Origin of the sequence: Cyclobacterium qasimii M12-11B (assembly GCF_000427295.1) — a bacterium.
GTDB classification, from domain to species: Bacteria; Bacteroidota; Bacteroidia; order Cytophagales; family Cyclobacteriaceae; genus Cyclobacterium; species Cyclobacterium qasimii.
In genome coordinates this window covers 1-57671 of the sequence record NZ_ATNM01000049.1, presented here as the reverse complement: position 1 = coordinate 57671, position 57671 = coordinate 1, and the positions used below count along the sequence as shown (strand labels likewise).

The 57671-nt window shown below is 37.4% G+C and carries 48 protein-coding genes and 2 tRNA genes; 19 read left to right on the top strand and 31 right to left on the bottom strand.

From position 1 onward, the window contains the following. Positions 1 to 599: 599 nt before the first annotated feature. On the bottom strand, positions 600 to 1223 hold the full coding sequence (locus ADICYQ_RS04575; protein WP_020892367.1) for a LytR/AlgR family response regulator transcription factor: 624 nt from the start codon (positions 1221 to 1223) through the stop codon (positions 600 to 602). 1545 nt (positions 1224 to 2768) lie between these two features. Here ADICYQ_RS04575 and ADICYQ_RS04570 point away from each other — a divergent pair. Both ADICYQ_RS04570 and ADICYQ_RS04565 read left to right on the top strand, forming a co-directional pair. Next, complete coding sequence (locus ADICYQ_RS04570) at positions 2769 to 5105, top strand: T9SS type A sorting domain-containing protein (RefSeq protein ID WP_040414545.1); 2337 nt, start codon at positions 2769 to 2771, stop codon at positions 5103 to 5105. A gap of 257 nt (positions 5106 to 5362) precedes the next feature. Next, positions 5363 to 5965 (top strand): hypothetical protein, encoded by a 603-nt coding sequence (locus ADICYQ_RS04565; protein WP_161625575.1) that lies wholly within the window; start codon positions 5363 to 5365, stop codon positions 5963 to 5965. 172 nt (positions 5966 to 6137) lie between these two features. Here ADICYQ_RS04565 and ADICYQ_RS27035 read toward each other — a convergent pair whose 3' ends face one another. The 3 genes from ADICYQ_RS27035 to sucC all read right to left on the bottom strand — a co-directional run bounded on the left by ADICYQ_RS27035 (position 6138) and on the right by sucC (position 7842). Then, positions 6138 to 6344: a hypothetical protein gene (locus tag ADICYQ_RS27035; RefSeq protein WP_146948049.1), complete on the bottom strand. Its 207-nt coding sequence runs from the start codon at positions 6342 to 6344 to the stop codon at positions 6138 to 6140. 172 nt (positions 6345 to 6516) lie between these two features. Beyond that, a tRNA-Arg gene (locus ADICYQ_RS04560) sits at positions 6517 to 6590 on the bottom strand. 37 nt (positions 6591 to 6627) lie between these two features. Further along, a complete protein-coding gene (gene sucC, locus ADICYQ_RS04555) occupies positions 6628 to 7842 on the bottom strand; it encodes an ADP-forming succinate--CoA ligase subunit beta (RefSeq protein ID WP_020892364.1) in 1215 nt (404 codons plus the stop codon). A gap of 251 nt (positions 7843 to 8093) precedes the next feature. On the opposite strand from sucC, the gene ADICYQ_RS04550 reads away from it, so the two are divergent. The 5 genes from ADICYQ_RS04550 (at position 8094) to ADICYQ_RS04530 (ending at position 12652) form a co-directional block, all read left to right on the top strand. Beyond that, positions 8094 to 8747, top strand: coding sequence for an ABC transporter ATP-binding protein (locus tag ADICYQ_RS04550; RefSeq protein WP_020892363.1), 654 nt, complete (start codon positions 8094 to 8096; stop codon positions 8745 to 8747). Positions 8748 to 8834: 87 nt separating this feature from the next. Then, entirely contained in the window at positions 8835 to 9782 is a 948-nt protein-coding gene (locus tag ADICYQ_RS04545; protein ID WP_020892362.1) for an acetyl-CoA carboxylase carboxyltransferase subunit alpha, read from the top strand. A 56-nt stretch (positions 9783 to 9838) separates the two neighbouring features. Then, positions 9839 to 10645 carry a patatin-like phospholipase family protein gene (locus ADICYQ_RS04540; RefSeq protein WP_020892361.1) on the top strand — a complete coding sequence of 269 codons (807 nt, stop codon included), beginning with the start codon at positions 9839 to 9841 and terminating at the stop codon, positions 10643 to 10645. After that, a complete protein-coding gene (locus ADICYQ_RS04535) occupies positions 10642 to 11199 on the top strand; it encodes a 1-acyl-sn-glycerol-3-phosphate acyltransferase (protein WP_020892360.1) in 558 nt (185 codons plus the stop codon). The genes ADICYQ_RS04540 and ADICYQ_RS04535 overlap by 4 nt, the downstream gene beginning before the upstream one ends. A gap of 466 nt (positions 11200 to 11665) precedes the next feature. Then, positions 11666 to 12652, top strand: a complete 987-nt coding sequence (locus ADICYQ_RS04530; protein WP_020892359.1) for a YihY/virulence factor BrkB family protein — start codon at positions 11666 to 11668, stop codon at positions 12650 to 12652. Between the two features lie 396 nt (positions 12653 to 13048). On the opposite strand, the gene ADICYQ_RS04525 is transcribed toward ADICYQ_RS04530, so the two are convergent. The 6 genes from ADICYQ_RS04525 to ADICYQ_RS04500 all read right to left on the bottom strand — a co-directional run bounded on the left by ADICYQ_RS04525 (position 13049) and on the right by ADICYQ_RS04500 (position 18695). Continuing rightward, positions 13049 to 13816, bottom strand: coding sequence for an SDR family NAD(P)-dependent oxidoreductase (locus ADICYQ_RS04525; protein WP_020892358.1), 768 nt, complete (start codon positions 13814 to 13816; stop codon positions 13049 to 13051). Positions 13817 to 14123: 307 nt separating this feature from the next. Next, positions 14124 to 14330: a hypothetical protein gene (locus ADICYQ_RS04520; RefSeq protein WP_020892357.1), complete on the bottom strand. Its 207-nt coding sequence runs from the start codon at positions 14328 to 14330 to the stop codon at positions 14124 to 14126. 203 nt (positions 14331 to 14533) lie between these two features. Next, positions 14534 to 15232 carry a TetR/AcrR family transcriptional regulator gene (locus ADICYQ_RS04515; protein ID WP_020892355.1) on the bottom strand — a complete coding sequence of 233 codons (699 nt, stop codon included), beginning with the start codon at positions 15230 to 15232 and terminating at the stop codon, positions 14534 to 14536. A 43-nt stretch (positions 15233 to 15275) separates the two neighbouring features. Next, on the bottom strand, positions 15276 to 16565 hold the full coding sequence (gene tyrS / locus ADICYQ_RS04510) for a tyrosine--tRNA ligase (RefSeq protein ID WP_020892354.1): 1290 nt from the start codon (positions 16563 to 16565) through the stop codon (positions 15276 to 15278). A 456-nt stretch (positions 16566 to 17021) separates the two neighbouring features. Continuing rightward, positions 17022 to 18335: a M56 family metallopeptidase gene (locus tag ADICYQ_RS04505; protein ID WP_020892353.1), complete on the bottom strand. Its 1314-nt coding sequence runs from the start codon at positions 18333 to 18335 to the stop codon at positions 17022 to 17024. A gap of 3 nt (positions 18336 to 18338) precedes the next feature. Then, a complete protein-coding gene (locus ADICYQ_RS04500) occupies positions 18339 to 18695 on the bottom strand; it encodes a BlaI/MecI/CopY family transcriptional regulator (RefSeq protein WP_020892352.1) in 357 nt (118 codons plus the stop codon). 231 nt (positions 18696 to 18926) lie between these two features. Between ADICYQ_RS04500 and ADICYQ_RS04495 the strand changes: the two genes are divergently transcribed. The 3 genes from ADICYQ_RS04495 (at position 18927) to ADICYQ_RS04485 (ending at position 27458) form a co-directional block, all read left to right on the top strand. Further along, on the top strand, positions 18927 to 20309 hold the full coding sequence (locus ADICYQ_RS04495; protein ID WP_040414538.1) for an AGE family epimerase/isomerase: 1383 nt from the start codon (positions 18927 to 18929) through the stop codon (positions 20307 to 20309). 237 nt (positions 20310 to 20546) lie between these two features. Next, positions 20547 to 23969, top strand: coding sequence for a HEAT repeat domain-containing protein (locus ADICYQ_RS04490; protein WP_020892349.1), 3423 nt, complete (start codon positions 20547 to 20549; stop codon positions 23967 to 23969). Between the two features lie 57 nt (positions 23970 to 24026). Next, on the top strand, positions 24027 to 27458 hold the full coding sequence (locus ADICYQ_RS04485; RefSeq protein ID WP_020892348.1) for a HEAT repeat domain-containing protein: 3432 nt from the start codon (positions 24027 to 24029) through the stop codon (positions 27456 to 27458). A gap of 128 nt (positions 27459 to 27586) precedes the next feature. On the opposite strand, the gene hisB is transcribed toward ADICYQ_RS04485, so the two are convergent. The 10 genes from hisB to argS all read right to left on the bottom strand — a co-directional run bounded on the left by hisB (position 27587) and on the right by argS (position 38684). After that, positions 27587 to 28687, bottom strand: coding sequence for a bifunctional histidinol-phosphatase/imidazoleglycerol-phosphate dehydratase HisB (hisB, locus tag ADICYQ_RS04480; RefSeq protein ID WP_020892347.1), 1101 nt, complete (start codon positions 28685 to 28687; stop codon positions 27587 to 27589). 13 nt (positions 28688 to 28700) lie between these two features. Then, positions 28701 to 29771 (bottom strand): histidinol-phosphate transaminase, encoded by a 1071-nt coding sequence (gene hisC / locus ADICYQ_RS04475; RefSeq protein WP_020892346.1) that lies wholly within the window; start codon positions 29769 to 29771, stop codon positions 28701 to 28703. Next, a complete protein-coding gene (gene hisD / locus ADICYQ_RS04470; RefSeq protein WP_020892345.1) occupies positions 29772 to 31067 on the bottom strand; it encodes a histidinol dehydrogenase in 1296 nt (431 codons plus the stop codon). Between the two features lie 85 nt (positions 31068 to 31152). Then, entirely contained in the window at positions 31153 to 32013 is an 861-nt protein-coding gene (gene hisG / locus ADICYQ_RS04465) for an ATP phosphoribosyltransferase (RefSeq protein ID WP_020892344.1), read from the bottom strand. Positions 32014 to 32506: 493 nt separating this feature from the next. Continuing rightward, complete coding sequence (locus tag ADICYQ_RS04460; protein ID WP_146948050.1) at positions 32507 to 33799, bottom strand: Rossmann-fold NAD(P)-binding domain-containing protein; 1293 nt, start codon at positions 33797 to 33799, stop codon at positions 32507 to 32509. 183 nt (positions 33800 to 33982) lie between these two features. Continuing rightward, positions 33983 to 34339, bottom strand: a complete 357-nt coding sequence (locus ADICYQ_RS04455) for a translation initiation factor (RefSeq protein ID WP_020892342.1) — start codon at positions 34337 to 34339, stop codon at positions 33983 to 33985. A gap of 9 nt (positions 34340 to 34348) precedes the next feature. Next, positions 34349 to 35200: a universal stress protein gene (locus tag ADICYQ_RS04450; RefSeq protein ID WP_020892341.1), complete on the bottom strand. Its 852-nt coding sequence runs from the start codon at positions 35198 to 35200 to the stop codon at positions 34349 to 34351. 80 nt (positions 35201 to 35280) lie between these two features. After that, positions 35281 to 36186 carry a 1,4-dihydroxy-2-naphthoate polyprenyltransferase gene (locus ADICYQ_RS04445; protein WP_040414536.1) on the bottom strand — a complete coding sequence of 302 codons (906 nt, stop codon included), beginning with the start codon at positions 36184 to 36186 and terminating at the stop codon, positions 35281 to 35283. 99 nt (positions 36187 to 36285) lie between these two features. Continuing rightward, positions 36286 to 36891 carry a glutathione peroxidase gene (locus tag ADICYQ_RS04440; protein ID WP_020892339.1) on the bottom strand — a complete coding sequence of 202 codons (606 nt, stop codon included), beginning with the start codon at positions 36889 to 36891 and terminating at the stop codon, positions 36286 to 36288. A 2-nt stretch (positions 36892 to 36893) separates the two neighbouring features. Further along, the gene (argS, locus tag ADICYQ_RS04435) at positions 36894 to 38684 is read right to left on the bottom strand and encodes an arginine--tRNA ligase (protein ID WP_020892338.1); all 1791 of its coding nucleotides are present in this window, start codon (positions 38682 to 38684) and stop codon (positions 36894 to 36896) included. Between the two features lie 433 nt (positions 38685 to 39117). Here argS and ADICYQ_RS04430 point away from each other — a divergent pair, with 433 nt between their 5' ends. The 4 genes from ADICYQ_RS04430 (at position 39118) to ADICYQ_RS25755 (ending at position 42078) form a co-directional block, all read left to right on the top strand. Next, entirely contained in the window at positions 39118 to 39723 is a 606-nt protein-coding gene (locus tag ADICYQ_RS04430; protein WP_081652288.1) for an outer membrane beta-barrel protein, read from the top strand. Then, complete coding sequence (locus ADICYQ_RS04425; RefSeq protein ID WP_020892336.1) at positions 39720 to 40280, top strand: outer membrane beta-barrel protein; 561 nt, start codon at positions 39720 to 39722, stop codon at positions 40278 to 40280. Before ADICYQ_RS04430 ends, ADICYQ_RS04425 begins: the two co-directional genes overlap by 4 nt. Positions 40281 to 40608: 328 nt before the next feature. After that, a complete protein-coding gene (locus ADICYQ_RS04420) occupies positions 40609 to 41319 on the top strand; it encodes a DUF1003 domain-containing protein (RefSeq protein ID WP_040414572.1) in 711 nt (236 codons plus the stop codon). A 414-nt stretch (positions 41320 to 41733) separates the two neighbouring features. Continuing rightward, complete coding sequence (locus ADICYQ_RS25755; RefSeq protein WP_020892334.1) at positions 41734 to 42078, top strand: hypothetical protein; 345 nt, start codon at positions 41734 to 41736, stop codon at positions 42076 to 42078. A gap of 77 nt (positions 42079 to 42155) precedes the next feature. Here the strand turns inward: ADICYQ_RS25755 and ADICYQ_RS04410 are convergent, their stop codons facing one another. The 6 genes from ADICYQ_RS04410 to ADICYQ_RS04385 all read right to left on the bottom strand — a co-directional run bounded on the left by ADICYQ_RS04410 (position 42156) and on the right by ADICYQ_RS04385 (position 48161). After that, complete coding sequence (locus ADICYQ_RS04410; protein ID WP_020892333.1) at positions 42156 to 43100, bottom strand: DUF6807 family protein; 945 nt, start codon at positions 43098 to 43100, stop codon at positions 42156 to 42158. A 226-nt stretch (positions 43101 to 43326) separates the two neighbouring features. After that, positions 43327 to 44295: a transketolase family protein gene (locus tag ADICYQ_RS04405; protein ID WP_020892332.1), complete on the bottom strand. Its 969-nt coding sequence runs from the start codon at positions 44293 to 44295 to the stop codon at positions 43327 to 43329. A gap of 34 nt (positions 44296 to 44329) precedes the next feature. Beyond that, entirely contained in the window at positions 44330 to 45181 is an 852-nt protein-coding gene (locus ADICYQ_RS04400) for a transketolase (protein ID WP_020892331.1), read from the bottom strand. Positions 45182 to 45191: 10 nt separating this feature from the next. Next, positions 45192 to 45641 carry a thioredoxin-dependent thiol peroxidase gene (gene bcp / locus ADICYQ_RS04395; protein WP_020892330.1) on the bottom strand — a complete coding sequence of 150 codons (450 nt, stop codon included), beginning with the start codon at positions 45639 to 45641 and terminating at the stop codon, positions 45192 to 45194. 53 nt (positions 45642 to 45694) lie between these two features. Beyond that, a complete protein-coding gene (locus ADICYQ_RS04390; RefSeq protein ID WP_040414567.1) occupies positions 45695 to 47563 on the bottom strand; it encodes a M23 family metallopeptidase in 1869 nt (622 codons plus the stop codon). After that, positions 47550 to 48161 carry a fumarylacetoacetate hydrolase family protein gene (locus tag ADICYQ_RS04385; protein WP_020892327.1) on the bottom strand — a complete coding sequence of 204 codons (612 nt, stop codon included), beginning with the start codon at positions 48159 to 48161 and terminating at the stop codon, positions 47550 to 47552. Before ADICYQ_RS04385 ends, ADICYQ_RS04390 begins: the two co-directional genes overlap by 14 nt. A 346-nt stretch (positions 48162 to 48507) precedes the next feature. Here ADICYQ_RS04385 and ADICYQ_RS04380 point away from each other — a divergent pair. Beyond that, a tRNA-Ser gene (locus ADICYQ_RS04380) sits at positions 48508 to 48596 on the top strand. A 109-nt stretch (positions 48597 to 48705) separates the two neighbouring features. Here the strand turns inward: ADICYQ_RS04380 and ADICYQ_RS04375 are convergent. Genes ADICYQ_RS04375 through ADICYQ_RS04370 form a run of 3 tightly spaced genes read right to left on the bottom strand, consistent with a single transcriptional unit; the run spans position 48706 to position 50968 of the window. After that, positions 48706 to 49839, bottom strand: coding sequence for a hypothetical protein (locus tag ADICYQ_RS04375; protein ID WP_040414533.1), 1134 nt, complete (start codon positions 49837 to 49839; stop codon positions 48706 to 48708). Then, entirely contained in the window at positions 49836 to 50165 is a 330-nt protein-coding gene (locus tag ADICYQ_RS28205; RefSeq protein WP_235114370.1) for a hypothetical protein, read from the bottom strand. The genes ADICYQ_RS04375 and ADICYQ_RS28205 overlap by 4 nt, the downstream gene beginning before the upstream one ends. After that, the gene (locus tag ADICYQ_RS04370) at positions 50114 to 50968 is read right to left on the bottom strand and encodes a hypothetical protein (protein ID WP_020892324.1); all 855 of its coding nucleotides are present in this window, start codon (positions 50966 to 50968) and stop codon (positions 50114 to 50116) included. Before ADICYQ_RS04370 ends, ADICYQ_RS28205 begins: the two co-directional genes overlap by 52 nt. An 884-nt stretch (positions 50969 to 51852) precedes the next feature. On the opposite strand from ADICYQ_RS04370, the gene ADICYQ_RS04365 reads away from it, so the two are divergent. The 4 genes from ADICYQ_RS04365 (at position 51853) to ADICYQ_RS04350 (ending at position 55864) form a co-directional block, all read left to right on the top strand. Beyond that, positions 51853 to 54156, top strand: coding sequence for a DNA topoisomerase 3 (locus ADICYQ_RS04365; protein WP_040414532.1), 2304 nt, complete (start codon positions 51853 to 51855; stop codon positions 54154 to 54156). A gap of 562 nt (positions 54157 to 54718) precedes the next feature. Then, on the top strand, positions 54719 to 54958 hold the full coding sequence (locus ADICYQ_RS04360) for a hypothetical protein (protein ID WP_040414531.1): 240 nt from the start codon (positions 54719 to 54721) through the stop codon (positions 54956 to 54958). Positions 54959 to 55306: 348 nt separating this feature from the next. Beyond that, entirely contained in the window at positions 55307 to 55552 is a 246-nt protein-coding gene (locus ADICYQ_RS04355) for a hypothetical protein (RefSeq protein ID WP_020892320.1), read from the top strand. 3 nt (positions 55553 to 55555) lie between these two features. Further along, the gene (locus ADICYQ_RS04350) at positions 55556 to 55864 is read left to right on the top strand and encodes a type II toxin-antitoxin system RelE/ParE family toxin (protein ID WP_020892319.1); all 309 of its coding nucleotides are present in this window, start codon (positions 55556 to 55558) and stop codon (positions 55862 to 55864) included. A 333-nt stretch (positions 55865 to 56197) separates the two neighbouring features. Here ADICYQ_RS04350 and ADICYQ_RS29260 read toward each other — a convergent pair whose 3' ends face one another. Next, on the bottom strand, positions 56198 to 56854 hold the full coding sequence (locus ADICYQ_RS29260; RefSeq protein WP_020892318.1) for a DUF4221 family protein: 657 nt from the start codon (positions 56852 to 56854) through the stop codon (positions 56198 to 56200). Positions 56855 to 56867: 13 nt separating this feature from the next. Beyond that, complete coding sequence (locus tag ADICYQ_RS29255) at positions 56868 to 57341, bottom strand: DUF4221 family protein (protein WP_020892317.1); 474 nt, start codon at positions 57339 to 57341, stop codon at positions 56868 to 56870. Between the last annotated feature and the right edge of the window lie 330 nt (positions 57342 to 57671).

The following is a 57671-nucleotide window of genomic DNA, read 5'->3' as shown; positions in this document are numbered from 1 at the left end:
CCTGAATTTTTCAAAGTGATGGAATAACAGTTAATTCATGGGCTTTTCTAGTGCTTTTCCCTTTTTTAAATAAAGTATCGAGGCATCAATACCATCATTCATTACAGTTGTCCTGAGAGGAAATACCCTCTTTGAGCCAGACTATAAAATAGGGCTCCCGACATTTTACCTGTTCTTTGTTTATTTGATCCGAGCCTGAGCAAACTAAAAATCTCCTTTATGTTCATAGCTTGAGGGAGATTGGCATTTTACCTTTTTTTGGCGATATGCCAGGTCATATTTAAAATTTCTAAAATGACCTGATGAATTTTTCCAAATAATGGCTCAGTTCGAACCGAAACTGCTTGTGTTTTATGACCGCAAATGCTGATACAAATCAAACTGTTATATTCATTAACAGGAATTATTAGCATAGGAACATTTGACGGTCGGAAAATACTTAACTTTTAAGAGGTTATAGTGTAATATGATTTTATAGACTAGTCAAAGCAAAACTTAACTTGATAGTTTATTGATGGTTTTTAGCAGATTCTGATAATAGTTTCTTCCTACAGGGATCTCTTTTTCTTCAATTATGACTGCTGAAGAGTTTAGGGCATCTATTTTTTTAAATTTATAATAAACGATTTATGAATTCTTAAAAACTGTTTTTCAGGTAGTTTTTTCATTAGCTCTTTCACAGTACTTCTTAAGGTGTATTGTTTTCCATTGACCAAGATATGTATATAGGTTCCTTCAGTTTTTATCCAATTAATATCTTCTATTAGAATTTTTTTTAACCACCCATTTTCTCGGATAAATAACTCGGAGGTACTTCTTTTGGGCACAGTTGATTTGTTTCTATAGGTTTCTAATGCTAATTCAATTTTTGTAATTAAAGCATTGAAAGTAAATGGTTTGGTTATGAATCCGTCTGGATGAAGATGCTTTACTTTTTTTGCTATTTCTGGACCCGAAGCTGAAGTTAAGAACACAATTGGAATATCGAGTTTTAGTCTGATCTCCTCAGAAAGATCTATTCCTGTTTTATTTCCTTTTAAAATAATGTCTACAAGAACTAAATCCGGAAGAGTCTCTTTAATTATCGGAAATGCTGTTTCAGCCTCATCCAAAACATCTACTAAGTCATACCCTTGCAGGTCCAGCATTTCCCTGATGTTTTCAGAAAGTGCGTAATCATCCTCAACTAATAATATTTTGATTTTGTTAGATGGTTTATTCATTGAAATTTTGACCTGGTAAGGATTCTTTAAAGAAAGAAGTCTTTAGAAATTTTTTTTAATTCGAACTTTTTAAATAATTATCATCCTTATTAATTGCTCATTGAAATTAAAATTGAGTGATTAAAAAACTCAAATTAAGGTCTCCAAAATTGAAGGGTTTTTTATTTAAAAATAGGGGGGAATAGGATCGGTCATAGCTTAATGATGAATGGTGGAGATGATGTTTCTTCAGAAGTAAAATACGTAAGAGCTTATAAAGCATTAATAACAAAGTTTTTACATATTGTAAAATGCTAGATAATCAAGAGGTTACCAGAAATGCTGTGAACTGACTTTAGATTATGTATTACATATTAATGGAGCAAAATTTTCACAAATGAAATTTGCTGGGGTTCTTGAGAAATGCATGTTTTCCAATAGTAATCTAATTAAAGGATGACCATTAATTTTAAATGTTGGATTTTTTAAATTGCATTTTTTCGTAATTTGCATAGGCTTTAGTTATAAACCTAATTAAGGTGTTTTCTACATTTATTGCGTTTAAGAAGTATTCTTCCTATTTGATATTGCTTATTTTTTATTTTTAAATCCAAATCAATCACGTACATATCTATGAATCAATGGATATGTATTATTTATTTCCTTTTAAAATAAATTGTACCTGAAAAAAGTGGGTGGATTTTACGGGTATTGTACTTATTTAACAGGGATTTTAGGCAGAAGATTTAATTTCCAGTATTTATTAATGATCACAATTCAGAAGTAAATCTTATTAGGATTGATTAAAATAGATGAAAGTTTTAATCATTTTCATTGAAGCCGCTCCAAGTAAAATACCCTTCCTTAGTTTTTGCTAATAACCTTTTAGTTTAATTGGAGGGTAATTTGAGGAAGAAAAGTTATAGAGATAAAGGACAATCGATGTAAGGGAACATTTTGTCATTTGTGTATTGGGTGACACTGTAGGTGCTTTCAAACTTTAGCCTGGATAGGTAAAGGAAACCTTCTTGACTCCTCATTTTGAAAGTTTGTTAGTGACTCTCATAATTGAATCTTAAATTATTTTGAACTCTAGCCCCACTAGAAAATCACATTTCAAATATTTTTGTCATTGTTGGGGTTCTAATTCTCTCCGTTTCTAGTGGAATTAGGAGCGTGGTTTCGGGTATTTAAATGGCAATATATACAGGGGGTTAATTCAATTTTAATCCAGAGGCCTTATGTTTTGTCTGAATTTCCGGATATTGAAAGGGAGAGAGGTGGATTCTTATTAGGTATAGTATCAGGGTAAATTTCATTTTTTGCCTTTCCTTCTAATTTGTGATTTTAATTTTTTGTTATCTAATAAAAGGATTCTGTTACCCTATGTAGTAAGTATGTTAGCTTTCGTATGGTCGTTAAGTGTAAATATAATCTTAATATCATGTAAATGTTTTTTGTATACGATATTTTGTATTATTTCTTTTTATCAACTTTTTTACCATTTTAGTATTTGTTAATATATCGGAATAAAGTAGGTAATTTTGACTTACTAATTTATTCTAAATGGCTATAAATAGGTTTTATAAAATTATAGGATTGTTTTTATTACTCAATATATGTGCTCTTTTTCATAATTCTTTTTTGATAGCAGATTCTATATATGCGTCAAATTCTACAGCCATTATTGGAAACAAATTTTCGCCATGCGGTGGCTTTCTTCAGCCGTCTTGCGATAAATCTGTACTAAACATTTCCAATTCTGAGGATGATAATGGGGCTTATGCCCGCCTTTTGTCCAGCCCGGGAATTGCATTAGGGATTAGTAGTTATAAATCCAAGATTGAGCTTAGGTTTGATAGTAGTATACCGGCAAATACAACAACTTATGTAAGGATTGATGCTGATGAAAGTTTGCTCCAATCTTTACTCGGAGGAAGTCTTGGTGATCTTCTTTCAGGGGTCTTAGGGTCAGTTTTGCTAGGACGTCAAGAAATTGTTGTTGAGGCAAGAACTTCCTCTTCCTCAGTGATGGCTCCTATATCAAGTTTAGATGGTTTTGATAATAATTATGTCAATTTAGTTAATGATGAGTTTGGAAACAGTTATTTGGCAATTACACCCAATGCTGACTATGACAGAATTTTAATAACAAATCAGGCACTGTCTGGGGTTGGTTTTGGATCTCAATATTTTCTGGATGTGTACCATGCATTTTATATTGTTCCCGACCTTTGTGATTATCAGCCAACATTTACAAGTTTTGAAGGAAGTGGTATTACGCTCGATGCCCTTGAATTAGCGGATCAAATTGAATCTTTACACCTCGCCATAGATGATGATTTGGAAAATACCTCTTCTCAAATATCCTTAGGGACAGTAGGTGTTGCAGGGGTTATGGAGCAAAAGATTTATTTCAATACTTCCATACCTCCTGGAAATGAAATTTTAATCAGTATGGCTATAGACGAATCATTACTTGATTTGGGGCTTTTTAACAATGTAGATTTGATCGCTTATTCCAATGGCTCTGAGGTCAGCACTACTTCAGCATCTTCTCTATTGGATTTGGATGTACTGGGTTTATTGGATTCCGGAGATTTTTTCCGATTTCCTATTAGTGATGACGAGGCTGAAATTGATCAAATAGGAATTAGAATTTCTTCATTGTTTGGATTAGGGGTCTTGGAAGGGAGTCTTCAGATTAGTGGAGTTTCCGTAAAACCTGTCCGGCCAGTAGTGGAAACACTCCCCGAAATTGGGGGATTTGAGATATGTGAGGGTGAAATTGTTAGTGTTACCCCTTCCAATGAAGCCGGCGGAGATTTACATTGGTACCAAATGAATGGTGACAGTGAAGTTTCATTAGGAATTGCAAATACTTTTCGCACTACAGAAAGTCTCCCCTCTGGTGAACATATATATTTAGTTAAGGCTACAACGGTTTCTTGCTCAGAAGAAAGTGAGCCCGTAAGGTTTAAAGTAAAAGTAAATCCTACGCCTAAACCTTCAAATTATGAAATTCAACCCCTTGGTGAAGCAGCAATAGATGAGAACGGTAAATATGTTTATGTGGAAGGTGTAAATCCTGTAACGTTACAACCTACAATTAAAGATTTCCCAGACAACGGTGACTTTAAATGGTACCTGGATGAGACTATGACAAATCAGCTTTTTGATGGAGAAGTAATAGATAATGTTTTGTATGAATTAGAAGGATCTGAATTAACCATGTACGGTTTGGAATTTAGGGACGAATTTGATCCTTATGTATTTTATATCGCTTATATTCCTGATGGTGTCTGTGCTCCGGAAGAACCGATGAAATTGGATTTGAGCTCTATTTTAACGATTCTTAATGTTAATATAATAAAGTTTGAAGGGGAACAAATAAATAAAGGCCAGATAAAATTGGATTGGCTTTTTACCGGAATAAAGCCAAATGAAATAGTAACCTTGTACAGGTCAAGTACTGATCTACAATTTGAGGAATTGGCGTCTTTCACCGGTGATCAAGTCTTGAGTAATACATTCATAGATTATGATCCTCTTGTAGGAAATAATTACTATAAACTGGAAGTGGATGATGAATTGGGACAATCCAGATTTGTATCCCAATTAAAAAGAGTTCAAAAACTTACTAATGAAGATAAAACTTTCAGCATCTATCCAAATAATTTTGAAAACGATATCACGATACGTAGAGAGAAAAATGGTGTTTGTGAATCGGTTCTAATGCTGTATTCTGGCAATGGAAAGATGTTTAAAACTGTGGGATTCAGCTTTTCAGAAAATGCGAATAAATACACGCTTTCAGATTTAGGCGGGTTCCCTTCTGGCAACTATTTTTTAAAAATTATTACTGAAGAGAGAAGTGACTCATTCCATTTATTAAAAAAGTAACGTTTTTATAAATGGAAATAGAGGTGTTTTCTATTGAATATAAGAAGGTTATGTTATTGATATATTTATTTGCTTTTTTTATTGAATTCCAAATATAATTATTTTAAGAGTGTTTCATTCTTTTAAATGTTTATTGGATTCTTAGATTTTATTATTGGACCTTAATTTTTCCTCGTAATTATATGATTATGAATAGTTTAGGTGCTTTAGTAACTAGGCCTTTTACGCTTCTTATTTTTAAATATGTGATTTCTATTTTGCTTATTTTTTTAGCACTATCCTTCAGTGTTAATGCACAGCCAGTAAAAGTCAATGCCTCCAGCGTCACGTTCACTAGTCCTTCAGAGAGGATGACGTCTATTGCTGGGTGTGGTTTTTTAAGTTTGGAGCCATGTTATAGTGCCTCAGTGGCTAATTCTGGTAATGCATTAATTGACAATAGTCAATTTGCCAGAATGTATGCAAGTCCTGGGTTAGTAGCAGGATTGGCATCATATGATGGGGAATTGGAACTGAAATTTGATTTTAGCTTACCAGCTGATACCTGGTCCTATGTTAGGATCGATGCTGGTGAAAGTCTTTTGCAGGCATTATTGGGAGGAAGTCTTGGTGAGCTAATAGGAGATGTTTTGGGTTCAGTTTTATTAGGTAATCAAGAGATAGAAATCCAGGCAAGAAATTCTGGAGGCGGGTATGGGATGGAAATAATTCAGAAAGGGATTCGGTTTCAAATTCCAACAACTCCTGTAGGCTGTGTTTGCAGGCCTCGAAAAGCTTCATGTAGGCATTTAGGGTATTGCGTGATATACCTAGGGTTTTTCCGATTTCCCTGTTGCTATTCACGTCAGGATGCAGCCTGATGATTTGTTTGATTTCCATAGGATCAATTTGGTTGGCCATATCGTTTTTTGTTTACGATATAACCTGTTTAAAATGATCTTTCAAATTGGTACGGTGAGCACTGTCGAACGGTGGCACTATTCGAACCGGAATTACTGGCACAAAACGAACCGTTATAAGTCCAGATCTGACTCAGAAACCTGGCACAGTTTGAACCGGAATCACTGGCGCAGAAAAACAGGAAGGGGTGGCACAAGACGAACCGTTATATCCACTCAGTTCTTCTAGCGGCATGCTACTGCGAAGACTTTGGTAATCGCTAAGTAGAAAGTGTTTTATGTATTCCGTCAACAATAACTCGATAGACCTACCTTTCTGCATTTTTAGTATTTTAGCCATAAAAAAAACCTGTAAAGATTTTCTTTACAGGTTTTGATTTGCTTCTAGTTATTTTATCTTATTAATTCTCAAATTATTTAAAATCAAGATTTAACTCATATATACTCCTGATTTCTTAAATTATCAGGTAGTTTTAATAATGTGCCTTAGGCAATATCCTAGAGCTTATTTGTGCACTCGGAAGGATTCGAACCCTCAACCCTCGGAGCCGAAATCCGATATTCTATCCAGTTGAACTACGAGTGCATGCAGGCCTATGGGGCCGCAATATTAGTTAAATAAATTAAGCATTTAGCACATTTTGTACTTTTTCTGCAGCTTCTTTTAAAGTAATTGCAGAAGTAACCTTAAGACCTGATTCGTCTATGATTTTTGCGCCTTCTTCAGCGTTAGTACCTTGTAGTCTTACAATAATTGGAACACGGATATCGCCAATAGATTTATAAGCTTCAACCACACCGGATGCAATTCTGTCACACCTAACAATACCACCGAAGACATTTATTAGGATAGCTTTAACTTTAGGATCTTTAAGTATGATCCTAAAACCAGCTTCAACTGTTTGTGCATTGGCCCCGCCTCCAACGTCTAGGAAGTTTGCCGGCTCGCCACCAGAAAGTTTGATCATGTCCATGGTAGCCATCGCAAGGCCGGCACCATTTACCATACAACCAACATTACCATCAAGCTTCACGTAATTAAGTCCTGATTTGGCTGCTTCCACCTCAAATGGATCCTCCTCATCAACATCTCTCATCTCAGCAAGACTCTTATTCCTATATAACGCATTGTCATCTAAATTTACTTTAGCATCTACGGCTAAAATATGATCATCAGATGTTTTCAATACTGGGTTAATCTCAAATTGTGATGCATCACTTGCATCATATGCAGCATAAAGAGCCATGATAAACTTCACCATTTCCTTGAATGCATTTCCTTCCAAGCCAAGCTTAAAGGCAACGTTTCTTGCTTGAAAAGGCTGAATGCCCAATAAAGGGTCTACCCACTCCTTAATTATTTTCTCTGGGGTGTTTTCAGCGATTTCTTCAATGTTTACACCACCTTCTGTAGATGCCATGATTATATTACTGCCAGTAGCTCTGTCCAATAATATTGACAAATAATATTCTTTAGGCTCAGATTTTCCAGGATAATAAACATCTTGTGCGACCAAGATTTTCTTTACCAATTTTCCTTCTTCACCTGTTTGAATAGTAACTAGAGTACCACCCAAAATTGCTTTGGCTTTCTCTGAAACTTCTTCTAACGATTTAGCCAAAACCACGCCTCTTGATCCGGTTTCTTTAATTTCTCCTTTACCTCTACCTCCAGCATGGATTTGTGCTTTTAGAACATACCAAGAAGTACCTGTATCTGCAGTAAGCTTCTTTGCCGCTTCGAGAGCAGCTTCGGGGCTTTCCGCAACAATCCCTTCTTGGATTTTGACTCCGTAAGATTTTAAAACTTCTTTAGCTTGATATTCGTGTATATTCATTCTGGTCAAATTTTTGCTCGAAGTTAATGTCAAATGTCCGATTATTCAAGATTTAAGAGATGCTTTTTATTGATTCTTTAAATGTTTTTTTTCTGTTTTAGTCATTATTAAGTTTTCACGCCTTAAAAATCAAGTGCATAGCTACTATTGGATGCTGTAAATTTAAAAGCGCAATAGTAATTATATTTTTGATTAATTTTAAAATACAAGTATGTTTGTCATCAACACTAAATTCAACTACTGCAAATCCTATGCTCTACGCTAAATCACTTCAGAAATATTATGGAGACCTCCATGTCCTTAAAGGAGTAGATGTAACTATAGAGAAAGGAGAAATAGTGTCCATTGTTGGCGCATCTGGTGCAGGGAAAAGTACCTTATTGCATATCCTTGGCACCTTAGACAAGCCAGACGAAGGCTCATTATTGGTAGACGATATTGATGTGCTAAAACTAAGTGGTGATAAATTGGCTAGCTTTAGGAATGATAGAATAAGCTTTATTTTCCAATTTCATAATTTGCTTCCGGAATTTACTGCTGAAGAAAACATATGGATTCCAGGTCTTATAGGTAAAAAACCTGAGAATATCCTTAGAAAAAGAACAGCTGAGTTAGCGAATCTACTTGGGATTAGCTCTCGTTTGGATCATAAACCTGCCCAGCTCTCCGGTGGAGAACAACAGCGTGTAGCAGTAGCAAGGGCCCTTGTCAATAGCCCTGATATAATCTTTGCCGATGAGCCAAGTGGTAACCTTGATACAGAAAATGCCCAAGCGCTTCATGAGTTGTTCTTTAAACTAAGGGATGAACTAGGCCAGTCATTCGTAATTGTTACCCATAATCAATCTCTCGCAGGAATGTCAGATAGAATGCTTACCATGAAAGATGGTAGAATTTTACCCTGACTTAAAAGCTTATAAAACATCTTTGATAAAAGTTGGTCACGTAATCAAAAATTAATTTTTATCTTTGATACTTCAAAACATCAATTTATGGTATTAGAATTTGAAAAGCCAATCGCTGATCTTGAACTTAAGCTTCAGGAAATGATTCAATTGGCCAATGAAAAAAACATAGATCTGTCGACAGATATTAAATCTCTGGATGAAAAGCTTCAAGTATTAAAAAGAGAAACCTTTCAAAACCTTACCCGATGGCAGCGGGTGCAACTTTCCAGGCATGCCGACAGGCCTTATGCATTGGATTATATCTATGAAATGACAGATAATTTCATAGAGTTGCATGGTGATAGAACCGTAAAGGATGACAAGGCCATGATTGGAGGCCTTGGAGATATAGACGGACGTTCAGTTATGTTTATTGGCCAACAGAAAGGTAGAAATACAAAGCTGCGACAAGAAAGAAATTTCGGGATGGCCAATCCTGAAGGTTACAGGAAGGCATTGAGGCTAATGAAGATGGCCGAAAAATTCAACAAGCCTATTATTACTTTAATAGATACTCCAGGTGCTTACCCAGGAATAGAAGCAGAAGAAAGAGGACAAGGAGAAGCGATCGCTAAAAACCTTAGGGAGATGTTTAAGCTTAAAGTCCCTGTAATCTGCATCATTATTGGTGAGGGTGCTTCTGGTGGAGCTTTAGGGATTGCCATTGGAGACAAGGTAATGATGCTCGAAAATTCATGGTATTCTGTTATTTCTCCTGAAAACTGCTCTACTATTTTATGGAGAAGTTGGGACCACAAAGAACAGGCTGCCGAAGCGCTTAAATTGACAGGACCGGACATGAAAAGTAATGGCTTGATCGATTCCATTATAGAAGAGCCCCTTGGTGGAGCGCATAGAAATATGCAAAACATGGCTTTAAGAATCAAAGATAAAATAAAGGAATCCTTGGTTGAGCTTGATAAAATGAAAGTGGATAAACGCATAGAAAAACGGATTGAAAAGTTTTGTTCTATGGGTTTTGTTCAGGAATAAGAATTATTTATTGCCGTAATTGTGGGGTTATTTAAGATTTCCATTTAATTATTATTTTGGAAAAAACCAATAAATTAGGAGTCGCACTATCCGGAGGTGGAGTAAGAGGTATTGCGCACCTTGGGATATTGCAAGGGCTAAATGAGGAAGGGATTTATCCTGATTGTCTTTCTGGAAGTAGCGCAGGTGCTATCGTTGCTGCAATGTATGCGCATGGCTATCAACCAAAAGAAATCTTTGAAATCATTGTTCAAACCAAATACTTCAAATTCTTCAAACCTTCAATTAGCTTTAAGGCTTTGTTAAGAATGGATCTTTTGGCAGATTTATTTGCCAAGTATTTGCCAGAGGATGATTTTTCAGCCTTGAAAATCCCTATTTATGTTGTAGCCACTAATTTCCAAAAAAGTCGTACGGAGTTTTTTTCCAAAGGACCTTTGATAAAGCGGTTGATGGCATCTTCCTGCATCCCTGGTATGTTTGAACCGATATTAACTGATGGGGATTTGTACATTGATGGGGGAGTGCTAAACAACCTTCCAGTAGAACCTTTGGTCAATACCTGTGACACGATTATTGGAATTAATTGCAATAATTTACCGGATATAAAAGTAGGTCCCCATATTAAAGGGTTGATTGAGCGTTCTGTGATCATGGCATTGAATTACAATGTTTACAGTAGGAAAGACAAATGTGATTATTTTATTGACCCACCGGGTTTGGCTCAATTTGGTGTTTTGGAAATTAAAAAAGCTGCCGAAATTTATGATACCGGGTATCAATATTGCAAAGAATTTTTACTTAAAAACCCCTCAATGTCTAGGTTGAAAAGTCAGGACATTAATAGTCTATCGAAATCATGAAATTAATCGCCCGTTTTATACTTTGGATTTCTGGTTGGAAAGTTTCAGGAAATTGGCCTCAAGGTTTAAAGAAAGCTGTCCTTATTGCAATTCCCCATACCAGCAATTGGGATTTGATGTATGCCCTTTCTGCATTCTATATAATGGGAGTGCCTGTTAAATTCACCATTAAGAAAGAAATAATGATTGGGCCCCTCGGCTGGTTAATTAAAGCCTTAGGAGGAATACCAATCGATAGGAAGAAGGTTATTGGGAAAAGGAAGCAAACCTATACCGAGACCATGATACAGATGTTGAAGGATTCGGAAGAATTGGTTATGATGGTGACTCCTGAAGGGACTAGAAGCTATGCTCCACGTTGGAAATCTGGTTTTTACCACATTGCCCTTGGTGCAAATGTGCCTATAGTAATTGGGTTCTTAGATTACAAAAAGAAGCTGGCTGGAATTGGTCCTATGATCTATCCAAATGGAAATCTTCAAGAACAGGTAGAAGAATTAAAAGTATTTGGTAGAACCATTACCGGTAAATACCCAGACCAGGGTATCCGATAATTTCACTGCCCCCCTATAATATCATTTTATACAATGCCATGGCTTAATTTAGCTATGGCATTTTGCTTTTTAGATGGCTAGATGAGGATTTTTCATTGTTGACCAATTCAATAACGTTTCGGAGTGAGGCATACTTTATGTCTTTTACTTTCATTGTAATGTTTCCTCATCAAGAATCATTAAAGTCTTACACCCAGAAAAAGCCCTATTAAGGAAGACTATAGGATGGTTTTAATGCCTTGAGGCATCCATTTTTATTTAAATGTTAATTCGATGCTATTCATGCTAATTGACAAGGCTGCTGGTTTAATTATCTTCCTTTTCGAAGGCCTTGAAATCTAGGTTAGAGGCACTTTAAACAGTTGTATTGAAAGGTAGCTAAGGGCATTATAGCAGGTCTAAAAATAGAATGTTTATAGTATTTTTATGTAAAAATCAATAATCTTATTCAGTCAAAAAATGGGGAATGGTTTTTGGTACATTAGAATCTGATCCAGCCTACGAAAAAATGATTAAGAATAAATTAAAGAAACTTAAAAAATATTCTGTTTTTGAAATTATCATAGATAGCGTTAAAGACTTTGGGAAGAATGATTCCATAACTTTTGCAGCTTCCACTGCCTTTTACACTATATTTTCACTTCCAGCTTTGTTGATCATTATACTCAACATTGCTTCAGTTATCTTAAATGAAGATACCGTAAAAGAAGAGCTCTTGGCACAAGTGTCAAAAATGATGGGTAGCGAGAGTGCAACTACTCTTGAAGGAGTTATGACCAACGTTGCGATAAGTGGGCAAACTTTGTATTCTCGAATTGTCGCCATTTCGGTATTAATCTTTTCTGCTACGACTGTTTTTGTAAGTTTACAAAATAGCATCAATCACATTTGGCACATAAGGTCAAAACCAGAGAAAGGATTCTTGAAATACATTATGAATCGAATCCTTAGTTTTTCAATGGTGGCCTCTATTGGATTCCTATTGTTGGTTTCTCTTCTTGCTGACGCATTTATAGTCATTCTATTGAATTATTTTTCGGATATTTTTGATACCGGTACATTAAAACTTGCTTCGGTAATTAATTTTCTGGTGACTCAATCCACATTCGTACTTGTGTTTGGACTTATGTATAAAATTCTCCCTGATGCCAAGGTGAAATGGAAAGATGTTTGGTTAGGGGCATTTGTTACAATGATCCTTTTTGGATTGGGTAAATTCCTTATCGGGCTGTACTTGGGAAGTGCGGATGTAGGAAGTTATTATGGAACGGCAGGCTCCTTGGTAGTTGTTCTAATTTGGGTATATTACTCTGTGGTGATCTTTCTTTTCGGAGCTCAATTGACGTATTATATTGCTGAGAATATAGGTGGACATGTTACCCCGATTAAAGAAGCTGTAAAAGTTCGCCTAATCGAAATTACTGATGAGGAAGAGGAGGAGGAGGGGGATTAACCGTGACCTTAAACCTGGAATATGCAATAAAACTTCCATTAGGAGATGAAAGCATTTATTACGAAATCTAAATTCTGGTTGAGTAGGAGTAAAGCAGTTAGCGTTATCTGTTAGGGAGATTGTTTGTAGATCCAATTTTATCTAATTCCTTTTCAAAACAGGCAATTGCAATTCTTTGCTATTGCCTGTGAATTCTTAAAAATATTTGAAAGAATTAGAATTTATAATAATTGGGGTGATTTCCAGATGCAACTTGTATAGAGGTGATTTTTAAGACTTTTACAAATTGATTTAACTTAAAAGAGTACAGATTTTAAGTCAAGCTAATCTAAAAAGGGGAATGCTTCCATCAATTGGAAGCATTCCCCTTTTTAAATAACAAATGTTCTTATTAAATCAAGCTTGAAACCCACCATCAACAGTAAATATGCTTCCTGTCGTATAGCTAGAGGCCTCAGAGGCCAAAAATAAAGCCATTGAACCTATTTCTTCTTCTTCACCAATTCGTTGTAAGGGAAGTTCTTCTAAAAATTTCTCTCGAAGTTCTTGATTGGACCACAATACTTCACTGAACTTGGTCTTAATCAATCCTGGGCAAATAGCGTTTACGCGAATATTGTAAGTACCCCATTCCTTAGCGAAGACTTTTGTCAAGGAAATAAGAGCTGATTTACTGACACTATAAAGCCCGAGTCCTTTTTCAGGAGAAAGCGCACTGATAGAGCTAATATTTATAATGGAAGCGGATGATGATTGTTTTAAATAGGGTAGGCTTAGTTTCGACAACTCATAAGGAGCTTTTAAATTCACATCCAGAATTTTATCGAACACACCCAAATCCGTGCTTTCTATCGCTCCATATACAGGATTTGTAGCAGCATTGTTTACAAGAATATCGATTTGGCCATACTTATTAACAGTTTGCTCGATCAAATTCTTCCGATCCTCTTCATAACCGATATTATTGGCCACTCCCATAGCCACATAACCCTTCTCTTTAAGCTTGGCAATGGCTTCATCAAGCCTTTCCTGGTTTCTACTATTTATCACCACCTTAGCTCCTGCAGCAGCAAAAAAATGGGCGATTGAAAAACCAATGCCACTACTTGCGCCAGTTATGATAGCGACTTTGCCATGTAATGAAAATAGTGTACTTAAATCCATAAATATTCTGTTTTGTTTTATCAGAAATATACCTATCCAAATTTAAATTTTTAACAGGTATAAAGCAACAGTAAAACCCTTGCATCTCAGTAAGTATTACAATCACGAGGATCTAAAGTGGTTAAGCATAAAGGATTAACGCATTTAAATTAAGCCGTGAAACTTACTAATGCATTGTTTTTTAGCCCATTAAATCAAATAGGCACCTTCTTAACGATCAATTTGTCTTATAGGGTTAATTGATCGTTAAGAAGGTGAAATAATTGTGATCAAAGCCTATTATAATGCCTTTGATGTACTTAAAGCATTATTCTTCCTTTTTGATCTTGTCCGATTTAGGATGGGTTATGTTCCGATCGTTAATTTCGGAAACTTCCTTGCCTAAAACTTCTTTGGCTGAGATTGATTGTTCAGCACCTACTTTTGATCGCTTAGTGTTAAATATTCTCTTGTAAAGCAGGAATATCGCAATGACAATTGCAACAATAATTAGAGCTCCTATTAATAAATCCATAGTTTTATCTTTAATTAATTCTACTATTTACTGATAGAACAATAAAGATGCCTAAAATAGGAATGCATTCATTTTTTTGATCCCAGATGTTGAATCAATCTTTTCTGGACTTGGATAGGTAATGATTTCATGCCGAAATAGACCGTTTATTGACCCTTTCCGGATAAGCATATTCCCATTCCTTCACAATAGAATTTACAGCCTTAAAAAAGGTTTCCCTGGACAGGCTGGGTTTTGAATGGGTTGCTGGTTCCTTTTAATATTTCAAAAAGAATTTTATTGAAACCATTTTTCCAACTTTCAATATTGATTTTAATGTCATTTGGCTCTAAATTAACTGAGCCAGACAATTGACAGTAACCAATTAACATGCTCCAAATGGTGTAAAATGTGCTGTCGGCCTGCAGGTCAGGACGCATGCTGCCATCTTTTATGCCTTGCGATATCGCTTTGATGCCAATTTTCGCCAAATCATTGTGGCTTTGAAGCAACTTATTGAAAAATTGACTTTCTAAAAGCAATGGATTTACTTTTTCAGCATCTTGCTGGTACAATTCTAAAACAGACAGAAAATAGAGAATGGCATCATGGAAAACTTTCTTTTCCTGAACAAATTGAAAGTATCCGTTAACCAAATCGGTCATTACTTCTATGCCCGTTTTGTCTTTGCCTTTCCCGAAGGATTTGTTGAAGACCTCTTTTAATTCTTCGATACCCTTTTTGGTAATGGCCATGTAAAGGTCTTCTTTACTTTTATAATAAAAATAAACAAGACCTTTACTTATTTTGGCTTTTTTGGCTACGTCTTCGACTTTCGTTGCATGAAGTCCTTTTTCAGCAAACAATGCAATGGCTGATTCAAGGATCTTTTTCTCTTTTTGCTGTCTTTCGTAAACGCCCATATTCTATTTTATGCCTGTTATAAATCGCTCTTAGTTTTATTACTTAAGCGAGAACCTTGATGATATAATAATTTTTCTTTCCTTTTTGGACCAAAAGGTACTTGTTTTGAAGCAAAGGGGTATCAACCTTATCGTTCGGGTTTTCTATTTTCTGCTTGTTGAGGGATACACCACCGCCCTGAATCATTTTCCTGCCTTCGCCTTTAGATTTAAAAATTGTTTGGTCTAAAGTCAATAAATCCAAAGCATTTTCAGCACCTTCAAAGGTTGATTGATTCATCTCTATCACATCTACTCCGTCAAAAACCTGCAGAAAGGTACGTTCATCTAGTGTAGACAAATCTTCCAAGGAAGATTTTCCGAAAAGAATTCCAGAGGCTTTCACGGCTACTTCATATTCTTCAACGCTGTGAACAAGAATTGTAATTTCCTGCGCCAGGGCTTTTTGTAAAACCCGAAGATGCGGTGCATCTAGGTGCTCTTTTTCTAGGCTTTCGACAGATTCCTGATCCAATGTTGTGAATATTCGGATATATTTGGAAGCGTCCTCATCAGAAACATTGAGCCAAAACTGGTAAAAAGCATAGGGAGACGTTTTTTCTGGATCAAGCCAAACACTACCGCCTTCTGTTTTCCCAAACTTGGTGCCATCTGCTTTGGTAATCAACGGAACAGTAAGTGCAAATGCTTCACCACCGGCTTTTTTACGTATCAATTCAGTTCCAGTAACAATATTGCCCCACTGATCCGAACCGCCTAGCTGAATGCTGCAGCCTTTGTTTTTCCACAAATAATAAAAATCATAGCCTTGGATCAACTGGTAAGTAAACTCAGTAAAGGATAGACCATTGCCATCTTCAAGTCTTCTTTTTACAGAGTCTTTTGCCATCATATAGTTGACGGTAATGTATTTACCTACGTCCCTTATGAATTCCAAGAATGAAAACTTAGACATCCAGTCGTAATTGTTTACCAACAAGGCTTTGTTGGAAGCTTCTGCATCAAAATCTAAAAATTTCTCTAATTGCTTTCGGATGCCAGCAATGTTTTGATCCAAAGTAGCCTTGTCCAATAAGTTTCGCTCTGAGGACTTAAAGGAAGGATCTCCTATCATGCCCGTAGCACCCCCTATTAGCGCAACTGGCTGATGGCCTGATCGCTGAAAATGGAGCAAGGTCATTACCCCAACCAAGTGGCCAATATGAAGTGAATCAGCAGTTGGGTCAAAGCCAAGATAGGCTGCTGCTTTTCCTTTTTGAATATGTTCTTCTAATCCTGCGGTCATGTCCTGGATCATGCCCCGCCACTTTAATTCAGCTATAAAATCATTCATTCTACTCGGCTTTTTATTATGCGTCCGCAAATATAAGGCATCCTGATAAAAGGAAGGAATGAAAAGGATTTATTAATTCATTCGGGCATTTTTTTTTAGCCGGATTCGATTAGGTTGGAGAAAATAACGTTATGTAGCTGACTTGGTCTGGGATCTTGTCAGCATTGTTGCAAAAAATGAAACAATATCGCCAATACCGTTTCTTAGGTATTTCTTTAATCGATGAGTTAAAACTTATAACGATAGACTTTAGAGTTTTTTAAACATGCCTTTTCTAGAATGAGTTAGATGGAATTCTAAGACATCTGCAAAAAGTAACGTAGGGCAACAAACTCCGGTGGAAATACCCTTACTTCAAAGGTTGAATCCCTATGAAGATCAATATTTTGAAATAAAAGAGACCTAATTTATTCAAAACCTTAAGTAGCACTTACAGTCGAATATTGAATAGGACCTTTAGCTTTTTACTATTTTGAACTTAAACTTTATTTTGACCGTTCGGCCCTTCAATTCTCCAATGTTCAGCGTTGGAAGATCATTGATCACTCTTTTGCATTCTTCAAATAGACTTGAATGGTATTTTGATTCATTAATTTTTAACGGATCGCTTTCATATCCGACGATTACAATTTCTGTGTAACCGTTGAAAGGGTTATATTTGAGGCTACCTTCGGGATAATAATAAACCTTTCTAGAAGGTTGCGTTTCATAAACACCTGTCAATTTTCCATTGTTATCAATTTTGAAAAACAATGTTACCAATCCAACCTGGCCAGATTTTCTAGCTTCTTGCGGATACATTAGCGATTTGGAAAAATACCTGTTTAAATCGCTTATGGACGAAATAGCTGTATCTGATGCCTTTATGTTCGGTTCGATTCCATCACTTGCCTTAATTGTAGGTGTTTTTTCAGAAAGGCCTGCCAAGAGTATAAGGAAAATAGGTAGGACAGCCAATTTTCTGATTCTTGAGAATTTCGATTCATTTTGAGATTTCATCATCATTATTCGGTTTTGAAGGTTATTTGAATTCAATTCTGTGAACTGTGGAAAAGCTATTCGATCGCTAACCATTGAGATTAAAGCCATTTGGTATTGCCTCATATTTGAATGCTGAACAACCATGTCATCTGCTCTGTATTCAAGGTTTAACCTTATCGCTTTGTTAAGAACAATGGCAAAAGGATTGAACCATTGGAAGGATGAAAGAAACTCTATGGTGAACAAATCAATGAAATGTTTCTCCTTTAAGTGCACCTTCTCATGGTCAATTACCATTTTTAAACTTGGATGATCCAGGATGTTTCTTCCGATGATGATTTTATCAATGAAAGTAAAGGCCCGAATATTTCTTTCTGATAAATAGACTGTTTGGTTATCGATGATATCCTGTTGGGAAACTTTTTGTATGGCCGATGCTTGAATATAGCTTATAATGAATCTTATTAGAAAGAAAACCATTCCAGACACATAAATGATGGACAAAACTGACAGCCAATTAAATGTCGCATTTCCATTGTTGTTTGGAGTAAAACTAGGTTCGCCTATGGGAAGTGGATTTATTTCATTAAAATACACAGTAGCCAATGAGAGATCAGCTGCGGTGGGAAAGCTGATAAGTGGGATAATATGGGCAACAGGAAGGATAAGCAATAAGTAGTAACGATTAAAAACAAATTGCTTTTTTACCCGGAAAAGGAAATGGTAGGTAAGATAGAAAATGGCTGTGGCCAATGATACCTTCAATAAATAAAGAAAGAAAGCTTCCATAACTTATTTTGATTTTATCAATTTGATCAATTCATTTACTTCCTCTTCATCCAAATGCTCATCCTTTACAAAAGCCGCAACTGCACTGGAGAATGAATTGTCGAAGTAGTTGCTGACAATTTCTTTCATGTATATTTTGCGATAGGCCTCTTTTTTCAGCAAAGGGAAATACTCATAAGTATTCCCAAAAGCATTGAAGCCGACCACTTCTTTTTCTTGCAATACCCTGATAAGCGATGAGATAGTGTTGTAGTGGGGTTTTGGTTCGGGATATTCCGACACGATGTCCTTAACAAATGCTTTTTTAACATTCCAAAGGATCTGCATTAGCTCTTCTTCCTTCTTGGTCAATTTCTCCATAGAGACTTAAAATTTAAATTTGAATAAATATACAACGGGTTTTCCAGTTTGTCAATTGGTTTACCAGTTTAATAACTAAATATTTAAATAAATGCTGATCATGTACCATTGGATTGCATTAGGATAGGGATTCTATAATAGATTTATTTCCATTGTCGCACTAAAATTTGCTCAGTTGGAAATCCCAAAGAATGAAATTAAATTTAAGTAATTATTTAAACCCAAAATCATATGAAGCTCCTGACATTTGCATTTTTTTTTACTTGTTGGCTTATCCAACCCATAGTGGCTCAGACGACCCAAAGAAATAAAATGGCTGATGAGATTGCTTTCTCCATCAACCATGAATTAATCAATCATTGGTACCCCAAAGCTTATGATACCGAATATGGCGGGTATATCAGTTCCTTTGATGCGGCATTTAATCCTACTGAAAATCAGGACAAAATGATTGTGTCACAGGCCAGGCATTTGTGGACCTTGTCCAAAATGATGGAGAGAAGTCCTGAAACCGACCATTATAAGAAAGGAGCAAGGCTTGGATACACCTTTATAAGAGATGATTTTTGGGACAAAGAAAATGGGGGGTTTCATACCTTACTTAGTCGTGAAGGTGAAGTGAAATCTAGTGGCATTGGTGCTAAAACTGCCTATGGCAATGCCTTTGGGATTTATGGGCTTGCTGCCTATTATAAAGTAACATCAGACCCTGAAGTGCTTGAATTGGCGAAGAAGGCCTTTTATTGGTTGGAAGAAAACAGTTATGATCCGGAATATGGAGGGTATTTTCAGTCGCTTTCAATGGATGGTTCTTCTTTGGTTAGAGATAGCAGCACAGCTTCAACATCCACCATTGGGTATAAGGATCAAAACAGTTCCATCCATTTACTGGAGGCATTCACTGAATTGTATACGGTTTGGAAAGACCCTTTACTAAAGCAAAGGACGACGGAACTACTGGCCATAATCAGAGACACCATCGTTCAGAAGGAAGGATACCTTCAGTTGTTTTTACAGCCGGATTGGACACCAGTAAGTTTTAGGGAGGAAGGAAGAGCCTCTATAGAGAAACACCATTCAATAGACCATGTGTCTTATGGTCATGATGTAGAGACGGCTTATTTAATGATGGAAGCTTCTCACGTTTTAGGGCTGGTAGATGATTATGCTACCTGGGGAATAGGAAAGAAGATGGTTGATCATTCGCTTCAATTTGGTTGGGATGATAGCGTTGGTGGCTTTTATGATGGGGGTTATTATTTCGCCGGGGAATCAACACCAGAAGTTATCAAGGATACCAAAAACTGGTGGGCACAAGCTGAAGGACTTAATACCCTTTTAATCATGGCAGATTTGTATCCGGATGATGCAAATGCTTATTATGAGAAATTTAAGCTTCAATGGAATTATATACAAGAATATCTCATCGATCATAAGTATGGGGAATGGTATGCAGGTGGATTGGATAAACAACCAGAGTTGAAAAATGCCCAAAAGGGACATATATGGAAAACCGCCTATCACAACTTTAGATCAATGAATAACTGTGAACAAAAACTTCGTGATCCCTCACACCTCTCATTGACCATTAATAGGAGTGGAATTAATCATTAAAGCTAGTTTCCTATCTTTATAAAATATTAATTTTCCACTAATGATCTTTTTCTTATATTTCTGAACTTGAATATTGTCTTTATTTGCATCTGTGGTATAGTGGGAGTTCAGAAATTTCAAGAGGATTGAGGGAAAGGAAGTTGTGTTTGTTGAAACCTAATAAAGTATTGACACTTCTTCCTATTTTCACACAGTCAGGGTTAACCCAGATTGCTTATATTGACCGGAGAATATTCTATGAAGCTATTGAATGTGAAAATTAGACAGTCTTTGCAATACTTTTTGATTGCAAGCTCATTAATTATTTTTAGTTGTGGTTCTAAAGAGGAAAAGGATTTAAAAATTACAAATTTTACCCCTTCAGACACAAAAGAGTGGGCTTCTCAGTTAGAGGAAATGATCCAACCTGAAATAGACTCAGGGCTTACGGTTAGTGTATGGGCCTCTGATTCTTTGGTTTTTGATCCAATTTCCATTGATTTTGATGATCAGGGAAGGCTTTATTACAGCCGTACCAATAGGCAAAAAAACTCCGAACATGAAATTAGACAGCACCAGGACTGGGAAATTAGGTCAATTTCTTTACAGACCATAGAAGAAAAGAGGGCCTTTTTAAGGGAAGAACTTTCAGAAGAAAACAGTGAGCAAAACCAGTGGATGGAAGACCTAAATGGTGATGGATTCAATGACTGGAGAGACATGACCGTTGAAAAAGATCATATTTATCGACTGGAAGATACTGATGGGGATGGTTTGGCCGATAAATTCCAATTGGTTTTTGAAGAATTACATGATGAGGTGACCGATGTAGCCGGTGCGGTGATGAAATTTGGAGACGATCTTTTTGTAGGTGCTGCGCCAGATATGTGGCGGGTCAAAGAAGACCCCAAAACAGGTTTGACTAAAGAAAAAGTGTCCATTTCTCATGGTTATGGCGTACATATTGGATTTGGAGGTCATGGAATGTCAGGTTTGGAAATGGGGCCTGATGGCAGGGTTTATTGGGGAATAGGAGACATTGGTTTCAATGGAAAAGACCAGGCTGGGAATACTTATAAATATCCGAATAGGGGAGTAATTGCCCGATCTAACCCAGATGGAAGTGATTTTGAGATATTTGCCATGGGGGTAAGAAACACCCACGAATTTGTTTTTGATGATTATGGAAATCTTATAAGTGTAGACAATGATGGAGATCACAGGGGCGAGAGTGAGCGCCTTGTGTACCTGGTAGATGGTTCCGATACTGGATGGAGAATTAACTGGCAATTTGGTAAATACAGGGATCCCAAGAACAATGAATACAAGGTTTGGATGGATGAGGAAATGTACAAACCTCGACAAGAAGGACAGGCAGCTTATTTTCTCCCACCTTTAAAAAATTACATTAACGGCCCTACAGGAATGTTATACAATCCCGGTACTGCATTGGGAGAAAGATGGAAAGAAACTTTTTTTGTAGCTGGATTTTCAGGAAATCCTGCCAGGTCAGGAATACACGCTTTCAAATTAGCCCCCAAAGGAGCTGGCTTTGAAATGACAGAGACCAAAAAGATCATGGGCGGAATATTGCCTACAGGAATGGACTTTGGGCCTGATGGAGCCCTTTATTTTGCTGATTGGATTGATGGTTGGGGTACCAATGACGATGGAAGGATCTGGAAAATGGAAGTCACTTCTGGTGAAAACAGCCAATTGAGAAAAGATACAGAAACCTTGATTAAGGCTAATTTCAAGGAAAAGAAAAGCGCTGAATTGGGCGATTTGTTGGGCAATACCGATAAAAGGATTCGGCAAAAAGCGCAGTTTGAATTGGCCACAAGAGGTGGTGATGGACTTGAAATATTTAAGGCGAAATTGAGTGCAAGCAGCGGCCAACTGGCAAGAGTACATGCCATTTGGGGGATCGCACAACTCGCCCGTTCTGGTGAAAGCAATGCAGGTAAACTGCTCGTTCCATTGTTAAATGATACAGACCAGGAGATCAGGGCTCAAGCGGCTAGATGGCTTGGAGATATCAGGTATGAGGAGGCTGAGGATAAGTTGATTCCTCTTCTTCAAGACCAATCTGTCCGCGTACAGTTCTTTGCTGCAGAAGCATTGGGTAGAATTAAAGCCAAGACTGCAGTTGAGCCATTAATTACATTTCTAGAAACTAATAATGATGAAGACGTTTATTTGCGCCATGCAGGAAGCCTGGCATTGGCTAGGATAGGGGATGTAGCAGCGGTTAAAGCTTTGTACCAACATCCGTCAAGAGCTGTAAGAATTGCTGCTGTGGTAGCCTTAAGGCGCATGGAGGCAAGTGAAGTGGCTGTTTTTTTAGCCGATAAAGATGAATATATTTTAGCTGAAGCAGCAAGGGCGATCAATGATGATTTTTCAATTGAAGAGGCATTGCCCGCTTTGGGTAAGGTGCTTACCAGGGAAAACCTGTCCTCTGAACCACTACTTAGGAGAGCTATAAATGCAAATCTCAGGGTGGGTAATGAAGAGGCACTCAATCAAATCTTGCACTTTATTGCTATGGAGTCTGCGCCAGAGCCTATGCGAATTGAAGCCCTCAATGCGCTGTCTACATGGGATGATCCATCGGTTTTGGATAGGGTAGATGGAAGATTTAGGGGAGAGATGAAACGGGATGCCAATGTACTTAGGCAAATGGCTTCTGCACCCTTGTTAAAATTAACCAATCATTCTAATGCTGCCATTCGTTATGCGGCTGTTAATGCTATTGGAACGATAAAAGTGGCAGATACCTCTGATAAATTACTGTCCATGCTTAAAACAGATAGGGATTCGAAAGTAAGAGAGGCTGCATTGTTGGCCTTGGCTAAATCAGGTTCAGAGAAAATTGATGTCGCCTTGGAACAATCCATTACCGACAAGGATAAAAGTGTCAGGGTTGCTGGTCTGGGAATTTTGGGAGAATTGGATTTGTCTGGTAATACTGTAGCTGCTTTATTGGAGAAAGTAATCCTGAATCAAACAGTTGAAGAAAAACAAGCAGCCATCACAACATTGGGAAAGGTGGATGAAACTTATGCGACTCCTGTTTTCGAGAAACTGCTAGATGAGTTAAGCAATAAGAAATTACCTGCGGCAGTTGAATTGGAATTAAGTGAAGCGCTTGAAACATTAGGCAATGCGAATTTGTTGACCAAATACAAAGCTATAACTGACAAGCGCTATGAAGGAGATGTTTTGGCAAGTTACAATGGAAGCCTTTATGGTGGAGATGCTGCCAAAGGGCGAAAGATCTTCTTTCAAAACCAGAATGCCCAATGTATACGCTGCCATGCTTATGATGACTTTGGCGGTATTGCTGGGCCTAGATTAAATGGGATTGCCAAGAAACTTGATAGGAAGCTTTTGCTGGAAGCTCTTGTTGCTCCAAGCAATCGTTTGGCACCTGGTTTTGGCGTTGTAACCTTAAAACTAAACAGTGATAAAACCGTTTCAGGAATTGTAGTAAATGAAGATAAAAACAGCCTTACTTTAAAGATAGGAAATGAACCAGACAAGATTATAGCAAAAGACACCATTAAGGAGAGGTCAAATGCCTTGTCCTCTATGCCCGATATGAAGGCTTTATTAACGAAAAGAGAAATCCGGGATTTAGTAAGTTTTCTAGTAACATTAGATAAAGAAGAACAATAGTCTTTTTTACTTAATTTTAGTGAATCAACTCATCTCATAAATTTATATTGATTATCCATGTTGAGAAAAATTAAATTGACAGAACAATACAAAATTTTAAATATCCTACCTTTTTGCCTTGTGTTAAGTTTGTGCTTTACGGCGTGTAACTCAAATGAAAAGGCAGTCCCACTTCAGGTAAAGCAACTGACTCAGGAAGAAGTAAACAAACAAACATTAGCCATTGAAGAATTGGTTAATCCTGTTTATAATGAAGACCTTGAGTTAGAACTTTGGGCAGTGGATTCATTGGTTGCTGATCCAATTTCTTTACAAATAGATGATAATGGCAATGCCTTTTATTCAAAAACGAATAGAAGAAAGATCTCAGAATTTGATATACGAAGTCACCAGGATTGGGAGATTTCCTCGATTAAATTAAAAAATGTAGCAGAACGAAAAGCTTTTATCCATAAAGAATTGGCACCTGAAAACAGTGCTAAAAACGAATGGCTTCCTGACATTAATGGAGATGGTTCACATGACTGGAAGGACCTTACCATCGAAAAGGAGAACGTTTTTGAAATTCAAGATACCGATGGTGATGGTAAAGCAGATCGTTCCACATTAATTGCCAGTGATTTTAATGAAGAAACATCTGACGTGGCTGGAGCAGTACTGTATTATGATGATGCCCTTTTTGTAGGGGTGGCACCTGATCTATGGAGGATGACAGATACCAATGGCGATGGTTTTATGGACGAGAAAAAATCTTTGGCCCATGGATTTGGAGTACACATCGGTTTTGGAGGACACAATATGTCAGGACTTAAAGTGGGTCCGGAAGGTAAGATTTATTGGGGAATAGGGGATATAGGATTTAGTGGAGAAGATAACAATGGAAACCTTCTTGATTATCCCAACTGTGGTGTTGTTGCTCGCGCCAATCCAGATGGATCGGATTTTGAAATATTCGCTTATGGTGTTAGAAATACCCACGAATTTGACTTCGATGATTATGGCAATCTTATAAGTGTAGACAACGATGGAGATCACAAAGGAGAAAGAGAAAGAATAGTCTATTTAGTAGAGGGATCGGATACAGGCTGGAGAATCAATTGGCAGTTTGGTAAATATCGTGATCCTAAAAACAATGGATACAAGGTTTGGATGGATGAAAAGATGCATCTTCCACGCAATGATGATCAAGCAGCTTATTATATTCCTACTATAGCCAACTATGTAAATGGCCCTACAGGAATGCAACACAATCCTGGAACGGGACTTGGTGAACAATGGAAAAACAAGTTCTTTGTTGCTGAGTTTGGTGGTAATGCTGCAAGATCAGGGATTCACGCTTTTGATTTAAAACCAAAAGGAGCAGGTTTTGAAATGGGTGAAACGGAGCAGATTCTTACTGGAATCCTCGCCACAGGAATGGACTTTGCACCTGATGGAGCATTGTATTTTTCTGACTGGATTGATGGTTGGGTGAACAAGGGCTATGGCAGGATTTGGAAATTTACTGATAAAACAGCTACTGCTGATATCCGGAAACTTACAGCATCTCATTTAGCTAAAAATTATACTGATTTATCAAAAGATGAACTTGCTTCTTTATTGGGCTTTGAAGACCAACGCGTCAGACAAAAAGCACAGTTTGAATTGGCAAAGCGATCAGAGGAAGGAATGGAAGTATTTACTGCTGTTCTTGCTCAAAAAGAAAATCAGTTGGCAAGAATACATGCGATTTGGGGAATTTCTCAACTCGCAAGAGAAAATACTGAAAGGGCAGAAGCTTTGGTGCCTTATTTGAAAGACAGTGATGTTGAAATAATCGCTCAGTCAGCCAAATGGCTAGGAGATTTGAAATTTTCACCTGCAGCTAAAAATATACTTCCACTTCTTACATCAGATGTGGAAAGGGTTCAGTTTTTCGCAGCAGAAGCTTTGGGGAAAATGAAGCATGAAGCCGCTTTTGAAGCCATCGTGACACTTCTTCAGGAAAATGACAATGCAGACTTGTATATACGACATGCAGCCAGTCTAGCCTTATCCAGGGTAGGAAAGTCTTCCGAAATCATCGATTTGGCAAACCATCCTTCAGATGCTGTTCGTCTTGGAGCAGTGATTGCACTTAGGAGATTAAGAGATGATGGAATTGTAGCCTTCTTAAATGATAAAAGCGAATACATAATTGCTGAGGCAGCCAGAGCAATCAATGATGATTTCTCTATTGAAGCAGCCATCCCTGCTCTTGGAAAATTATTGGTGTCTGGAGATTTTACTTCAGAACCGCTACTTAGAAGAGCCATCAATGCCAATTTAAGGTGGGGATCTGAGGAAGCATTCAATAACCTGTTGACTTATGCCAATCAAGCGAAGGCTCCTGAGGCCATGCGTGTAGAAGCCATAGCAGCATTGAGTACCTGGACTTCCCCTTCTGTATTAGATAGGGTTGATGGATGGTATAGAGGTGAATTCAATAGAGACATTGTAGCCTTCCAGGCTTCGGCATCGAATGTCTTAATGGAATTGACAAAAAGCAATAGCCGAGTGATCCGTGAAGAAGCTGTCAAAGCTTTAGGTGAATTGAAAATTTCAGAAGCCAATCAACGCTTAATTGCTGTCCTTACAAATGACAATGATGCAGACGTTAGAGCGGAAAGCTTAAGGGCAATTGCTAAAATCCCGAAATCACCGATGGATAAAGCTTTAGAACAAGCGCTTTCGGATAAAGAAAGAAGTGTAAGAGTAGCAGGTCTTGATCTCCTGGAGGAGCTAACAATTCCAGATGAAAGAAAAGCAGCCCTTTTGGATGAAGTTATTCAGAAGAGAACCGTTGAAGAGCAACAAGCTGCCGTCAATACTTTAGCAAAACTGGTTCAAAACAGTACCAAACCAATCTTTGAGAAATTATTGGTACAATTCGAAAAAGGGGAGTTGCCCCAAGCCATTGAGCTCGAGTTTTTTGAAGCCATGGAAACAAGAGAAGATACCCAACTCAAGGATAGGTACAATCAGGTTCACGAAAGCATGAGTCAGGACGATCTTTTGGCCTCTTATAGTGGAAGTTTATATGGTGGGGATCAGGTGAAAGGACGCAAGATTTTCTTCCAACACGCAACTGCTCAGTGTATCAAATGCCATGCCTATGATGATTTTGGTGGAAATGCCGGGCCCAAGTTGAATGGTGTAGGAGCCAATTTAACCAGGGAACAATTGCTGGAAGCAGTCATTGACCCTAGTAATCGACTTGCTCCAGGATTTGGTGTTGTTACACTATCTCTGGATAATGATCAGAAACTCGCAGGTATCAAAATGGACGAAACAGAAGAAAGCATTACCTTGAAAATGGGTAATCAGCCTGATACGCTGATTATGAAAGGTCAAATTCTAGAAAGAAAAGATGCGCCTTCCAGTATGCCTGATATGAAGCAGTATTTGAGTAGAAGGGAGATTAGGGATTTGGTTAGTTTCTTAGTAACCTTAAAAGAAGACTTTAATTGATTTTAAGAATAGGATAATAGAATAAAAGCAAAAGGCCTCATTTAAAAAATGAGGCCTTTTGCTTTTTGTACCTTTGAAGAAAATTTTAGCAGTTTAAGGCCTAATTGTCCTCCTGTGAAAGTCTTATTCTATAATGTTCCTTTTGTACTTGGAAGTTGATCCAGTGCATTGAGATCCTTTTTAACTGCCATTTTAATGGCTCTTGCCAAGCCTTTGAATATGGCTTCTATTTTATGGTGTTCGTTGTCCCCTTCAGCTTTGATGTTCAGGTTACATTTGGCAGTGTCACTAAAAGACTTGAAGAAATGATAGAACATTTCCGTTGGCATGTCTCCGATTTTTTCACGTTTGAAATCAGCATCCCATACGATCCAGGGTCGACCACCAAAGTCTATGGCTACTTGAGCCAAACAATCATCCATAGGCAATAAGAAGCCATACCTGTAGATGCCTTTTTTGTCCCCCATGGCTTTCAGATAGGCCTCGCCAAGTGCCAAGCCAGTATCTTCTATTGTATGGTGCTCATCTATGTGCAAGTCTCCTTCAACTTTAATATCCAGGTCACAGCCACCATGTTTTGCCAGCTGATCTAGCATATGGTCAAAGAAAGGTAGTCCTGTGCTTATGGTACTTTTGCCTGAGCCATCGAGATTCAATTGAATGGCTATATTGGTTTCAGAGGTTTTGCGGATGACTTCTGCTTTCCTTGGGGGAAGCTTTAGAAACTCATAAATGGCATCCCAATTGTCAACACTCTTGTCCGCATTTTTGACTACCTCTTTCCCAAAAAAGATGGATTTGGTTCCAAGGTTTTCAGCCAGGGTTACATCCGTTTCCCTATCACCTATAACATAAGAGTTTTCCAGATCGTAATCTCCATTGAGGTAGGCTGTGAGCATGGCGGTACCAGGTTTTCTGGTCGGTGCATTTTCATGTTCAAAGGTTTTGTCAATATGGATTTCCTTGAAAAATACGCCTTCCTGTTCCAGGGTCTTAAGCATTTTGAATTGTGCTGGCCAAAAGGTGTTTTCAGGATAGGAATCCGTACCCAAGCCATCCTGATTAGTGACAAGTATAAGCTCAAAGTCACCTTCCTCGGCTATTTTGACCAGGTTGCTAATTGCACGGGGTATAAACTCAAGTTTTTCTAAACTATCTACTTGATAATCTGTAGGTGGCTCTTTAATGATTGTGCCATCCCTATCTATAAATAATAGCTTTTTTTTCATGCTTCAATCTTTTCTAGTGCTTGTTAGTAATATTCCTAAGGACCTCTTTCAAAGCATTGATCAACTGTGTGTTTTCCGCTTCACTTCCCACTGTTATTCTCAAACAATCTTCGCAACGTTGTACTTTTGACCGGTCTCGGACGATTATCTTTTTATCAATTAATTGCTGATAGGCCTGATTGGCCTGGGGTACTTTTGCCAATAGAAAATTAGCCGAAGAAGGGTAGACCTTTTCAACTTCAGGAATTGCTTCTAGTGCAAGCTGTAACTTTTCTTTTTGAGAAAGTATTTCCTTAACCATATGTTCCAATTGCTTGGTATTGCCAATGGCTTCTAATACGGTGTCTTGGGTCAAACCACTAATATTATAAGGCGGTTTAATTTTATTGAGTATGCCAATTATTTCCAGGGAGGCAAAAGCCATTCCCAGACGTAGCGTTGCCAAGCCCCAAGCTTTGGATAGCGTCTGCATGACGAGCAAATTGGCGTATTGGCTCAATTCCAGGCTAAAGCTAGGCTCATCGCTGAAGTCAATATAGGCTTCATCTACTACTACCAAACCATCAAATTTGGATAGAATTTGATAGATAGCTTGACGATCAATTTTATTGCCGCTAGGATTATTTGGAGAGCAAATGAATATGATTTTAGTGTTACCATCTACTGCATCAAGCACATTTTGTACCTCCATGTCAAATGTAGGGGAAAGAGAAACTTTCTTTGTTGCCACATCATTAATGCCAGCACTTACTTCATACATGCCATAGGTTGGAGGCATAATGATAACATTGTCAATTCCTGGTCTGCAAAAGGCCCTGAATAACAAGTCTATGGCTTCATCACTTCCATTGCCCAAGAAAATATTGGAAGGTGGTACCTGCTTAATTGCACCTAGTTTCTCCTTTAACTTGGACTGATAAGGATCCGGATACCTATTGAAAGGTTGTTCTGATACTGAACCTAGAGCGTTTTCATTCGCGTCTAGAAATATCCCTTCTTTACCTGTATATTCATCCCTAGCGGAAGAGTAAGGTTTCAAGGAAGCTATATGCGGCCTAAGCAACTTTTGAAGATCAAATGCCATCTATTTTTTTTCTTTATCCAGGTAATTTAAACGTATACTGACAGCCTGTTTGTGGGCCATAAGTTGTTCATTCTCTGCCATTACTTCTATTACGGGACCCAAACCTCTTAGCCCTTCTTCAGTAATTTTTTGATAAGTAATTTTCTTCACAAAACTGTCCAATGAAACACCGGAATAGCTTCTTGCATAGCCATTGGTAGGTAGGGTATGGTTGGTGCCAGAAGCATAGTCTCCGGCAGATTCTGGCGTGAAATTCCCTATAAATACTGATCCGGCATTTATAATTCCTTTTACCGCTTTGTCTTCTTCCTTAATATTGATGATCAAATGCTCGGGAGCGTATTCGTTAATTAGTTCCAGAGCAATGTCCATGTCATCAATCACTACCGCTACACTGTTTTCCAATGCTTTCCTCGCTGTTTTCTGACGTGGTAAATGTTCCAGTTGAGCATTGACTTCAACAATGATATTATCCACTATTTTTTCTGAAGGGCAAACCAGTATAACCTGGCTGTCAGCACCATGCTCTGCCTGAGATAGTAAATCTGCAGCTACAAAGGCTGGAATGGCGGTTTCATCTGCATAAACCAAAACTTCAGAAGGGCCAGCAGGCATATCTATCGCTACTCCTTTTTTAGCTGCCAACTGTTTTGCTGCAGTTACATACTGATTTCCAGGACCAAATATTTTGTCTACACGCGGAACTGTTTCTGTTCCATAGGCAAGGGCTGCAATGGCTTGAGCACCTCCAGCTTTTATTACTTTGGTGATGCCAATCAATTTGGCAGCATATAAAATGGCCGGATGAACTTGGCCTTTCTGATCTGGAGGGGTACAAAGAATAATTTCTTCACATCCTGCTAGTTTTGCAGGTATGCCAAGCATAAGTACGGTGGAAAACAACGGTGCTGTACCGCCCGGTACATACAAGCCCACCTTTTGAATGGCAACACTTCTACGCATACAAGTCACCCCTTTCATAATTTCGGTGCTTAAAGGGGGCGATTCCTGTAATTTATGGAATTTTTCAATATTGGACTTGGCTGTTTTGATCGCATCTTTAAGTGCTTTATCAACTTGCTTTCCAGAATTTTTTATGTCCACTGGATCTACCATTATGGAGTCAATTTCCACATGGTCATATTCAAAGGCGAATTTACGAAGGGCTTTGTCTCCCTGTCGCTTCACCTTTTTCATGATCGGTTTTACGATCTTTTCTATGTCTTTGGTTTTTTGAACAGGTCTTGCCAGTTCTTTCTTCCAGATCTTTTTGTCAGGGTTGACCAGGATTTTCATACGCTATGAATTTTGTAATGAGAAAATTCAATCCATTGCTCACTTAATGAATTGATGCTATTTCTCATCAGTGTTCAATCTATTCCTAAATAAGCATCTTCTCAATGGGAACAACCAAAATACCCTGTGCTCCAGCATTTCTTAGTTCCTCAATATTTTCCCAAAATTGGTCTTCACTAATGACAGAATGAACAGAGGACCAACCTTCTTCAGCCAAAGGCAGAATGGTTGGACTTCTCATACCAGGTATTAAGGATACTATTTTGTCCAAAGAAGCATTTGGTGCATTCAAAAGGACATATTTGTTCTTTTTGCCCTTTTGGACAGCATCCATTCTGAATAGTAACTTTTCAACTGAAGCCTGCTTCGCAGTATTGATGCCTTTATGACTTATAAGAACGGCTTGCGATTGGAAAATTTCTTCCACCTCTTTAAGCCCATTCATCATCAAGGTAGATCCTGAACTGACAATGTCACATATGCCTTCTGCTAAGCCTATACTTGGAGCAATTTCAACTGATCCACTAATTTCATGAATATCAGCTTTGATATTTACCTTTTTAAGGTAATCACCAAGAATTTTAGGGTAAGAGGTAGCAATGTTTTTGCCTTCAAAATATTCGATACCTGGGTAAGATTCTCCTTTTGGGATAGCCAAAGAAAGCCTGCATTTTGAAAAGCCCAATTGTTTAAGAACATTGACATTTTTGTCCTTTTCAACAAGCTCGTTTTCTCCTACTATACCTAGATCGGCAATACCATCGGCAACATATCCTGGAATGTCATCATCTCTTAGAAATAAAAATTCTATAGGGAAATTGGTTGAAGAAGATTTTAATTTACCTGTGCCGTTATGAAATTTAATGCCACACTCTTTGATGAGTTTGAGAGAATCGTCACTTAAACGCCCACTTTTTTGAACGGCAATCCTGATAATGTTTTCCATGGAATAATGTATACAATAAATACTTAGAATATATTTAGTTTGATTTGTTTCCCCCGGGGTAGGAGATTAGATAGAGGGGAAACCTCCATTTAGGAGCAATGATGACCTGCATGATGCTTATGTGCATTTGCCGGGTATAAAAATATTAAGGTAAAGCGTAAACTTCCTGTATTCATCATAGTAATGCAAATTTAGTCAGCTATTGCAAACTTGCAAAAAAAAATGATGTTTACTGTGATAAAAAGAGTCTCTTTTTATTCTTTTTTAAATAGTTACAGGCGTATCGATAGGAAAGCAAATACGCTTAATATTATTTCCATTCCTTCCTTGATCGTCAAAACGATTGTTTAGGGTATTCTTAGCCACCTGGCTTCAACCAATTTAATTGGAATCCCATCGATTTAGAGACTTTTCAACTTAAAAAATAACAATTCGTTCGTAACGTGATTATAAAAAGAAGACTGGCAAACCGGCAGTTTTATGAGTCTCGAAGCTAGTTGTACTGATAAAAATCATTTACTATTTTATCATAATTGATGATGTCCTTGTATTGAGCATTGCTTTTTATTCTTGCAATTGATTTTTTCAACAGGATTTTATTGATATGATTATCAGACATTACGGCCTTAAAAAATGGCTCGTCAGCGATTAAAACCTTAGTGTATTGACTATTGTTGATATTTTTGACTAATAGTTCATTGGCTAAAGTCAGCATTTCCTGACCTTTTTTATCATCTATCCAATGAAAAAATTCCAAATTCATTTCTGAAATAATTGGCTTGGCTTTTTTTAGCCACTTTTTATTAATTTCCATTTTCTGCTCTACTATTTTGTAAATATCTGTCAGATTAAATGGAATCACTTGGTGGTTTTCATTGAAAATAGCTGTTAAATTACTTTTTATAGACAGATCAATGAAAATTTTGGTGGTGTCAAAATCTTTCTGAAAGTAAGCTGGATGAAGTATTTGCAGTGAATTTTCTAAAGTGGAAATTAGAATGTCATTTTTATTAATCACGTTTTCAACCTCTGACATGGGCTCAAAGATAAAGTTGTTTAAATCCATTTCTGGCAATGTTGAAAACGGTGCAATGCTTTTATCTACTATGGTAATCTTATTGAAACCTTTACTCGTTAGGTTTTTGTAAATCCTTTTGCTTAACGCATTTAATCCTATAATTGCGATTTTTGGATGTTTTACACTCTTCACCAACTCAGTTATTAAATCTGATACAGTATAGGTTATTGAAAAATTAGGCAATTGGTAATCGACTTGTTCTTTGATGCGTTTATTGGTTGCTATTAAATTATTCCACCATCTTTCAAGGTATTCACCTACCATCCCATTTTCTAGCGATAAATTATATGCCTGGATAAATCTTGGGAACAATGGAGTGGTCCCATAATTAGAAGACTGAACACCAAAACAAAGCTCTGATAGGTGGATTAATAATTTTTCTTCGTCAGAAGTTTGGTGGAATTCACTTTTAATAGGCATACCGCCACTTAAAGTAGCATCAGTTATCGCTTCAAATATTCTTTCTTCAAGATCTAAATCACTGAAGTATATTATTTCAGTTCGTTCTGGAATTGAAAGAATAATTAATTCTTTGATTTCTGGCCAGGATTTTAGCGTGTAAAGCAACTGCTTGTTTTCCTCTGTACTCAAATAAAAAGCGTCATTTTTTAAGTTGTATAAATTTCCGCTAAAGCTCAATAATCTAAACTGTCCCATTATTGCTGTTTCTATTTGCTGTAAATGCTTCGATACTATACGTATCTCCACACTTTGCCGGATTTACCGGGTTATAAAAATTAATACACAAATTTAAAAATAATATAAAAACAACTAAAAATTAGTCGATGAACACGCAACTACCGTCGGTAAAATAGCCCAAATTGACGGTGAAATAATTCAGTGAGCTAACTTAATGTTTTATAAGCTGTTAAAAAAATAAAAGTCCGGTTTTTAACCACCGGACTTTTTGGCTTTATAGCCTATTCCTATCAAGTAATCCATTACTTTGTCTCTTTGGTCACCCTGGATTAGAATTTCACCATCCTTGGTATTTCCTCCTACACCACATTTTCCTTTCAGGTCTTTACCTAAAGTTTTCAAATCATCCTCCTGCCCAATAAAGCCAGTTACAAGTGTAACTTGTTTTCCACCTCTTGATTTCTTGTCTAATAAGACCTTTAAATTTTGTTGTTGGGGTGGAAGTGTGCTTTCATCCCCATTATTGTTTGTATCAAAATCAAAGTTGTTTGCCGTAGAATAAACTACCCCATCTCTCTGCTTCCAATCGTTGCTCTTTTTTCTACCCATATGCTCTCTTTATTTTTTGAACTTCATCGTCCATACTGGCTTTTTAGAACTATTGACCACATCTTCGGCTATACTGCCCCCTAAGAGGTGTAAGAATCCGGTTCTACCATGTGTAGACATGGCGATGAGATCGGCCTCTATGAAGTCTGCAAATTCATTAATTCCTTCTTCTTCGCTGTCAGCATTGAAAATGTCAATTCCTGCATTTTCTAAATTATTGGCCTTAATAAATGCACTGATTTTATCCATTGAAGCAACGGATTTCTCAAAAGAATTAGGTGTGTTTATCTTTACAAGCCTTATTTCTGCACCAAGCAATTCCTGAAGCACTTTTAACTTTTTGATTACTTTTTTGCTATTTTCACTGAAATCACTCGCGAATACAATCTTTTTAATGGAATCTGAACTTACCTGCCCTTTGACAGTAATAACAGGACATGCTGAGTGCCTTACTACTTTTTCAGTATTCGAGCCTATGAGTATTTCTTCAAGTCCACTTGAACCCTTGGAACCCATTATTACCAGATCAGCTTCTATTTCTGTTATTTCGCCTGATATGCCAGCATAAGGATTACCAAAAGATAAGCTTGTGCTGAATTTATAGGCTTTGCCTGAATGGGCTTCCTCTAGTTTTTTAAATTGTTCTTTCCGTTTATTAACCAAATCTACCATGTAGATTTTATCAATAAAATTTTCTCCCATACTTACTTCACCCATGGTGTTAAAGTTTTGAGAAGTAGGGATTTCGATGATGTGTATCAGCTTAAGTTTACAGGCAGCTTTGGTAGCTAATTCTTGAGCGAGTTCAAAGGCATATTCAGCCTCTTCTGAAAAATCGTAAGGTACTAAAATACTTTTCATAGAATTTGTGCTGTTAAATTTAATATTTCAGTTAAACTACATAAAAGTAACCAATTTTAGGTGCAAAATGGATCAATACTTTAAAAAATCATCCATCCTATTCCGAAAAATAATACGCAAAAGAGTGTAGATAAGGCCATTACCTTTAAATAAGGATCTAGTTTTTCAGGGGTCTCAAACTTTCCAACTGCCCAACCAGTCTTTAAAATGGTTGGCGCCATAAATAAAAAGGCCAATGCCCCGTAGGCATGCTCAATTATAATAAATGCCAATAACAATAACAATGCAGTAATAATAAGCGCCCAGTGGTACTTTTGGGCTGCTTTTTTTCCTATCCTTACTGGTATGGAAAGTTTACCTGCGGCTTTATCAGATGCTATGTCCCTAATATTATTGATGTTCAAAACACCTGTACTTAAGAGCCCAATTGAGGCTGCTGGCAACCAAAGCGCAGGGTCAAAAGTTAAGGTATGCAAGTAAAAGGTGCCCATGACGCCGACACAACCAAAAAATAAAAACACGGATATATCACCTAAACCGGCATAACCATAAGGTTTTTTTCCTGAAGTATAGGCGATGGCCGCGATGATGGCTAAAATACCAATGCCCAAAAACAAAAGAAATTTATAAATGTCTTCCAGTGCGATGATTAACAATACCAAGCCACTGATTAAGGATAGGACTGAGAAAATAATTACTGCTACTTTCATTTCAGAAGCCTTGATGAGTCCTGATTGAACAGCCCTTACAGGTCCTTTTCTGCCAGCATGATCTGCGCCATTGATGCTGTCGCCATAGTCATTGGCCAGGTTAGACAAAATCTGTAGCAGTGTAGTTGTGATTGCTGCCAATAGTAATACTGACCACCTGAACCCAGACATTTGAAAAGCTATAAAACTCCCCATGAATATACTCGATAATGCAAGTGGGAGTGTTCTCAGTCTAAGGGCATGGATCCATGCTTGTCTTTTGGTGGTAATGATCAACTTTAATAATATTTAATAATTGTAAATGAGGTAGCAACATTTCACACCTGGAAATGTTGCTAATTTATCAATGCTTAAAATTTGGATTGGACAGTATGCTTAAGAATTAATCAATTTTATTATCTCATCATCCATTGGTTTTACAGCAGAAGGGAAGAACTTCAGCAATTCACCTTTTTCATTGATGAAATATTTGCAGAAATTCCAATTTGGTTCATCATTGTTCCAGCCATTCATGTCCTTGTCGGATAGCCATCTGTAAAGTGGGTGTTTGTCTACCCCTTTGACAGAGATTTTCTCAAAGATTGGAAAAGAAATGCCGTAGTTTTCTGTGCAAAAGGACTTGATGTCCTCACTGGTTCCCGGCTCTTGCCCTCCGAAATTATTGGCTGGAAAGGCTAGTATTGTCAGTTTACCTTTATAAGTCTCATAGAGTTCTTGCAGTTCAGTATACTGTGGGGTGTATCCGCATTTTGAAGCAACATTGACAAGCAATAATTTTTTTCCTTTATACTGTGCCAAATCAACAGGATTACCATCGATATCATTCATGGTGAAATCATAAATACTACTGTTTTCCTCCATGATCTTTGAGCTTAAATTGTGCTGAGAACCTGACTTGATTGAAGTGCTTATTTGAGAACTTTGCATGGGAAACTGTAAAGCGACCATGGCTATAGCAAAAACGTAGAAAATTGATTTCATAATTACATTTTTTGTGGTACATCTATTCCCAATAACTTCATTCCAGCATTGATTGTTTTAGCTACTCTATCTGATAAAGTAACCCTAAAGGACTGGACTTCATTTTTGGCTTCACTAAATATAGGAAGTTCCGCATAAAATCTGTTATACTCCTTGGCCAAATCAAACAAATACATGGCTATAACTGCTGGAGAAAGGTCTTCCGCTGCCATGGCTATTTTTTTTGAATAATCGGCAAGCATGAATACCAATTGCTTTTCAACATTTTCCAATTCGCCCAATCCATCAAAGTTATTGCTGCTATAATCCAAACCGATTTGATCTGCTTTTCTTAAAATGGCAGCAATACGTGCATGGGTATATTGGATAAATGGGCCAGTATTGCCTTGGAATTCAATGGACTCCTGAGGGTTGAACAACATCCTCTTCTTAGGGTCTACCTTCAGAAGGAAATATTTGATAGCTCCTAAACCCAACATCTCGTACAGTTTCTCAGCTTCTTCTTGGCTAAAGCCATCTATTTTACCGAGTTCTTGCGTGTGGCTTCGTGCAGTATCTACCATTTCCTGAATCAGGTCATCGGCGTCTACTACTGTTCCTTCACGGGATTTCATTTTTCCTGATGGCAGGTCTACCATGCCGTAGGAAAGGTGGAATAAGTTATTGGCATAAGGCCGTTCCAATAAGCCCATGATTTTAAACAAGACTTCAAAGTGATAATCTTGTTCGTTGCCCACTACGTATACAGACTTGTCTATAGCATGGTCTTTGAATTTTAGGTCAGCAGTTCCCATGTCCTGTGTCATGTATACGGAAGTGCCATCAGCTCTCAGGACAAGTTTTTCATCTAGCCCTTGATTGCTTAGATCCGCCCAAACAGAGCCATTTTCTTTCTTGAAGAATACTTCTTTTTCCAGTCCTTCGGTTACAATGTCTTTACCCAAAAGGTAGGTGTCTGACTCATAATAATACTGGTCAAAAGAAACATTCATCTTTTTGTAGGTCTCATTGAAGCCCTGATACACCCAGTTGTTTAATTTCTTCCAAAGACTGACCGTTTCTTCATCTCCCAATTCCCACTTCACCAAGGATTCTTGTGCTTCTTTCATCCAAGGCGCCTCTTTTTTAGCTAGCTCCTCAGTCATCCCTGCATCCATTAGCTCCTTGATTTGCCTTTTGTACTCTTGGTCAAAAAGAACATAGTACTTACCTACAAGGTGGTCACCTTTCATTCCAGCCATCTCTGGTGTCTCGTCATTTCCCAATTTTTGGTAAGCGACCATTGACTTGCAAATGTGTATGCCTCTGTCATTTACCAGGTTGGTTTTAATGACTTCATAGCCATAGGCATTGAGTATATTAGAAACTGAAAAGCCTAGGAAATTATTCCTTAAATGTCCCAAATGCAGTGGCTTGTTGGTGTTTGGTGAACTGTATTCGACCATTACCTTTTGATTTCTTGGCGCAAAATGTCCAGGAGTTTCCTCCGTCATCATTTGGGAAAGAAGCTCTATCCAAAAAGCAGAAGAAAGACTAATGTTAAGAAACCCCTTGACTACATTGAAATCAGCCACTGAAGGATGGTTTTCTTTCAAATAATTACCAATTTTCTCTCCAGATTGTTCAGGAGAACCTTTGGTTATTTTTAGATAGGGGAAAAGCACAAAGGTATAGCTGCCTTCAAATTCTTTTCTTGTAGGTTGAAGGCTTAGGTCTTCACTGTCTACTTTATGATTAAATAGTTGCTCAAAGGCCTCCGCTATTGTCTTTAAAATGCTTTCTTGAATATCCATATTGTCAATTGCTTCCTGATTATCGAGGCGCAAATATAAGGTTTTCCTTTCAAAGAGGAGAGGGCTAGGCCTAAATTATATGGAGAGGGTTTTAGACGATAGCCACTTGCTATGCTGGATGTGAAACTGGAGAGTGGGAGGGAGAATTTTCACTTCTTATACTTAAAGCCAAAACATTTGAAAACTAGGGACTTATTGGATTGATTTATTCAATAGTATTTTTTGGCTTAAAAGAGGATGTCAACTGATTTTCCCTAGATCCCAAACCTTGGAATGTTTTGGGGCAAAGAGCTATTACAGAATTATAACGTTAAAAAGAAAAAATCAGTAGTAATCCACAACTGTCAGACTAAGTATTTCGTAGGGTATTCAGATTGTATTTAACTATTTAAATAAGTAATAAAATTCATAAATTTTTACACAAATCTTTTATATGAAACACTGTCTCTTATTGCTCTTTTTTATTTCAGGGATTTCCAGTGCCTTTGCCCAATTTGATAAAGGAGATCTGTATGTTGGGGGTAACTTTGGGCTTTCCATAGATACCAGAGAAAGCTCAAATCCAGGCAGTTCCTCCCAGTACAGTATAAATCTTAATCCAAATTTGGGTTATTTTATTTCTGACCGATCTGTGATAGGTGTTATTCCTCAAGTTAGTTTTTTCAGAAGTGCCACTACCACTTCAATGAATACAAAAATTATCTCTGAAAATGTTAAAGGAGGTATAGGCTTGTTTTACAGAAGGTATTTTCCTGTAATCGACAATTTTTATCTTTTTCTAGAACCCAAAGCGATGTTTAATAGGACCTTTAAAGGAGAAAACAATCCCAATTATTTGGGGTTTTCATTAGCTCCCGGAGCATCCTACAGGATCAATGGAAAATGGATGGTAGAAATGACTTTGGGTGGACTCGTTTATAATTACACCTATACCAATTCAGGTACAAATCAGGAATATGATGATAAGCGGATTGCCTTTGATTTAATCACCGCCAACAGTATAGGGATCGTTTATTTCATTAACCAGAAGGACCAATGAAGAAGTTTTTAATCCTTTTTGTTTACTTGGGAATTTATTCCATGGGTCAAGAGGCAAATGCCCAGATTTCGCAAGGAAATCATTCTGTGGGATTGGAATTCGGTTGGAGTGATAGGTCTGTAGATTTTTTTGATGAGAGAAGCCAGGAAGATGATTACTTTAGGTTTACACCTAGCTATTCCTACTTTATTGAAGATCAGTTCAGTATCATAGGTGGTGGACGTTTTTATACGCGAAAAAGTAATAACACTAATCAAAATGGCAATTCTCCTGGATTGAAAAGAAAAGAATTGGATGTTTTTGTAGGGTTAAGAAAACACATTGAAATCCGCCCCAAATTATTTATGCTAGCGACCTATGGGTTAAGGTATTCATGGACTGATTATTTCACTGAATCAGTTAATGCCGATGAAGAGTTGTTATATTCTTACCGGCAAAAAGTAAATCAATTCGGTCTTTTCGGGAACCTGGGATTGGCTTATTTTCCAAGTGAAAAATTTAGCTTTGAACTAATATTTATAGAAGGTCAATTTTTAAGTTTTATAATAAACGAATAGATGCCGGTCAAAATAATAGCAACTATCAGGACAATGGTTGGGGTTTTGAAGTGGATGGTTTTCTGGACCAGCCAAGCCTTGCCCTGAGGTATTATTTTTAAATAGAAGAATTATAAATACCTTAAGTTTATTAAAAATAGCAGCCTCCTAGGCTGAGAGACCTTATTGGGTTTATAATCTGAAGCTACCATGTAATGGTTTGCGCTATTCTAAAAAAGAAAATGAATGTCTTTACAAGTTTACCAATGCTTATTTTGGTCTATTGATGGAAATCCATAAATTGATTGCTAAACAAGGCATAACGAGGGGTTGCAAACCCTATATTAAAATGAACAAGAGCCATTTATCAAAAAAGGAGATCAATAGAGGGGAAGTTGTCAATGGGAATGAAATCCGGGACGGAATTTTCGATTTTATTAAATCTCAATACCCTGACTTTTCTAGAGAAAGCATTATTTCAATTGGAGAGCTTAATAAATACCGGCGGCTTTACTTAACCAAACTCATAGAACAAGAAAAAGGAGATTTGGCTGCCATAGACAAGGATGTTATGGATGCTATCCGTAACAATTCCATACTTTCTGAAAACTTACAAGAGGACATTGATACCGCTATAACCTTAGGGCAAAGGATGGCGGATAAAATCGCCTCTTTCGGGGGGAGTTGGACCTTTATTATTGCTTTCTTTTCATTTTTAACCTTGTGGATCATAGCAAACATATGGTTGCTTGCCAGCAATACTTTTGATCCCTATCCTTTTATATTGTTGAATTTAATGCTTTCCTGTATTGCAGCTATACAGGCACCGATTATTATGATGAGCCAAAACCGGCAGGGACAGAAAGACAGGCAGAGGGCTGAGCTAGATTATAAAATCAACCTTAAGTCCGAACTTGAAATTCAGCTGCTGAATGAGAAAATTGATCATCTTTTGGTACATCAAAATAAAAAGCTCCTTGAAGTCCAGGAAGTGCAAATTGATTATTTGGAGGACTTGATGAAGGAATTGAAAAATAGCAAACCGGACCATAAGAAATAATAAGAGTAGCTGGCAAACTTGAGAGATCAATCTTAAATCCTTCTCTTTTTCAATTCTTGTATCATTTTTCAGCCTGTTTTTCTGAATAGCAGAATTATTTATACTATTCAAATTAAAAATATACTTTTTATACAATAAAATAGCCTTTCGTGTAATTGTGTGTAAAATGTTAAGGTTTTTTACAGTTTGTGGAGCTTACTCCACATTTTTATGCTGTTAGGATATAGGTCACCTAAGGCTCACCATTTCTTCTGATTAACTAAAAGCCTTGTTTAATAGGGTTTAAAGCACTTTTTAATTTAAATTAATAGTTTAAAAATTACTTGGCACAGGATTTGGCTAAGTATAATTGAAAATAATATTTAAAAAGTATTGTTTAACCAATTATTATTTAACCAATAAATTTAAAATGTCATGAAAAAGTTAATTTTGAGTGTCGCCGCAATGACTGTTTTTGCTTTTGCAAATGCTGGATCAACCGTAGTACCTGTATCTCAAGAATGGTACCAAGAAACAACAAAAATTGATCCTGAAAGTCTTCCTGAAAAAGTAAAAGAAGCAATTCAGAATGATTTGCAATTGAAGGACCTAAAAATTGCTGAAGCCCATCAAGTGATGGAAGAAGCACAGGTTCAATATCTGATAAAATTTGAATCAGAAACGCCTGGTGAACAAATCAAAAAGACATTTGATGCTATGGGTAAAGAAGTAGTAGAAATGGAAGCACCAGTAGAAATAGCTGAACCAGTTAAAAAATAACGTCGGACTAATACCCTATTAAAAACAACCAACTATAAAGCAATGGTCATTGACCATTGCTTTTTTTATTCCAAATTTTATTGAGAGGATTGGTTCCTGAATATCCTGTACTGATTTTTTATTTCTTGATTGGAAATTCCTTGATGAACGATCAATTGATTTCTGAAGTGTAAAGGTTCTTTTTTATCTAATAGTAAAGGTTCTTGACCTGGGAATGCCATGTTTTGCATGCTGTTTCGTTTTCGAAGAATCCATCCTTGATAGGAGGGGAGCATGTCTGGTTCGCCCATTATAACAACACCTGGGTCATCAGGGCCATTCTTTGTAATATTCATCCAATCTCCTCCTGATACAGGTAGATTGTCTGGCGTTATGGGTCCATTCACATCATAAAAACCGACGGTTTCTGATAACTTGAGTCTTGGTGAGAAACCTCCATACCCTTTAGCATCCTGAGAACCTCCAATACGCACTCCGGAGATCAAAGGCTTTAATGTAATGTCAAAGGTTATTTTGTAAGCTTGTGATCCAATAGGCTGATAAGTGATGACAGTGTTTTCTTCAATAAGGTTTTTTTTCAGGACTTTGTTGCCTTTCCAAATTACTTTAACCTCAATGGTAGCTGAATTATTGGGATGAATTTTGGTTTTCATCTTCTTGACTTCCCATTCAACTCCATCACTTATCCAAGGGTCACCAATCCTCAAATCATCTACCCATAGCTGATGCCAGGTCCAGAAAATCCCTCTGTGGTGCAAATGGTCTTTAGGGAAATCTTCCGTAACGATTTCTCCTTTGGTATCAAATACTGGATGGAGGTAATTTGCCCTCGGGTATTCGCCATTTTGACTTATCATTTCCTTTTGGTAAAACAACCTAGGTTTTCCATCCGAAAGTAAAAGTACGCCAGCATCCTTTTTTTCGAAGGTTAGGATTTGTGCCTTGCCTATAGGCACTTCAGCAAATAAAAATATTACCGAAAATAGTAAAAGGACAACTGGAGCAATGGATAAATGTTTCATTGGAAGATAAAAGGTTAGTTACTTATAAAAGTAAAAGATAAGCCTGAGCTTATCAAGTGTCTACTTCATAAGTGGCTGAAGTATATTTTAAAGTGGCAATTTATTAGTATTGGATGTGAAGGTGATCTACCCTTGTATCCATTAAAATTTTAATCTGTAACACTTTAAAACAAAAAAAGCGGAGAAAATTTAGAATTTTCTCCGCTTAATTTCAATTTTAAATACCTTATTTCCTTGAAATAGCTCTTTTAGCTGCTTCAACAATATTTTTAGCATTCAAACCGTATTTTTCCAATAACTCTTCAGGTTTTCCAGATTCTCCAAAAGAATCGTCTACACCTATGAATTCAAGAGGGGCAGGTTGGTTTCTGATGAGCGTCTGAGCGATGCTATCATTCAAGCCACCATTGAATTGGTGTTCTTCTGCACTTACTGCACAACCTGTTTTAGCAACAGATTTCAGGATGGCTTCAGTATCCAATGGCTTGATGGTATGTATGTTTATTAGCTCAACAGAGATGCCTTCTGCTCTTAGGATTGCTTCAGCTTCTACCGCTTCCCACACAAGATGTCCTGTGGCAAAAATAGTAACATCCGTTCCTTCGATCATTTTCCAGGCTTTACCTATTTCAAATTCCTGGTTTTCTGGAGTGAAAATAGGCCATTTTGGTCTGCCAAATCGTAAATATACAGGACCTTCATGCTCAGCAATGGCAATGGTTGCTGCCTTTGTTTGGTTGTAATCACAAGGATTTATAACCGTCATATTTGGAAGCATTTTCATCATGCCGATGTCTTCCAGGATTTGGTGAGTAGCACCATCTTCTCCCAAAGTAAGACCAGCGTGAGAGGCACAAATCTTCACATTTTTTTCAGAATAGGCTACTGACTGTCTGATTTGATCGTATACACGGCCTGTAGAAAAGTTGGCAAATGTACCTGTAAAAGGTATTTTTCCTCCAATGGTTAAACCTGCAGCTGCTCCTATCATATTGGCTTCTGAGATACCCATTTGGAAAAAACGCTCAGGGAATTCCTTTTGGAAGGCACCCATTTTCAATGAACCAATAAGGTCTGCGCAAAGCGCTACTACGTTTTCATTTCTTCTACCAGCTTCTAGTAGGCCATCACCAAAACCGGACCTGGTGTCCTTTTTTTCGGTGTATGTATATTTTGTATCCAATTTATTTTCCATTATTCAAACTTTTTTAGATCTGTTATCACCGAAATCAATAATCACCAAGTGTTTCTTTCAGTTGTCCTAAGGCATTTTCAAGTTGCTCGTCATTTGGAGCTACTCCATGCCATTTGTGGGTGCCAACCATGAAATCTACTCCGTAGCCCATGTCGGTATGTAACAGGTTTAGTACTGGTTTTCCTTTTCCAAGGAGACTTTTTGCTTTTTCCAGTCCTTTAACTACGCCTGACATATCATTGCCATGCTCAGTCACGATGACTTCCCAGCCAAATGCTTCCCACTTGGCTTTCAGATCTCCCAAGTTTATGATGTCCTTGGTAGGTCCATCTATTTGTTGTCCGTTAAGATCTATTGTTGCGATCAAGTTGTCCAATTTATGGTGAGGTGCACTTAAAGCTGCCTCCCAGATTTGTCCCTCTTGCTGCTCTCCATCTCCCATAAGGACATAGACAGTTTTGTCGTCTTTATTGATTTTTTTCGCAAATGCAGCACCTATGCCTACAGATAAGCCCTGGCCCAAAGAACCTGAGGCTATTCGTATGCCTGGAAGCCCTTCTTCAGTGGCTGGATGTCCCTGTAATCTGCTATTTAATTTGCGGAAAGTTTTTAATTCACTTGTCTCAAAGTAACCGCTTCTGGCCAAAACACTATACCAAACGGGAGAAATATGCCCATTTGAAAGAAAAAACAAGTCTTCTCCAGGTCCGTCAAGATTAAAATCTGGGTTATTGGTCATTTGGTCAAAATACAAGGCTACGAAAAACTCCGTACAGCCCAAAGATGCTCCTGGATGACCTGATTGACAGGCATGCACCATTCGTAAAATATCTCTTCTTACCTGGGAGCAAATTGCTTCTAATTGTTCGGTTGATTTTTTTTCCATTGATTTGGAATTATTTAATAATTTGATTGGTGTGTTCTTTTGTTTTTACTTTTGAAATAATCTCTTCAATTATTCCCTTCTCATCAATAATAAAAGTGGTTCTGGCAGTACCCATGTATTTTCTACCGTACATGTTTTTTTCTACCCAAGTACCATACTTTTCGTGTACGCTCTTGTCTTCATCGGCTATTAGCGGAAAGGGAAGTTCAAATTTCTCTATAAATTTTTTATGAGATTTTTCTGCATCCGAGCTTATTCCAAGCACTACATAACCAGCTTTCTGGAGACTTTCATAGTTGTCTCTCAAATTACAGGCCTGGGCAGTGCATCCGGGTGTGTTGTCCTTTGGGTAAAAGTACAAGACTACTTTTTTGCCTTGAAAATCGGACAATTTGATAGCCTTTCCATCTTGATCTTTTGACTCAAAGTCAGGTGCCGTTTGGCCTACTTCTAGTGACATAGTTGTAGTTTTTATTTTTACTATTGATTTTAGCCCTTAAATATCGGAATAAATTAAATGTTTCCCTTATAAATGGCCTCGTTATTTGCACGATCTCTTACTTTTAGGAGAACCACGCCTTTTAAGGCTGTTCCTGGCAGGGGATCTGACCAAATTATGGCCTGCTTGTGCTCATATCTCATTTGGGTCCATTTTCCATCTACCCACGCTTCGAAATCCTTGATTCCTGATAAATTGTCTTTAATTACAAACCTGATTTCATTAGTGTTGACACGTACTGGACGGATTGTGGGAGGAATACTGTCTGTTGCCAGTACAAAATCTCCAAAAACCCTGGTATTGAAATTAACAAACTGCCCTTGCCAGTTGCCACCTAGAAAATTTCTATGACCGTTTCTGTACAATTGATACATGTCGGTTTTGGAAGTATCCCCCTGAAAATTATCAACTTTCATCCTTGCCGAAATGGGTTGGCCAAGGTATTCAAATTGATCATTGAGCGTTAAGCCTTTCATTCCACTGTCTTCAAAAGTTTCGATTCTTAAATAAAGATCGTCTAGAAGGCTTTCCTCCTCAAAGATAATTTTTACCTCCCCATTGTCTATTAGTGTTTCTTGCCCTGCAGGTATCCTTGCCACAACTTCTGGAAAAAGGGTTTCTGAACAAAGGTTGATTGAGTCGGGAATTCCCAAGGCCATGTCCCAAAGGTAGGTTCGTTTGTTTCTCCCTACATACGCATAAGGCAATTCCATGCTTAGCCCATGAACATATACCATGGCAAGATCTCCAGCTTCTGCATCGGTACTGTTTAGGATCAATACATTTTCCTGGTATTCCATCTGGCTATTGCCCGAAGTATAGTTTACCCCATCCAGGTCAATTGGTGCCAGCTCACCGCTAAACTTGATTCTCAATGCGGATTCATTGGCATAGGCATCTACCAATTTTACAGTGATGGATTTTTCTTCACCGGGCAAAGCTGATATAGCACCACTTAGTTCTGTATCGGGTTCATAGAAAGAAAACTTATTGTTACGTTTTTTATATAGGCGGGTATAGCGGTTGCGGTAGGTGTGTAATAGAATATGGCGGCCAATGTTGAAATCTATCTCGTTGACGTCTGCCTTGAAGACTTTTTTACCTTCTTCATAGATTTCAAAAATGGGAAAACCATTCCTGTTGTACATCTCATCCAGCTGATCATAAGCCAGTACTTCTATGCCTACTTTTCCAGAGATTTTAATGGTAGGCTGTACCTCAAATGCCCCTGAGCTATAAATAAGTGAAAACTCCTGTCGGCGATACATTCCATTGACCCGACTATCGGGTGTAAGTGGGCTTATCGCTACCCTTCGGGCAATGGGAGAGGTGGTATCAATAATTTCTTTGAAGCCAGCATGTAAGGGGTCAATGGCCCTGTTCAAGGAATCCCTGATCTCAAAATGCAGGTGTGGACCGCCAGAACTACCCGTGTTGCCGGAATAGGCGATCGTGTCTCCTTGAGAGATAGGCAATTCGCCTGGATCTAATGTATATTCCAATTCATTCTCCCGTGCCTCGTAGATTTTCCCCTGCATGTATTCTGCTATGGGAGACTCAAAACTCCTGAGATGGGCATATACGGTGCTTGAACCATTGGTATGTTTCAGGTACAGTACATTCCCATAACCAAAGGAGGAAACTTTTATTTTAGACACATACCCATCAGCTGAGGCATGGACCGCCAAGCCTTGCCTGCCCTCGGTTTTAATATCAATTCCAGTGTGGAAGTGATTGTTCCGTATTTCGCTCATGTTTCCAGCCAGAAAATTTTGTTGGCCTGGTTTGATGGGGAAGAGATAATAGCCTTTCTGCGTTTGAGAAAGAAAGACAATGGCAAGGGAAATGAATAGGAGGGTGGTTAGGGTTTTATTTAATCTCAAAGTCCAGCAATTTTTCATCTTCCACATAAGCCTCTAGTCTGTCTCCTATATTTACTTTGCCAACACCAGCAGGTGTTCCGGTATAAATCAGGTCACCGATTTTCAGGGTGAAAAACTTAGAAACATAAGCAATGATGACATCAAATGGAAAAAGTAATAGCGAGGTATTACCTGTTTGGCGTCTTTCACCATTGATGTCTAGGTGGAAATTAATATTGGCTAAGTCGGGGAAGAGTGCCACAGGTTTAAATTCACCCAAGGGGGCAGAACCATTAAAAGCTTTGGCTATTTCCCATGGTAGCCCTTTGTCTTTGCATTTTTGCTGCAAGTCTCGGGCAGTAAAATCTATGCCAATACCTATTTCATTGTAATACTTATGTGCAAACTTTTGCTGAATGTATTTGCCTTCTTTAGTTATTTTGAGGACCAATTCTACTTCATGGTGTATGTTTTCAGAATATTCTGGATGGTAAAAGGGAGCATTGTTTCTTAGCAAAGCTGTGTCCGGTTTCATAAAAACTACTGGAGCATCCGGCTTCTCATTGTTAAGTTCTTCTATATGTGCCGCATAATTTCGGCCTATGGCAATAATTTTCATCTCTAAAGAAATATAGTATAGGCTGCAAAGAAAGGAATTCTAGGGCGATTTTAAAAGAAGGATTATTTAATTGGAAGGAAGTTTAAAATTGTTAAAATTTATTCCGCTGGCTTAAAATCGATTAGCTACTTTTTCCGAGTAAAGCCGTAAAAAAGTACTCTTTTTTCCTCTTTTGGTTTTGTTTAATTGCAGAATATTGGTTTATATTTGCATCACTGATCGGGAAGCGGTCGGGATTACTATTAAGTTATGATTTGAAGCGTTTCAATTGGCCTGTTTATTTTAGATAGGTGGTTGAATCGATAAAGGATCAAAATTAATTTGTTTAAATGCTTCACCAACACATAGAGAGTTGGGTGAGTGGCTTAAACCAGCAGTTTGCTAAACTGTCGTACGTCTTAAAGCGTACCGGGGGTTCGAATCCCCCACTCTCTACTGAACAAAACCCTGGCTTATTGACTTTCAATAGGTTAGGGTTTTTCTTTTTTAGAGGGGGGTTGGTAGTTTGCCCTTGCTGATGGGTACTGTTTTTAAAAGCCTAAATTTATTTTCTCACCAGCTCAAGTTTATAAAACGTAAGGTAATCTTGTTCCTCTTCTATAAAGTCATCATTTCTGAGGGCGTAGAAGGGCTTATCTAAATTTTCAATATTTAAAATGCTACCAATATTGTAGGGGACAATGATTTCATTGGAAAGAATAGAATCTTGGTATATGATTTTCAGCACCTGGTTTTGAAATTCTTTGTGTTTGGGGAAGTTGTTCCGAAGTTGTAATTCATTTTGGATAAAAACATCTTGCTCAATACCTTCCTCATAAAAAACAACTGTTCCTTTATCTGACATAAAAAGTTGCTTGATCCTTCCATCATGCATTTTAAAATAGTCTATATATTGATTTTTTTCTGGATGTTCTCCATTGTCTAAAAATTTAGAAGGCTTAAAATCAACAGTACTTAAGTAGGTTTCCCCATCTGTTAAGTCGTAAGCATGAATCAATGGCTCATTGCTTAAAGCCAAGTGAAGTCTATTCCCCGATATTCCAAATTGGACCATGGGTCTTTCAAAATATTTGTCTGAGGAATATCTTGAGGTACTTGGGATCTTAATTAATGGCACTGATCCTCCTGTATTAGGGTCAATTTTTTCTAACAGAAAATGGTCTCGGATGAAATGTGGACCATAAGGATTAACCCCATTTCTTCCCGGATAATAACTGATTAAAGAATCGTTCCAGAATGCTAAGTTTCTAATAAAACCCCCTCCGTCGTTTGCTTGGCTTAGAAATGAAAGTTTTATTTCTTGCTTCAAGGATAAATCTTTATTTAACTCATACAGCCAGCCCATAAAACTAGCTGCAAAAAGCCTTCCATCCTCTGTGTATTTTAGTTGGGTTGGATATTGAACTTTTCGTGGCCCATCTTTTGGGTAAGAAGTCTCATTAAGGATCCTACCACTTGAGTTAAACTCAATCAGTTTATTTTCTTTAAAATGATAAAACACACCTTTCCCATTTCTGAAATCTCCTCCACCAACAGTCCCCAAATAGTCTACTTGAATAGAGTCCAAGATTATGAGTTCCCATTCGTTGGAAAAAGTCTCTAAATCTAACACCTTCTTTTCAGAACATGCAATTTGTGAGATAGAGAGAATAACTATTGCTAAATACTTAAATTTCATTTTCTCATCAGCTCAAGTTTATAAAAAGTAAGGTAATCTTGTTCCTCTCCTATAAAGTCATCATTTCTGAGCGCATAGAAGGGTTTATCTGCGGACTCGATATTTAGAATTATTTTGATTTTTGAAGGGATAATCAATTCATTGGACCAGCCCTGTCCATGTCTGTAGATCTTAAGATAATTTTTAAGAAATTCAGGATAGCGAGGGGAATTCTCTCTTTCCATGAGGTCATTATTCACAAAAGTATCTCCATCAATTCCACCATGATAGCTAACTATGACATGCTCTTGATCAGAATAAATGCCCCTAATTCCAGCTTCATACATTTTAATTTTTCTTGATAGGTAACAGGTGTTTTCTGTCCTGGAATCAATTTAAAATCGCTTGGGTTCATAGGAATACTCCTTTTCCAAAGGATACTATCCCCCATGGCATACACATGTATGAGGGGTTCATTGGAAAAGGTAAGGTACAAACTGTCATTTTCTATAATGAAATTAATGTCAGGCCGATCAAAAAAATCATCACTACTATATTGTGATGTCTTGGGGGTTCTTACTACCGGTTTTGAAGTTTTTGTTTTAAGGTCATAGAGTTCCAAAAAAGGGTAGTCTCTATAAAAGTGGTCAATGTATGGGCTGATACCGTTTCGCCCCGGATACCAAAGCAGTATTTTCTCATTCCAGACAGCAATATTTCTTCGGTTATAGGCACCTCCTCTGGCTTCACCCATAAAAGGCATTTTCAAACGTTCCTTTATGTTAAGATTGGCATCGAAATGATACATGTCACTAAATGAAGTTGTCCCAAAATATTCTCCCTTATGTTCAATCAAAGTTTCTAAAAACATAACAGATTCGGGACCTTCTTGCGGGAATTCTTTATTCACCAAAATAGTACCTAATGAGTCAAACTTAATCAAACCATTGTTTGACGAAGTTTTAATAAGCCCTATTCCATTAGAAAAAATTCCTTCTCTTACCTCAGTTAAATAGTCTACCTGAATAGAGTCCAAAATTACAAGTTTCCATTCATTGGAATCAGCACTACTGTTGGAGGTTTTGGTTCCATCAGTACATGCATAGACCGACACCAAAAGTAAAATAAGGATATTACGTACTTTGATCATTTGGATTCGAGTTTAATTTTATAAAGGGTTAATAGATTTTTTCTTCCTCAATTGCATCAGCTAATCTTCACCTACTTAGCCTGAATCCCACTTCTAAATCTATATTTTATCATGAACTATGAATTTAATAAAAATTAAATTCATGGACGAATTTTATAAGATTTTTTAAATTGAGGTTTTTACCTATCCTTATTGGTTGATAAAAGATGTAATTGCAAATTAGGCCTACGTGGGACTTTCTTTTCCCCCAACTGGGTGTAGAATCCTCTACACCCTTTTATTCTTAACCTACTTTGAAGTCGAAATTTTTTTATATGCCATTTGCAATGGCTTCTGAAATCCCCCCTTTATGTAAACAAATGGACAAAATTTTGAATACTGTTTAACTGAAATTTGAAACCCCATCTAAATCAACGACACTTTAGTCGGTTACTCGAGCAGCATTCATTTGCAATTCATTCAAGGATGGGTTATTTTTAGTTATGGGAGAGGCTTATCAAATAAGAGATCAGGAAATCGAGCATGACCCAATTGTCACGCGATTAGACGATCATCAGCCATGCGAGATTCCACCCCGATAAACCGGGGCAAGTTCTGACAATTAAAAAACTATTGTAAACAGATGAAATTATGCTGGATTAGAAGGTTTGATGGCCGTGGATCATTGGTAATTCCGTCCATTTCCCAATTGCAGCTCGCTGGGATAGAAAACCAAAGAAATATTCCTTTCCTTGGATCCCTTCAAATTTCAGATATCCAGAAATAACTAAACTTCGGATAAGTAATTTTTATCAGGTTGATCCACAGGGGTTACTTCATTTTGAACAACCTAAAAGCGCCTGCACTCCGTTGAGCTTAGGCTATTTTATCTATTTTTGTTTCAGATGAAAGTTTGTATTGCAGAAAAGCCAAGTGTCGCCCGTGAAATAGCGGCTGTTCTAGGAGCTAATCATAGGCATGAGGGGTACTATGAAGGCAACGGATATATCGTTACCTATACTTTTGGACACTTTTGCACCTTATTAGAGCCGAACGATTACGAACCTCATTGGAAGAGTTGGAGTCTCAGTCACCTTCCGATGCTTCCTGAAAAATTCAAAACTAAAATTGTTAATAATCCGGGAGTCAAGAAGCAATTTGACATTGTGAAAAAGCTATTTGATACAGCTACACTGGTGATCAACTGTGGTGATGCTGGCCAAGAAGGAGAGTTGATTCAACGATGGGTAATTGAACAAGCGGGGTATAAAGGGGAAGTCAAACGCTTATGGATTTCATCTTTGACCACAGAGGCCATCAAAGAAGGCTTCGACAAATTGCAACCCTCAGCGAAATACGATAATTTGTATTATGCTGGTTATTCCCGAGCAATCGGAGATTGGTTGTTAGGAATGAATGCCACCCGGTTATATACGGTTAAACATGGTGGGTACAAACAAGTGCTGTCCATTGGCAGAGTTCAAACGCCTACACTGGCCATGATCGTTAATCGGTTTAAAGAAATTCAAAATTTTCAGCCACAACCCTACTGGGAACTACAAACCCTGTATAGAGAGACTGTATTTAACTGTGAGGAAGGGAAATTTTTAAAGAAAGAAGACGGGGAGACTTTTGCCAACCAGGTCAAAGAAAATGACTTTGAAGTCGTCTCAGTTGCTAAGAAAAAAGGAAAGGAATATGCACCTAAGCTTTTTGACTTAACAGGATTACAGGTGCATTGTAATAATAAGTTTGGCCTTTCTGCCGATGAAACGCTCAAAATCGCACAGAAACTATACGAACAAAAATTAATCACCTACCCAAGAGTTGACACCACTTTTCTACCGAACGATATTTACCCCAAAGCACCAGGAATATTAGAGAAGCTAACGAAATATAGGTCGTTGACTCAACCCATTTTGGGTAAGAAATTAAAAAAGTCTACTAAGGTTTTTAATGACAAAAAAGTAACCGATCACCATGCCATGATTCCTACAGGCATGCAGGATAGTTTACACGACAATCAGCTAAAAGTCTATGATATCATTACCAAGCGTTTCATCGCAGTGTTTTATGACGACTGTACAGTGGACAATACCACCGTATTAGGGAAAGTGGGCACGGTCCCGTTTAAAGCAAGAGGAAAGGTGATTTTAGAAAAAGGCTGGAGGGTTGTTTTTGATACTGCAGATGGCAAAGAAAAAAAGGAGAAAGACGAGCTCCCGCTTTTTAAAAAAGGGGAAAAAGGGCCACATGAACCTTCTTTCCTAGAGAAAGAAACCAAAGCTCCAAAACAGTATACAGAAGCAACTTTGCTAAGAGGCATGGAGACCGCCGGTAAACAAGTGGACGATGAAGAGATGCGAGACTTAATGAAAGAGAATGGCATAGGTCGCCCTTCTACTCGGGCAAATATCATTGAAACACTTTTCAGGCGACAATACATTGAACGTAATAAGAAGCAAATTTTGCCCACCGAAACTGGAGTGCAATTGATCGATATTATTAAGAATAACTTGCTGACCTCTGCAGAACTTACAGGACAGTGGGAGAAGCAATTGAAAGAAATAGAAAAAGGGAAATTTCATGCGGGTTCTTTTGTGATGAACATGAAAAAAATGGTGGCGCAATTGGTCTATGAAGTTATACGGGAACAAAGTCATACTAAAATAGCACATACCACTGAAAACAAGCTTCCTGAGAAAGAAAAATCAGCAACTGCACTTGTGGGACAGTCCTGTCCAAAATGCAAGAATGGGTCGTTGCTAAAAGGAAATTCGAGTTACGGATGCAGCGCTTATAAAAAGGGATGTGACTTTTTACTCGCTTTTTCTTTCGAAGGAAAAACTATATCAGAGAATCAATATTTGAGGTTACTTCAGAAAGGATCTACTGTCAATTTAAAGGGATTTAAAACGGCGACTGGAGATAAAGAAGGATTGATACGTTTCAATGAGAAATTTCAACTCGTTTTGATAGAAAAGAAAGTAGCCAACTCGGCGGCTTCTAAGAAAACTCCTCCTGTCATTTCATGCCCTCTTTGCAATAAAGGAACCATAATAAGAGGAAAAACAGCCTATGGATGCAGCGCCTATAAAGAAGGGTGTGACTTTAGATACTCTTTTGATACCCTCCGGGAAAAAGCGAACAATAAACCATTGACTGTTGAGCTGGTGACATCTTTATTGAAGGAGAGTGTAGTTGGTTAAACTGTTGAAATAGTATCGAAAAAAAACTGCTGCCTAGGCGGAATATCTATCCTATGCCTAAGAACCAAAAGCAAAGCTTAAAACACCCAAAGAAAACCATAAGCAAATGGTTATGGAATTAACAAAGACTGCAAACACAGCCAAATATCCATAATTCTCCCAAACTCTTCTTAAAATAAACCCTTCCCAAATATCGGATTCCCCATAAGGAGTACCGGGTTTCCCGATATTTATCGGGACTGGCTGTCAATACTGTATTCATTTCTTGCCTACCTGTGCCGATTTCTCGGTATCGGCAAAACCAATACTTAGATATTGGGCATAGTTTACTTCTTCATCCACTCCAATATTTAATCTATTTTCTTTTGAGTAAAATTTACTCCGTGTCTTTGTCCAAATTTCTTAGAACTTTTCTTTGCACCTCTTCTGTGGATTCCAACGATTAAATACCCCGGCTGGGTGTAGAATTCTCTACACCCGTTTATTCTTAACTTTCTTTAAAGTCGAAATCTTTCAGAAGCCATTTGCAATGGCTTCTGAAAGCCCCCTTTTATGTAAATAAATGGACAAAATTTTGAATATTGTACTGAAATTGGAGACCCCATCCAAATCAACGACACCTTATTCGGTTACTCGGCCAGCATTCATTTGCAATTCATTCAAGGATGGGTTATTTTTAGTTATGGGAGAGGCTTACCAAATAAGAGATCAGGAAATCGAGCATGACGAAATCGTCTTGCAAAGGAATGATTATCGTGGCGAGATTCCACCCCGACAAACCGGGGCAAGTTCTGACCATTAAAAAACAATTATAAACAGATGAAATTATACTGGATTAGAAGGTTTAATAGCCGTGGATCATTGGTAATTCCGTCCATTTCCAATTGCAAATTGAAAATAATAGAAGGGTAGGACAAGCCGTAAATACACAGTCCTTAAGACTGTTTTAGGCTTGGGCCGGGTTTTAGGGATGGAAAACTACATCCAGCTGACGAAGGCATAAACTACACCTAGGGGGCATCACGAAATACATCGGGTGGAACTTTGATGTTTACCGCCCAAGAAAAGCCAAATACTGAAATATCATCCATTGGAACAAATCAAATTGTAATATGGAATCGTTAACTTTAGGTAACGAAAAGAAAAAACAATGGACACAGTTAAAATACGAGAAGAAATAAGTGAATACCTTCAACATGCAGATGATCGTGTGTTAAAACTTATTCATGGGCTGATTAAAGCAGACCAAATAGCTTCACCTGTTGGATATAAGCCCGATGGCACAGCTATCACAAAAGAGGAACTAATATCCAGGGCGGAAAGGTCTGAAAGGGACATTAGAGAAGGCCGTGTAAAAACGTCAAAACAGGTTAGGGAAGAAATAAAGAATTGGTAGTCCATGGAGGTTAGATTTTCAGAGTGGGCGAAAATATGCTTGAAAGAGATTTATGATCATTATTCAGAAGAAGCCAGTCCCGAAAAAGCGACTGAGATTGTAAATAAAATAATTGACAGAGCAGAAACGCTTGATAACTATCCGGATAGAGGGAGAGTAGAAGATGACCTGATATCTCTTGGGAAAGGGCACCGATATTTGCAGGAATATCATTACAAAATCATCTACAAGGTTGATAGTGAAATCGTTATTGTCACGGATATTTTTAGCAACTATCAGAAACCTACCAAGAAACCGAAAAGGAATAAATAGCCACCGAGCAAGACTACCCTTAGACCAGTTTTCGGCAAATAAGTTGGTCTAATCACACCCCCAACTATATGTAGAATTCTCTACACCATTTCTATTCTTAACTTTCTTTAAAGTCTTAATCCTTTATAAGTTGTTTAAAATGAATTACTACACAAACGCTTAGAACATAAATGCCTGAAATATTGAACATTGTCTGATATAAATTGAAGACCCATTAAAATCAACCATTCCTTGGTCATTTAATCGGACAGTATTCTTTTGTAATTCCTGTGCGGATAAACCTAGGGAGAAGCACCGAAATTAATCCGTTCATTAGAAACTTCTTTTATACTATTATAAACCCAGATCCAGGCGGACAAAAGCCAATTCATCATTTATATTTAAATAGAGCCAAATCTTGCCATCCTTTAAAAATGGCTTTTGCGGTATGAGATTAGAAAAAAGCTTCCCAATGCCATCTGGAACCTCAGTTTCTTTGATTACTTCAAAGGAATCATTAAGAATACTGATAAATACTTTGTGGTCATTCATTTCAGGTAGGCCTTTGTCATTTAATTTTGGTAGGCCTATGGTAGAAATTCTGACATACTTGTCAGTAGTGGCCTCTGTCATTAAAGGTAAAAATGTGACTTCTTTCCCTATCTCTATTTCCCGAATCGTGAATTCTTCCCATGAATTGACATCTTTGATATAAGTGCCGATTTTTTCTGAGGCCGTTAATGTTGGTAGACAGGGATAATATTTTAAGTTTTGCTCAATCAAATCATATACTGCTATTTTGCTGAATACGGGATTTGTGATGACGAGTTTATTTCCCAATTGCACAATTTCTGTATTCTGGGGAGAAATTGATGCACCTCTTCCTTGCTGATGTCTTACTGTAAAACCTTCTGCCTTCTCAAATCCATTTAGTTTTACTTTCCTTAAAACATCTGTTTCTTCATTTACAATAGCAAAAAATATTTCTCCGGTATCATGATTCTGAACCAAGCCAAACGTTGTTTTATAGTCTTTTGAAGGTAAATTGTTCTCTTTTTATTAATTGTTCTCCTTCAAAATTACGCCCAATCATTAGGTACTTTTTCAGTTTTTGTTTATCAAAATTGAAAATGCTTGTGGAATAATGGCTTGTCAATATCAAATTGTTATTCACATCTGAGCTTACCGCATACACGTAATCACCAAATCCATTAGGCCCTTCCACATCAAATATCATCTTTTCTTCAAAGGCCAATGTTTCCAGATTTATCCTTTCCAAATAGGGACTTGTGCCACCGGAAATGAACAGGTATTTTTTATCATGGCTAATACCTGACTGATAAATTCCCCATTTCAGGTTAATAATATCATCGCCAGTAGTTATCATAACCGTATCAACAGCAATGTCCAAGCCATCAACCCCACTTGATGATGTTGAAGATTGCTTACAGGAGGACAATAGAAGTATGCCCATTAATAAATGGGTGAATATTTTCATAGATCCAATTTGACCTAAAATTTTAAATAATCAAATTTTCAGGACTAAAATTTCAGTTTAAGATTTTGATTCTGAGTTTAAGTAGGCTAAGAGATAGGTTAGGTACTAATTAATAGTTTTAGTTTTATCAAGGAGGAATAGGAGAATGAATCGAGAATTACCTATTAAATTTTCTAAAAGCTGCAATCATCTGGTAAATGATCAATCCAATACCAATATTATATAAGAAATCAAACAAATAAATAACGTTATGAAATTCATATTCCTTGTAATTCACTAAAAAGCTAACAGGTGATAATAGATATGGTAAAAGCTTAGCAATATCTAAAA

What these genes read in the sequence shown, in the direction of transcription:
- ADICYQ_RS04575 (WP_020892367.1), bottom strand. Translation starts at nt 1,223, where the DNA reads ATGAATAAACCATCTAACAAAATCAAAATATTATTAGTTGAGGATGAT.
- ADICYQ_RS04570 (WP_040414545.1), top strand. Translation starts at nt 2,769, where the DNA reads ATGGCTATAAATAGGTTTTATAAAATTATAGGATTGTTTTTATTACTC.
- ADICYQ_RS27035 (WP_146948049.1), bottom strand. Translation starts at nt 6,344, where the DNA reads ATGGCTAAAATACTAAAAATGCAGAAAGGTAGGTCTATCGAGTTATTG.
- sucC (WP_020892364.1), bottom strand. Translation starts at nt 7,842, where the DNA reads ATGAATATACACGAATATCAAGCTAAAGAAGTTTTAAAATCTTACGGA.
- ADICYQ_RS04550 (WP_020892363.1), top strand. Translation starts at nt 8,094, where the DNA reads ATGCTCTACGCTAAATCACTTCAGAAATATTATGGAGACCTCCATGTC.
- ADICYQ_RS04545 (WP_020892362.1), top strand. Translation starts at nt 8,835, where the DNA reads ATGGTATTAGAATTTGAAAAGCCAATCGCTGATCTTGAACTTAAGCTT.
- ADICYQ_RS04535 (WP_020892360.1), top strand. Translation starts at nt 10,642, where the DNA reads ATGAAATTAATCGCCCGTTTTATACTTTGGATTTCTGGTTGGAAAGTT.
- ADICYQ_RS04530 (WP_020892359.1), top strand. Translation starts at nt 11,666, where the DNA reads ATGGTTTTTGGTACATTAGAATCTGATCCAGCCTACGAAAAAATGATT.
- ADICYQ_RS04525 (WP_020892358.1), bottom strand. Translation starts at nt 13,816, where the DNA reads ATGGATTTAAGTACACTATTTTCATTACATGGCAAAGTCGCTATCATA.
- ADICYQ_RS04520 (WP_020892357.1), bottom strand. Translation starts at nt 14,330, where the DNA reads ATGGATTTATTAATAGGAGCTCTAATTATTGTTGCAATTGTCATTGCG.
- ADICYQ_RS04515 (WP_020892355.1), bottom strand. Translation starts at nt 15,232, where the DNA reads ATGGGCGTTTACGAAAGACAGCAAAAAGAGAAAAAGATCCTTGAATCA.
- tyrS (WP_020892354.1), bottom strand. Translation starts at nt 16,565, where the DNA reads ATGAATGATTTTATAGCTGAATTAAAGTGGCGGGGCATGATCCAGGAC.
- ADICYQ_RS04505 (WP_020892353.1), bottom strand. Translation starts at nt 18,335, where the DNA reads ATGGAAGCTTTCTTTCTTTATTTATTGAAGGTATCATTGGCCACAGCC.
- ADICYQ_RS04500 (WP_020892352.1), bottom strand. Translation starts at nt 18,695, where the DNA reads ATGGAGAAATTGACCAAGAAGGAAGAAGAGCTAATGCAGATCCTTTGG.
- ADICYQ_RS04495 (WP_040414538.1), top strand. Translation starts at nt 18,927, where the DNA reads ATGAAGCTCCTGACATTTGCATTTTTTTTTACTTGTTGGCTTATCCAA.
- ADICYQ_RS04490 (WP_020892349.1), top strand. Translation starts at nt 20,547, where the DNA reads ATGAAGCTATTGAATGTGAAAATTAGACAGTCTTTGCAATACTTTTTG.
- ADICYQ_RS04485 (WP_020892348.1), top strand. Translation starts at nt 24,027, where the DNA reads ATGTTGAGAAAAATTAAATTGACAGAACAATACAAAATTTTAAATATC.
- hisB (WP_020892347.1), bottom strand. Translation starts at nt 28,687, where the DNA reads ATGAAAAAAAAGCTATTATTTATAGATAGGGATGGCACAATCATTAAA.
- hisC (WP_020892346.1), bottom strand. Translation starts at nt 29,771, where the DNA reads ATGGCATTTGATCTTCAAAAGTTGCTTAGGCCGCATATAGCTTCCTTG.
- hisD (WP_020892345.1), bottom strand. Translation starts at nt 31,067, where the DNA reads ATGAAAATCCTGGTCAACCCTGACAAAAAGATCTGGAAGAAAGAACTG.
- hisG (WP_020892344.1), bottom strand. Translation starts at nt 32,013, where the DNA reads ATGGAAAACATTATCAGGATTGCCGTTCAAAAAAGTGGGCGTTTAAGT.
- ADICYQ_RS04455 (WP_020892342.1), bottom strand. Translation starts at nt 34,339, where the DNA reads ATGGGTAGAAAAAAGAGCAACGATTGGAAGCAGAGAGATGGGGTAGTT.
- ADICYQ_RS04450 (WP_020892341.1), bottom strand. Translation starts at nt 35,200, where the DNA reads ATGAAAAGTATTTTAGTACCTTACGATTTTTCAGAAGAGGCTGAATAT.
- ADICYQ_RS04440 (WP_020892339.1), bottom strand. Translation starts at nt 36,891, where the DNA reads ATGAAATCAATTTTCTACGTTTTTGCTATAGCCATGGTCGCTTTACAG.
- argS (WP_020892338.1), bottom strand. Translation starts at nt 38,684, where the DNA reads ATGGATATTCAAGAAAGCATTTTAAAGACAATAGCGGAGGCCTTTGAG.
- ADICYQ_RS04430 (WP_081652288.1), top strand. Translation starts at nt 39,118, where the DNA reads ATGAAACACTGTCTCTTATTGCTCTTTTTTATTTCAGGGATTTCCAGT.
- ADICYQ_RS04425 (WP_020892336.1), top strand. Translation starts at nt 39,720, where the DNA reads ATGAAGAAGTTTTTAATCCTTTTTGTTTACTTGGGAATTTATTCCATG.
- ADICYQ_RS04420 (WP_040414572.1), top strand. Translation starts at nt 40,609, where the DNA reads ATGAACAAGAGCCATTTATCAAAAAAGGAGATCAATAGAGGGGAAGTT.
- ADICYQ_RS25755 (WP_020892334.1), top strand. Translation starts at nt 41,734, where the DNA reads ATGAAAAAGTTAATTTTGAGTGTCGCCGCAATGACTGTTTTTGCTTTT.
- ADICYQ_RS04410 (WP_020892333.1), bottom strand. Translation starts at nt 43,100, where the DNA reads ATGAAACATTTATCCATTGCTCCAGTTGTCCTTTTACTATTTTCGGTA.
- ADICYQ_RS04405 (WP_020892332.1), bottom strand. Translation starts at nt 44,295, where the DNA reads ATGGAAAATAAATTGGATACAAAATATACATACACCGAAAAAAAGGAC.
- ADICYQ_RS04400 (WP_020892331.1), bottom strand. Translation starts at nt 45,181, where the DNA reads ATGGAAAAAAAATCAACCGAACAATTAGAAGCAATTTGCTCCCAGGTA.
- bcp (WP_020892330.1), bottom strand. Translation starts at nt 45,641, where the DNA reads ATGTCACTAGAAGTAGGCCAAACGGCACCTGACTTTGAGTCAAAAGAT.
- ADICYQ_RS04385 (WP_020892327.1), bottom strand. Translation starts at nt 48,161, where the DNA reads ATGAAAATTATTGCCATAGGCCGAAATTATGCGGCACATATAGAAGAA.
- ADICYQ_RS04375 (WP_040414533.1), bottom strand. Translation starts at nt 49,839, where the DNA reads ATGAAATTTAAGTATTTAGCAATAGTTATTCTCTCTATCTCACAAATT.
- ADICYQ_RS28205 (WP_235114370.1), bottom strand. Translation starts at nt 50,165, where the DNA reads ATGTATGAAGCTGGAATTAGGGGCATTTATTCTGATCAAGAGCATGTC.
- ADICYQ_RS04370 (WP_020892324.1), bottom strand. Translation starts at nt 50,968, where the DNA reads ATGATCAAAGTACGTAATATCCTTATTTTACTTTTGGTGTCGGTCTAT.
- ADICYQ_RS04365 (WP_040414532.1), top strand. Translation starts at nt 51,853, where the DNA reads ATGAAAGTTTGTATTGCAGAAAAGCCAAGTGTCGCCCGTGAAATAGCG.
- ADICYQ_RS04360 (WP_040414531.1), top strand. Translation starts at nt 54,719, where the DNA reads ATGGACAAAATTTTGAATATTGTACTGAAATTGGAGACCCCATCCAAA.
- ADICYQ_RS04355 (WP_020892320.1), top strand. Translation starts at nt 55,307, where the DNA reads ATGGACACAGTTAAAATACGAGAAGAAATAAGTGAATACCTTCAACAT.
- ADICYQ_RS04350 (WP_020892319.1), top strand. Translation starts at nt 55,556, where the DNA reads ATGGAGGTTAGATTTTCAGAGTGGGCGAAAATATGCTTGAAAGAGATT.
- ADICYQ_RS29255 (WP_020892317.1), bottom strand. Translation starts at nt 57,341, where the DNA reads ATGAAAATATTCACCCATTTATTAATGGGCATACTTCTATTGTCCTCC.